The 57671-nt window shown below is 43.8% G+C and carries 55 protein-coding genes (2 of these 55 only partly in view); all 55 read left to right on the forward strand.

All coding sequences use genetic code 11. The features are described 5' to 3' along the window. Nucleotides 1-347: the 3' portion of a chemotaxis protein CheC gene (locus tag BVG16_RS14330; protein WP_078499358.1), read on the forward strand. It extends 274 nt beyond the left edge of the window; 347 of the gene's 621 nt are visible here — the last part of the coding sequence; the start codon falls outside the window, past its left edge; the stop codon is at nucleotides 345-347. Continuing rightward, nucleotides 344-841: a chemotaxis protein CheD gene (locus BVG16_RS14335; RefSeq protein ID WP_078499359.1), complete on the forward strand. Its 498-nt coding sequence runs from the start codon at nucleotides 344-346 to the stop codon at nucleotides 839-841. Before BVG16_RS14330 ends, BVG16_RS14335 begins: the two co-directional genes overlap by 4 nt. 2 nt (nucleotides 842-843) lie before the next feature. Beyond that, nucleotides 844-1263 carry a hypothetical protein gene (locus BVG16_RS14340; RefSeq protein ID WP_078499360.1) on the forward strand — a complete coding sequence of 140 codons (420 nt, stop codon included), beginning with the start codon at nucleotides 844-846 and terminating at the stop codon, nucleotides 1261-1263. Between the two features lie 15 nt (nucleotides 1264-1278). Further along, nucleotides 1279-2064: a FliA/WhiG family RNA polymerase sigma factor gene (locus tag BVG16_RS14345; RefSeq protein ID WP_078499361.1), complete on the forward strand. Its 786-nt coding sequence runs from the start codon at nucleotides 1279-1281 to the stop codon at nucleotides 2062-2064. Between the two features lie 29 nt (nucleotides 2065-2093). Continuing rightward, nucleotides 2094-3500 carry a DUF342 domain-containing protein gene (locus tag BVG16_RS14350; RefSeq protein WP_078499362.1) on the forward strand — a complete coding sequence of 469 codons (1407 nt, stop codon included), beginning with the start codon at nucleotides 2094-2096 and terminating at the stop codon, nucleotides 3498-3500. A 60-nt stretch (nucleotides 3501-3560) separates the two neighbouring features. Beyond that, nucleotides 3561-3878 (forward strand): hypothetical protein, encoded by a 318-nt coding sequence (locus tag BVG16_RS14355; protein ID WP_078499363.1) that lies wholly within the window; start codon nucleotides 3561-3563, stop codon nucleotides 3876-3878. 25 nt (nucleotides 3879-3903) lie between these two features. Next, the gene (locus tag BVG16_RS14360; RefSeq protein ID WP_078499364.1) at nucleotides 3904-4476 is read left to right on the forward strand and encodes a hypothetical protein; all 573 of its coding nucleotides are present in this window, start codon (nucleotides 3904-3906) and stop codon (nucleotides 4474-4476) included. Next, nucleotides 4469-5062, forward strand: coding sequence for a hypothetical protein (locus BVG16_RS14365; RefSeq protein WP_078499365.1), 594 nt, complete (start codon nucleotides 4469-4471; stop codon nucleotides 5060-5062). The genes BVG16_RS14360 and BVG16_RS14365 overlap by 8 nt, the downstream gene beginning before the upstream one ends. A gap of 180 nt (nucleotides 5063-5242) precedes the next feature. Beyond that, nucleotides 5243-5941, forward strand: coding sequence for a 30S ribosomal protein S2 (gene rpsB, locus BVG16_RS14370; RefSeq protein ID WP_078499366.1), 699 nt, complete (start codon nucleotides 5243-5245; stop codon nucleotides 5939-5941). Between the two features lie 124 nt (nucleotides 5942-6065). After that, complete coding sequence (tsf, locus tag BVG16_RS14375) at nucleotides 6066-6716, forward strand: translation elongation factor Ts (RefSeq protein WP_078499367.1); 651 nt, start codon at nucleotides 6066-6068, stop codon at nucleotides 6714-6716. A 258-nt stretch (nucleotides 6717-6974) separates the two neighbouring features. Further along, entirely contained in the window at nucleotides 6975-7703 is a 729-nt protein-coding gene (gene pyrH, locus BVG16_RS14380) for a UMP kinase (protein WP_078499368.1), read from the forward strand. Beyond that, a complete protein-coding gene (gene frr, locus BVG16_RS14385; protein ID WP_078499369.1) occupies nucleotides 7703-8257 on the forward strand; it encodes a ribosome recycling factor in 555 nt (184 codons plus the stop codon). Before pyrH ends, frr begins: the two co-directional genes overlap by 1 nt. Nucleotides 8258-8372: 115 nt before the next feature. Next, entirely contained in the window at nucleotides 8373-9140 is a 768-nt protein-coding gene (locus BVG16_RS14390; RefSeq protein WP_078499370.1) for an isoprenyl transferase, read from the forward strand. A 20-nt stretch (nucleotides 9141-9160) separates the two neighbouring features. After that, nucleotides 9161-9955 (forward strand): phosphatidate cytidylyltransferase, encoded by a 795-nt coding sequence (locus BVG16_RS14395; RefSeq protein WP_078499371.1) that lies wholly within the window; start codon nucleotides 9161-9163, stop codon nucleotides 9953-9955. Between the two features lie 13 nt (nucleotides 9956-9968). Beyond that, entirely contained in the window at nucleotides 9969-11117 is a 1149-nt protein-coding gene (locus tag BVG16_RS14400; protein ID WP_078499372.1) for a 1-deoxy-D-xylulose-5-phosphate reductoisomerase, read from the forward strand. Nucleotides 11118-11231: 114 nt separating this feature from the next. Further along, on the forward strand, nucleotides 11232-12506 hold the full coding sequence (rseP, locus tag BVG16_RS14405) for an RIP metalloprotease RseP (RefSeq protein WP_078499373.1): 1275 nt from the start codon (nucleotides 11232-11234) through the stop codon (nucleotides 12504-12506). A gap of 74 nt (nucleotides 12507-12580) precedes the next feature. After that, on the forward strand, nucleotides 12581-14029 hold the full coding sequence (proS, locus tag BVG16_RS14410; protein WP_078499374.1) for a proline--tRNA ligase: 1449 nt from the start codon (nucleotides 12581-12583) through the stop codon (nucleotides 14027-14029). 103 nt (nucleotides 14030-14132) lie between these two features. Then, nucleotides 14133-18449 carry a PolC-type DNA polymerase III gene (locus tag BVG16_RS14415; protein WP_078499375.1) on the forward strand — a complete coding sequence of 1439 codons (4317 nt, stop codon included), beginning with the start codon at nucleotides 14133-14135 and terminating at the stop codon, nucleotides 18447-18449. A gap of 197 nt (nucleotides 18450-18646) precedes the next feature. Then, nucleotides 18647-19120 (forward strand): ribosome maturation factor RimP, encoded by a 474-nt coding sequence (gene rimP, locus BVG16_RS14420; protein ID WP_078499376.1) that lies wholly within the window; start codon nucleotides 18647-18649, stop codon nucleotides 19118-19120. A gap of 43 nt (nucleotides 19121-19163) precedes the next feature. Next, the gene (nusA, locus tag BVG16_RS14425; RefSeq protein WP_078499377.1) at nucleotides 19164-20258 is read left to right on the forward strand and encodes a transcription termination factor NusA; all 1095 of its coding nucleotides are present in this window, start codon (nucleotides 19164-19166) and stop codon (nucleotides 20256-20258) included. Between the two features lie 29 nt (nucleotides 20259-20287). Beyond that, entirely contained in the window at nucleotides 20288-20602 is a 315-nt protein-coding gene (gene rnpM / locus BVG16_RS14430; RefSeq protein ID WP_078499378.1) for an RNase P modulator RnpM, read from the forward strand. After that, nucleotides 20595-20918: a L7Ae/L30e/S12e/Gadd45 family ribosomal protein gene (locus BVG16_RS14435; RefSeq protein ID WP_078499595.1), complete on the forward strand. Its 324-nt coding sequence runs from the start codon at nucleotides 20595-20597 to the stop codon at nucleotides 20916-20918. Before rnpM ends, BVG16_RS14435 begins: the two co-directional genes overlap by 8 nt. Beyond that, nucleotides 20911-23535, forward strand: a complete 2625-nt coding sequence (gene infB / locus BVG16_RS14440) for a translation initiation factor IF-2 (RefSeq protein ID WP_078499379.1) — start codon at nucleotides 20911-20913, stop codon at nucleotides 23533-23535. The genes BVG16_RS14435 and infB overlap by 8 nt, the downstream gene beginning before the upstream one ends. 15 nt (nucleotides 23536-23550) lie before the next feature. Further along, nucleotides 23551-23898, forward strand: coding sequence for a 30S ribosome-binding factor RbfA (rbfA, locus tag BVG16_RS14445; RefSeq protein WP_078499380.1), 348 nt, complete (start codon nucleotides 23551-23553; stop codon nucleotides 23896-23898). Between the two features lie 4 nt (nucleotides 23899-23902). Further along, nucleotides 23903-24898 carry a DHH family phosphoesterase gene (locus BVG16_RS14450; protein ID WP_078499381.1) on the forward strand — a complete coding sequence of 332 codons (996 nt, stop codon included), beginning with the start codon at nucleotides 23903-23905 and terminating at the stop codon, nucleotides 24896-24898. Next, nucleotides 24895-25809: a tRNA pseudouridine(55) synthase TruB gene (truB, locus tag BVG16_RS14455; RefSeq protein ID WP_078499382.1), complete on the forward strand. Its 915-nt coding sequence runs from the start codon at nucleotides 24895-24897 to the stop codon at nucleotides 25807-25809. The genes BVG16_RS14450 and truB overlap by 4 nt, the downstream gene beginning before the upstream one ends. A 56-nt stretch (nucleotides 25810-25865) precedes the next feature. Continuing rightward, nucleotides 25866-26810 (forward strand): bifunctional riboflavin kinase/FAD synthetase, encoded by a 945-nt coding sequence (locus BVG16_RS14460; protein ID WP_078499383.1) that lies wholly within the window; start codon nucleotides 25866-25868, stop codon nucleotides 26808-26810. A gap of 141 nt (nucleotides 26811-26951) precedes the next feature. Then, on the forward strand, nucleotides 26952-27221 hold the full coding sequence (rpsO, locus tag BVG16_RS14465; protein WP_078499384.1) for a 30S ribosomal protein S15: 270 nt from the start codon (nucleotides 26952-26954) through the stop codon (nucleotides 27219-27221). Between the two features lie 136 nt (nucleotides 27222-27357). Beyond that, on the forward strand, nucleotides 27358-29460 hold the full coding sequence (pnp, locus tag BVG16_RS14470; RefSeq protein WP_078499385.1) for a polyribonucleotide nucleotidyltransferase: 2103 nt from the start codon (nucleotides 27358-27360) through the stop codon (nucleotides 29458-29460). Between the two features lie 141 nt (nucleotides 29461-29601). Continuing rightward, nucleotides 29602-30597: a polysaccharide deacetylase family protein gene (locus BVG16_RS14475; protein WP_078499386.1), complete on the forward strand. Its 996-nt coding sequence runs from the start codon at nucleotides 29602-29604 to the stop codon at nucleotides 30595-30597. Between the two features lie 108 nt (nucleotides 30598-30705). Beyond that, complete coding sequence (locus tag BVG16_RS14480) at nucleotides 30706-31956, forward strand: M16 family metallopeptidase (RefSeq protein ID WP_078499387.1); 1251 nt, start codon at nucleotides 30706-30708, stop codon at nucleotides 31954-31956. A 24-nt stretch (nucleotides 31957-31980) separates the two neighbouring features. Next, nucleotides 31981-32430, forward strand: a complete 450-nt coding sequence (dut, locus tag BVG16_RS14485) for a dUTP diphosphatase (protein ID WP_078499388.1) — start codon at nucleotides 31981-31983, stop codon at nucleotides 32428-32430. 210 nt (nucleotides 32431-32640) lie between these two features. Beyond that, nucleotides 32641-33540, forward strand: a complete 900-nt coding sequence (dpsA, locus tag BVG16_RS14490; RefSeq protein ID WP_078499389.1) for a dipicolinate synthase subunit DpsA — start codon at nucleotides 32641-32643, stop codon at nucleotides 33538-33540. Continuing rightward, nucleotides 33537-34133: a dipicolinate synthase subunit B gene (locus BVG16_RS14495; protein ID WP_078499390.1), complete on the forward strand. Its 597-nt coding sequence runs from the start codon at nucleotides 33537-33539 to the stop codon at nucleotides 34131-34133. The genes dpsA and BVG16_RS14495 overlap by 4 nt, the downstream gene beginning before the upstream one ends. A 76-nt stretch (nucleotides 34134-34209) precedes the next feature. Next, entirely contained in the window at nucleotides 34210-35247 is a 1038-nt protein-coding gene (locus BVG16_RS14500) for an aspartate-semialdehyde dehydrogenase (protein WP_078499391.1), read from the forward strand. Nucleotides 35248-35300: 53 nt separating this feature from the next. Further along, complete coding sequence (gene dapG / locus BVG16_RS14505) at nucleotides 35301-36518, forward strand: aspartate kinase (protein ID WP_078499392.1); 1218 nt, start codon at nucleotides 35301-35303, stop codon at nucleotides 36516-36518. A gap of 39 nt (nucleotides 36519-36557) precedes the next feature. Continuing rightward, on the forward strand, nucleotides 36558-37421 hold the full coding sequence (dapA, locus tag BVG16_RS14510) for a 4-hydroxy-tetrahydrodipicolinate synthase (protein ID WP_078499393.1): 864 nt from the start codon (nucleotides 36558-36560) through the stop codon (nucleotides 37419-37421). Between the two features lie 288 nt (nucleotides 37422-37709). Continuing rightward, nucleotides 37710-39386, forward strand: a complete 1677-nt coding sequence (locus BVG16_RS14515; protein WP_078499394.1) for a ribonuclease J — start codon at nucleotides 37710-37712, stop codon at nucleotides 39384-39386. Between the two features lie 131 nt (nucleotides 39387-39517). After that, entirely contained in the window at nucleotides 39518-40279 is a 762-nt protein-coding gene (locus BVG16_RS14520; protein ID WP_078499395.1) for a ClpP family protease, read from the forward strand. Beyond that, nucleotides 40276-40524, forward strand: a complete 249-nt coding sequence (locus BVG16_RS14525) for a YlzJ-like family protein (RefSeq protein ID WP_078499396.1) — start codon at nucleotides 40276-40278, stop codon at nucleotides 40522-40524. Before BVG16_RS14520 ends, BVG16_RS14525 begins: the two co-directional genes overlap by 4 nt. A 58-nt stretch (nucleotides 40525-40582) precedes the next feature. After that, nucleotides 40583-43264 carry an FtsK/SpoIIIE family DNA translocase gene (locus BVG16_RS14530; protein ID WP_078499397.1) on the forward strand — a complete coding sequence of 894 codons (2682 nt, stop codon included), beginning with the start codon at nucleotides 40583-40585 and terminating at the stop codon, nucleotides 43262-43264. A gap of 90 nt (nucleotides 43265-43354) precedes the next feature. Then, nucleotides 43355-44122 carry a spore cortex-lytic enzyme gene (sleB, locus tag BVG16_RS14535; RefSeq protein ID WP_078499398.1) on the forward strand — a complete coding sequence of 256 codons (768 nt, stop codon included), beginning with the start codon at nucleotides 43355-43357 and terminating at the stop codon, nucleotides 44120-44122. A gap of 130 nt (nucleotides 44123-44252) precedes the next feature. Next, nucleotides 44253-45533, forward strand: coding sequence for an EF-P 5-aminopentanol modification-associated protein YfmF (gene yfmF / locus BVG16_RS14540; RefSeq protein ID WP_198957470.1), 1281 nt, complete (start codon nucleotides 44253-44255; stop codon nucleotides 45531-45533). Between the two features lie 3 nt (nucleotides 45534-45536). Continuing rightward, entirely contained in the window at nucleotides 45537-46832 is a 1296-nt protein-coding gene (gene yfmH, locus BVG16_RS14545) for an EF-P 5-aminopentanol modification-associated protein YfmH (RefSeq protein ID WP_078499400.1), read from the forward strand. 29 nt (nucleotides 46833-46861) lie between these two features. Continuing rightward, nucleotides 46862-47608 carry an elongation factor P 5-aminopentanone reductase gene (gene ymfI / locus BVG16_RS14550; RefSeq protein WP_078499401.1) on the forward strand — a complete coding sequence of 249 codons (747 nt, stop codon included), beginning with the start codon at nucleotides 46862-46864 and terminating at the stop codon, nucleotides 47606-47608. Nucleotides 47609-47678: 70 nt separating this feature from the next. Next, nucleotides 47679-47927, forward strand: coding sequence for a DUF3243 domain-containing protein (locus BVG16_RS14555; RefSeq protein ID WP_078499402.1), 249 nt, complete (start codon nucleotides 47679-47681; stop codon nucleotides 47925-47927). A 210-nt stretch (nucleotides 47928-48137) separates the two neighbouring features. Beyond that, nucleotides 48138-48902 (forward strand): DUF3388 domain-containing protein, encoded by a 765-nt coding sequence (locus BVG16_RS14560; RefSeq protein ID WP_078499403.1) that lies wholly within the window; start codon nucleotides 48138-48140, stop codon nucleotides 48900-48902. 60 nt (nucleotides 48903-48962) lie between these two features. After that, complete coding sequence (locus tag BVG16_RS14565) at nucleotides 48963-49883, forward strand: helix-turn-helix domain-containing protein (RefSeq protein WP_078499404.1); 921 nt, start codon at nucleotides 48963-48965, stop codon at nucleotides 49881-49883. 32 nt (nucleotides 49884-49915) lie between these two features. Then, the gene (locus BVG16_RS14570) at nucleotides 49916-50407 is read left to right on the forward strand and encodes a YajQ family cyclic di-GMP-binding protein (RefSeq protein WP_078499405.1); all 492 of its coding nucleotides are present in this window, start codon (nucleotides 49916-49918) and stop codon (nucleotides 50405-50407) included. Nucleotides 50408-50543: 136 nt separating this feature from the next. Further along, nucleotides 50544-51872, forward strand: coding sequence for a 30S ribosomal protein S12 methylthiotransferase RimO (gene rimO, locus BVG16_RS14575; protein ID WP_078499406.1), 1329 nt, complete (start codon nucleotides 50544-50546; stop codon nucleotides 51870-51872). Further along, nucleotides 51869-52459: a CDP-diacylglycerol--glycerol-3-phosphate 3-phosphatidyltransferase gene (gene pgsA, locus BVG16_RS14580; protein WP_078499407.1), complete on the forward strand. Its 591-nt coding sequence runs from the start codon at nucleotides 51869-51871 to the stop codon at nucleotides 52457-52459. The genes rimO and pgsA overlap by 4 nt, the downstream gene beginning before the upstream one ends. A gap of 60 nt (nucleotides 52460-52519) precedes the next feature. After that, nucleotides 52520-53785 (forward strand): competence/damage-inducible protein A, encoded by a 1266-nt coding sequence (locus tag BVG16_RS14585; RefSeq protein ID WP_078499408.1) that lies wholly within the window; start codon nucleotides 52520-52522, stop codon nucleotides 53783-53785. 248 nt (nucleotides 53786-54033) lie between these two features. Continuing rightward, complete coding sequence (recA, locus tag BVG16_RS14590; RefSeq protein ID WP_078499409.1) at nucleotides 54034-55080, forward strand: recombinase RecA; 1047 nt, start codon at nucleotides 54034-54036, stop codon at nucleotides 55078-55080. A 57-nt stretch (nucleotides 55081-55137) separates the two neighbouring features. Continuing rightward, nucleotides 55138-55887 carry a regulatory protein RecX gene (locus tag BVG16_RS14595; RefSeq protein WP_078499410.1) on the forward strand — a complete coding sequence of 250 codons (750 nt, stop codon included), beginning with the start codon at nucleotides 55138-55140 and terminating at the stop codon, nucleotides 55885-55887. Between the two features lie 364 nt (nucleotides 55888-56251). Then, a protein-coding gene (gene rny / locus BVG16_RS14600; RefSeq protein ID WP_078499411.1) for a ribonuclease Y crosses the window boundary here: on the forward strand, nucleotides 56252-57671 show its 5' portion. It continues 122 nt past the right edge of the window; only the first 1420 of its 1542 coding nucleotides appear in the window; the start codon lies at nucleotides 56252-56254; its stop codon lies off the right edge, out of view.

Raw genomic sequence — 57671 nt, forward strand, 5'->3', positions numbered from 1 at the left:
TTCGTTATTTAGCAGGACTTCAGGTTGGATCAGAAGATGAATATTCCGAGATGGAATTATCTGCGTTATCCGAAATCGGGAACATTCTAGCGGGCTCGTATTTATCCTCTTTAGCAGATTTTACAGGTTTGTTCATGACACCAACCGTACCAGCCCTTGCTATCGATATGGCAGGAGCAATACTAAGCTTTGGATTACTACAATTCGGTCAAATGGGCGATGGAGCACTTCTAATTGACACGACGTTTCTGGAAGGAGACGAGGAAGTGGAAGGGCAATTTTTTCTGATTCCAGATCCGCCGTCTTTTGCGAAAATATTTCGTGCACTAGGAGTACCATACGAATGATTGAAGATCTGCAAGTTGTGAAAGTTGGGATGGCGGATCTAAACGTCGTCCAAGGAAGTGGGATTATCCGCACGACAGGATTAGGTTCATGTGTTGGGTTAACATTGTATGATCCGGCAGCCCATATCGTGGGTATGGCTCACGTTATGTTACCGTCCTCTGAAACGGCTCGTGAAGGACAACTGAATTTGATGAAATACGCAGATACAGCGATCCCTATGTTACTAGAGAAAATAGACAGGCTTGGTGGGATACGTAGACGCTTGGTAGCCAAGATGGCAGGTGGAGCGCAGATGTTCGCCTTTAACTCCATGTCAGATACGATGCGGATCGGACCACGTAATGTAGAGAATTGCAAAGAAATGCTGAAGCAGTTCTCCATTCCGCTCCTTGCCGAGGATACAGGTGGGAATTACGGAAGAACGGTTGAGATGAATTGTCAGACTGGAATATTGCACATACGTAGTGTTCAGATTGGTGTGAAGGAAATTTGAAAATGACAGGGAATATTCGCTGGAATTTTGGTTTTGCTATTGTTGGTTTTGTCATTACGTTTTTGTTATCGATACAGCATAATTTGTTGACAACGAGTCTATTGCGAAGCTTGTATGCATTTGTGATATGGTTTGTTATCGCCTATGTCATTCGGTTCATTCTTGCTCAATTGCTTGCAAGCAAGCAGAGTGAAGAACTCTCATCATCTGTGCCAGATGAAGCAGCATTGGGCAAACAACTTGATCTTGTTGTGCCAGATGAGACCGAGGAATTGCACAATTTACTCAAGCCTAAATCAGGGAAGGAAGAGGCAGCGGCCGCATCCGAATTTAAGCCGTTAAACCCGCCTAAGCTGGTTAAAGTTACGGAACAGGATCCCGAACAAATGGCAAAAGCAATTCGTCACCTGACAGAAGATTAAGGAGGGTGAAATGTAATGAGCGAAGCGAAAGTGTCGCATCTGTCCAATTATGATTTATGGGAGAGTTGGAAAGACGGCGGTCAGATCGAAGCGAAGAAACAATTAATCGAACAGTATTTGCCGATCGTTGATTATGTCTCCAATCGTCTAGCGATTGGATTACCCAAAAATGTGAGCAAAGATGATTTAGCGAGTAATGGCGTCATGGGTCTAATCGATGCCATTGAGAAATTCGACTATAAAAGAGGTTTGCAATTCGAAACCTATGCTTCATGGAGGGTCCGCGGAGCTATATTAGATGGATTGCGACAAGGCGATTGGGTACCTCGTTCCGTTCGTGAAAAATCGAAAAAGATCGAAGAAGCTTATCAACAGCTCGAGCAACGATATTTGAGGAACGTAACGGATGCTGAAATGAGTCAGTATCTAGAAATTAGCGAAAAAGAATTTCACCAGATGTTACAGGATGTTGCGGTGACGAGTGTCTGTTCGTTGGAAGATCCGATCCGGGATGAGGAGTCTGAGACTAGACTTTCGTTACTTATCGATGAAAAGGCCAAAAATCCAGACTATAAAGTGAATGAATTTTTCTTGAAAGAGTCCTTAGTCAAGGGCATAGAGAAGCTAACGGAGAAGGAAAGAACGGTCGTATCACTCTTTTACTACGAAGATCTTTCTCTTAGTGAAATTGCAGAAGTGATGTCGCTATCACCGTCGCGAATTTCACAGCTGCACTCGAAAGCTATCTTAAGATTGCGCGGTTCGCTAGAAAAGTATAAAAGTCAATTACTATATAACTAGCTGTTGAATGTGGGGAGGGTGAAATGTTTATGTCAAAAGCAGTCTCTTTGAACGAATGCATGGACATCTCTTTGTCTGATAGCAGGTTAGAAGCGTATTTGCATTTTCATGAAGGCTTCAATGATATTCAATTTACTTCAGAACAGCTAGAATCATTTCTAAAAGAGCATCGTGTGGTCTTTGGTGTATTTACGAAGACCGTTCAGCAAATCTCGCTCAATCCAAAGGCATTTATGAAGAGTGAAACGTTAATCGCACAAGGAACAGAACCTGTGAATGGTAAGGATGGTTATATTCAATACTCGATGAAGCTGATTGATCAAAACAAAAAGCCGATGGAGTTAGAAGACGGTTCGGTAAACTATAAAGAGGTTATTCAGTTGAATAACGTGCTGAAAGGGCAGCTTATCGCAGAAAGAGCATTACCAACGGACGGTACACCAGGCAAGACGGTAACGGGCGAGGAAATTGCACCGAAGAAAGGGAAAGAAGTCCGTTTCAAGATGGGGAAGAATGTCGTTGTTGACCCCGGGAATAAAGCTATGTATGCGGCCATCGACGGACTGATTGCCACAACGGATAAGGATAAAATTAATGTATTTCCAGTCTATGAAGTGAATGGGGATGTGGATTATAATATTGGCAATATCGATTTCATAGGGACCGTAGTTATTCGTGGTAACGTCCTTAATGGCTTTCGTGTAAAAGCTGCAGGTGATATACGTGTCATTGGCGGCGTAGAGGGCGCAGAATTGGATGCGGACGGTTCTATTGAAATTACAGGTGGGATTATTGCAGCGAACAAAGGTTATGTGCGTGCCAAAATCAATGTAAAAAGCTCGTTTATTCAAGATGGCAACGTCATGGCTGGCGGAGATGTGCTGGTCACGCAGAGTATTATGCATTCCTTGATTCGGGCTGGAAAAAACGTCATTTGCGGCGGAACGAAAGGACTCATCGTTGGCGGGACGATACAAGCCGGGGAACGAGTCGTTGCGCGCACCATCGGCAATACCATGTCGACGGCTACGACGATAGAAGTCGGTGTTGTGCCAGAGATGCGGAATGAATTGCAAGAGTTAAGAAGTCATTTGCGTGTCAGTATGGAGAACTTGGATAAGACGGAGAAAGCACTCACGTTATTAGACCAGTTAGCGTCTACCGGACAGTTGCCTCCTGAACGTCTTGCTATGCGCGTGAAGTTAAATTCGACGAAAAAACAAACCGTTCAAGAGCAATCTGATATGCGGGAACGTATCCTTGAAATTGAAAAAACGTTAGAGGATACAACGGTCGCAAGAATCGACGCCGTGAAGACGATTTATGGCGGTGCCAAAATTGTGATCGGTCGATATACACGATTCATTAAGGACCCTGCTGGTCGTGTTACATTCCGTCTCAGTGACGGAGAAGTTACGATGATACCTTATGTCTAAGTTAGATGTTATGGATCGGTGATGTCTATTGAATGATGATACTGAAGCGAGGTGACGAAGATGGGACTTCGGCCGATAGAAATGCAAATGTCGATTCCTCGAACACAAGACGCGAGCTCTGTACAACATCAAGCACAACAGAAACCGTTATTGGACCAGACGCAGCTTGCGGGTCAAGCGTCGAAGACGATTGAAGAGCTTCGGACGAAGAACACGCAAGTGGATGAGACGGTTCAATTACCTATACATAATCATCAAAAAGGAAAGCAGCAGTCGTCTGATCGAAGACATCAACATAAAAGTAAGGAGGGGAGCTCAGAAGAATCTGAGGTCCCTATTCATCCTTACAAAGGTCATCGTATCGATTTGACCTTATAATATACTGAAAGTCAAGGTGATAGGTTTGGATCAGCCCCTGTGGTACATTGTTATCCTGGGCGTGGCTGCAATTGTGTTTGCATGGATCATGCCAAAACAACAAAAGCAAAATGCCATTCATCAAGGAGAGATTGTCAAGGAAGTTGAAGATACACTCGAACATTTCATGGATGAAATTGAAAGTGATAATAAAGAGCTTGTTGAACTCGTTGGCCAGATGAAACAAGATTTTATGGTTCAGCAAAATGTTCTCCTGCACCGGGTCGATCAACTAGAGCAACGATGCCAACAATTTGAATTCAAGCAGCAGCAATTGGAGTTCGATTTGGCTCGGTATCAAACGCTCTATTCCGGTCCTACCCATCCCGTACAAGCTGAGATGCCAGTGGAGCTAGCTGATGCAACTGCTGAGCAGGATGAACCGATCCTAGAAGAAGAAATTGTGGAGGATACATCGATTAAAGCGCGTTATGTAGATGTATTTGCCCTGTACGAAGATGGGAAATCAGTGGATATGATATCGAAGAAAACCGGAATCCCGCGTGGAGAAGTACAACTCATTCTTCAGTTATCGAAACAGGAGGCCCATCGTGTTTAAGAATCGTAATTTTCTATTGGGACTCGGGATTGGTCTTATTTCAGGCGGTATCCTTCTTCAGCTCATGTTGATTGGAACTTCAGGGCAAGCCGCCTCAAATATATCAAATGATCTTGATTCCCTAACAGATGCGCAACTAGAATCGTATGCAGCGAAGTTAGACATGCAGGTCTATCCGAAAGAAACAAAGCTGTATACCGAGCAGGAGCTGCAAGAGAAGTTAGTGCAGCAAGAAACCAAGCTCAAGGCTTCTCAGAAGCCTGTTGAACAGCCGGCAGCTGCGAAGAACGCTGAATCGAAGTCTGATTCTTCACCAGCCAAAGAAGAGTCCGATTCCAAAGTATCCAAGGAATCTAATGATACAAAAGATACAAAAGAGACTTCGCTGCGCATTACTTCAGGGGTGACGCTGACCCAAGTAAGCAAAGAGCTAAAACGCTTAGGACTTATTTCATCGGTAACCGATTTTGTGTCCTATGGCAAAAAGAAGAACATTACCGCAAACTTGCAGACGGGTACTTACGTGTTCGTTGGAACGCCGACTTACGCCGAAATTGCAGCTAGAATAACGGAAAAGAGCAAATAACTACAGAATCGCCAAAATCTGCAGTTTACTAGTTGCATCCGTAATTCACATATGTTATATTAATTGACGGTGTTAAAAACACACGCTGATTAATTTTGATGAGGGTGCTTCATTTGAAGTCTTGTCGAAAGATGATATTGGCGGCGGAAAAAATAAAACCAAACTAGGAGGTGTGTGAAGATGGCAGTAATCTCCATGAAACAGCTATTAGAAGCTGGGGTACACTTTGGTCACCAGACTCGTCGTTGGAACCCTAAAATGGATCGTTATATCTTCACTGAAAGAAACGGAATCTACATCATCGATTTGCAAAAAACGGTGAAAAAAGTTGAGGAAGCTTACAACTTTGTTAAGTCAATCGCTGAAGAAGGCGGTACTATTCTTTTCGTAGGTACTAAAAAACAAGCTCAAGATTCTGTTAAAGAAGAAGCTGAGCGTTGTGGTAACTACTTTATCAACCAACGTTGGTTGGGTGGTACTTTGACTAACTTCCAAACTATTCAAAAACGTATTGATCGTTTGAAAACATTGGAAAAATGGGAAGAGGACGGCACTTTCGAAGTTCTTCCGAAGAAAGAAGTTATCTTGCTTCGCAAAGAGAAAGATCGTCTTGAGAAATTCCTAGGCGGAATCAAGAACATGAAAGGTTTGCCAAGCGCATTGTTCGTTATCGATCCTCGCAAAGAGCGTATTGCAGTAGCAGAAGCTCGTAAATTGGGTATCCCAATCGTAGGTATCGTTGATACGAACTGTGATCCAGATGAGATCGACTATGTCATCCCTGGTAACGATGATGCTATCCGTGCAGTTAAATTGTTAACTGCGAAAATGGCTGATGCAATGATCGAAGCAAACCAAGGCGAAGATACAACAGTTTAATTATAAACTAATTAAATGAAGAAGGGTGGTTGGTAGGTGTGAAACCTCTCACCGCCCTTTTTTTGAGAGAAACAATAAATACTCGTCATACATATGGCGAATTTAACTTTGGAGGGAATATACAATGGCAGTTACGGCTAGCATGGTAAAAGAACTTCGTGAAAAAACAGGCGCTGGTATGTTGGATTGTAAAAAAGCGCTTGACGAATCAAACGGAGACGTAAACAAAGCAATTGAAATTTTGCGTGAAAAAGGTTTGGCTGCTGCAGCTAACAAATCTGGTCGTATTGCAACTGAAGGCGTATGTGAAGCTTATATCCATGCGGGCGGACGTATCGGCGTTCTCGTTGAAATCAACTGCGAAACAGATTTCGTTGGTAAAACAGATCAATTTAAAGAACTTGCTCGCGATATCGCAATGCACATTGCTGCTATGAGCCCTCGTTATGTTCGTCGTGAAGAAGTTCCTACAGAGGATCTTGAGAAAGAAAAGGAAATTCTTCGTGCTCAAGCGTTAAACGAAGGCAAACCTGAGAAAATCGTTGATAAAATGGTTGAAGGCCGCATCAATAAATACTACGAAGAGTTCTGCTTGCTGGAACAATCTTTCGTTAAAGATCCAGACAAAACAATCGAAACATTGTTGAAAGAAAAAATCAGCACGATTGGTGAAAATATTTCCGTTCGTCGTTTCGTTCGTTATGAACTAGGTGAAGGTATGGAGAAAAAAGTGGATAACTTCGTTGAAGAAGTTATGGCACAAGCGAAACTGTAAGCTTCTAGCTTAATTATTCGTACAACAATTGCATCAACAAGTAAAAAGTTGGGACACTCTGTGTTCCTTCTTTTTTAACCACATAAGAATGGATAAGGTTTCGCTGTGCGAAAAGTAGCTTTCTTATGGTATGAAAACCACCTATATTAACTAGTCGTCTAATATTACGTAATGGCATCATTTCAGGTTTTTGTACTACAGAGAAAAAAAGACGGTTATAGGGATGGATTTTAGCATCCGAAAGTGGAGGGTAAATCATTGGAACAACCAGTATATAAACGTGTCGTCTTAAAAGTTAGCGGTGAATCACTATCTGGTCAAGGTGGATTCGGTATTGAATCTGAAGTTATTAACTCGATCGCTGAACAAGTGAAAGAAGTCGTAGAACTAGGCGTAGAAGTTGCGATAGTATGTGGAGGAGGCAACATCTGGCGTGGTATCGCAGGCAGTGAAAAAGGTATTGACCGTGCTACAGCGGACTATATGGGGATGCTTGCGACGGTCATGAACTCTCTTGCTTTGCAAGATGCACTAGAGCAAATTGACGTACCAACTCGTGTTCAGACCTCCATTGCGATGCAACAAATTGCGGAGCCTTATATTCGCAGACGGGCTATTCGCCACTTGGAAAAAGGGCGCGTTGTCATTTTTGCAGCAGGTACGGGCAATCCGTTCTTCTCTACGGATACGACAGCAGCGCTGCGTGCAGCTGAAATTGAAGCGGAAGTCATTTTGATGGCGAAGAACAAAGTGGATGGCGTATACACTGCAGATCCATTTAAGGATGAAACTGCAGAGAAGTTCGAGCAATTAACTTATCTAGAAGTATTGAACCGTAACCTTGGAGTTATGGACTCCACAGCTTCCTCGTTATGTATGGATAACAACATCCCGCTCGTTGTATTTGCAATTACGGAGAAGGGTAACATCAAACGAGTCGTGCTTGGTGAGAAGATCGGAACGATTGTAAAAGGGAGTGTAGACTAATGCCACAAGCAATCAAAAAAAATGCTGAAGAACGTATGGGAAAAGCGATTGACGCTCTGAAACGCGACTTGGCTACATTACGTGCAGGACGTGCATCGTCATCTCTGCTTGATCGGATTCAAGTTGAATATTATGGTGCACCAACACCAGTGAACCAATTGGCGAATATCAACACACCGGATTCTCGGACGTTGATGATCCAACCATGGGACAAAACATCTTTGGGAGCTATCGAGAAAGCGATTTTGAAATCGGATCTTGGATTGAATCCAGCAAATGATGGTACACAAATTCGTCTTTCGATCCCACTGCTTACAGAAGAACGCCGTCTGGAGCTTGTCAAATCGACAAAGAAATTTGGCGAAGATGCAAAAGTTGCGATTCGTAATATCCGTCGGGATGCGAATGATGATATTAAGAAATTGGAGAAAGCGGACATTTCGGAAGATGAGTCACGCCGTCACCAAGACGATATTCAAAAAGCAACGGATAAGTATATTGCCGAAGTTGATAAAGTACTAGCTTCTAAAGAAAAAGAAATCATGGAAGTGTAATACATCTGCTGCCCCTCCGAACGGTGGGGTTTATTGTCTTTTTTTGCCACGTGGTCGTTCAACTTCGAAAGATCTCGATGGTGTTTTTCTCATCACCAGGGTTGGAGGAAACGGAATGATTAAGCGATTCCAGAAATGGTTGGATAAGGATACAAAAAACCAGCCATTAAGTTTAGCACGGGAAAATATTCCTGAGCACGTTGCAATTATTATGGACGGAAATGGCCGTTGGGCCAAAAACCACGGATTACCTCGAATTGCGGGGCATCATAATGGGATGAAAGCCGTGAAGAAAGTGACAATTGCTGCGAATGATCTCGGAGTCAAATATTTAACCATGTATGCTTTTTCAACAGAAAATTGGAAGCGCCCGAAAGATGAAGTGGAATTTCTGATGAAGCTTCCCGAGGAATTTCTGTCGATTGAACTTGCTGAATTGATCGAGAAAAATGTGCAAGTCCGCATGATGGGGCATAAAGAAGACCTTCCTAGACATACGTTGAAAGCGATTGAAGAAGCAGAACGTCAAACGAAGAATAATACCGGTCTAGTCTTGAATTTTGCATTGAATTACGGCAGTCGAAGAGAAATCGTCGAAAGTGTTCGAGAAATCGGTCAGCGAATTGAGCGTGGAGAAATTCGGGCAGATCAAATTACGGAAGCTGACATCGAACGGCATTTACTTACAAATAACTTGCCCGATCCCGATCTTCTCATACGTACAAGCGGGGAATTGCGGTTAAGTAACTTTATGTTATGGCAGTTAGCTTACAGCGAATTTTGGTTCTCAGATGTATATTGGCCTGCGTTTACGGAAGAGCACTTGTATGAGGCAATTGCTGAATACCAGCGGAGAACTCGCAGATATGGCGGTTTAGTATAACTTCGTAGGGGTGGATATCATTGAAACAACGCATCATTACCGGAATTATAGCGGGTATTGCTTTCTTAGCCTGTACTGTGTTTGGCGGACCTTGGTATCAAGGACTGTTGATCGTATTAGCATTAATTGGATATTATGAATTTGTTCGCATGAATCAGTTCAAATGGTGGAGTTTGACTTCACTTCTTGGGTTCGCAGGCGTTATTTATTTTGTATTCCCGTGGAAAGGCTTTGAGATCCGGTTTGAGCCCTACTTCATTTGGCTGCTTATGTTTTTGTTCTTAACCATTACGGTTTTCTCTAAGAATCGAATTGATATCGATCGGATCGCAGTCATGTTCTTAGGTGCCGTCTACATAGGTATTGGGTTCCAAGCCATGATTGATGCAAGATACACAGCAGACGATCAAGGATTATTTTGGACATTCCTTCTATTTGGATGTATTTGGGCATCTGATTCAGGTGCTTATTTCGCGGGACGAGCTTTGGGTAAACATAAATTATGGCCTTCTATTAGTCCCAATAAGACGATCGAAGGCGCTTTGGGCGGTGTCGCCATCGCTATCGCTGTGGCACTCGTATTTGCATGGTATGCTCCAGAATTGCTATCATTCAGTAAAGCGATCGGAATCGGTCTTGCCGCTTCTGTCGTAGGTCAATTAGGAGACCTGATTCAATCTGCTTATAAACGGGTTCGAGGAATTAAAGATACCGGATCCTTGCTGCCGGGTCATGGAGGCGTATTGGATCGCTGTGACAGTTGGTTGATTGTATTCCCATTTGTGCAATTGCTTGCGTTGTTGCCGTATTCGTAAGGGAGAGATTGCAATGAAGAAAATCGCTGTATTAGGGTCAACGGGATCTGTAGGGACACAGACATTGGATGTGATATCCCATGCACCTGAACAATTTAGAGTGGAAGCTATGGCAGCAGGTAACAATGCTGCTTTATTTATAGAGCAAATCCATCAGTTTCAACCCAGAAAAGTCTCTATTGCAACGAAAGAACTAGCGGATCACATTAAAGGTCAAATTCCAGCTGGGATTGAAGTGTATTATGGAGACGAAGGCTTAGTTGAAATTGCATCACAGACGGATGCGGATTTCGTGGTCACTGCTTTAGTGGGTAGTAAAGGCTTGGACTCAACATTGGCTGCGATCGAGGCAGGAAAGGATATTGGTCTAGCTAATAAAGAGACCCTCGTAACTGCGGGGCATATTGTAACATCTATGGTGAAGAAGCATGGTGTCACGATGTTGCCGATTGACAGTGAACATTCCGCTATCTTCCAATGTCTGAATGGAGAATCCAAAGAGAATATTCAAAGGATAACAATTACCGCTTCCGGCGGATCTTTCCGTGACCGTACTCGTGCGGAGTTGGAAGGCGTAACGGTAGAAGAAGCGCTTCGACATCCGAATTGGTCTATGGGAGCTAAAATTACGATTGACTCGGCAACCATGGTGAATAAGGGTCTGGAAGTGATAGAGGCCCATTGGCTATTTGATTTGCCGTATGAGCAAATTGATACCTTGATCCACCCCGAGAGCATTATCCATTCATACGTGGAGTTTAAGGACACGAGTATCATTGCCCAACTCGGTAATCCTGACATGCGCGTCCCTATTCAATATGCGCTCACGTATCCCAACCGCGTGGCTTCACCATCAGAGCGGTTGAATTTGGCAAAGTTAGGTCAGCTTCATTTCCGTGAAATGGACTATGATCGCTATCCTTGTTTAAGAATGGCATTTGATTGTGGTAAAATAGGTGGGACAGCTCCTACGGTGTATAATGCAGCGAATGAGGTAGCCGTTGCACGTTTCTTGCAAGGTGAGATTACATTTCTTCAAATCGAGGATATTATCGCCTCGGCCTTAGACCGGCATGAAGTCATTTCACTGCCATCACTGGAGCAAATTCAGGAGACGGATTCCCTTACACGTAGAATAGCTTCTGAAATTCGATTTCGATAACCATTTTAGGTTATGATAGAAGCATAGAAAAAATTTGTGTCAATGCATTCTCTTGAACATGGACAGAGAATAATGTAATTTATATGGACATAGATGAAGGGAGGATGCTGTCAGTTGGAAATGATTCAAGTTGTGTTTTTAACCGTGCTTGTCTTTTTTGTCCTTGTAACGATTCACGAATGGGGGCATTTCTATTTTGCGAAGCGAGCCGGGATCTTAGTTCGTGAATTTGCGATCGGCTTTGGTCCGAAAGTATTTTCTTTCAAGAAAAATGAAACTCGTTATACCCTTCGACTGCTTCCTCTAGGCGGATTTGTTCGAATGGCTGGTGAGGATCCTGAATTAGTACAGATTCAACCCGGTCAGACAATCGCAGTTCGTATGTCACAGGATCAGGTTACAAATCTTTATTTGGATCAATTGGACCAGAGAAAGAATGTTGTTCGCGGTGTTGTTGAAGAGATTGATATCGAAGAGCACCTGTTCGTAACTTTGGACGTTGATGGTGAGATTCAGACGTTAGCGATTCACCCGCAAGCGATGATGGTGACCAAAGGACAAGAGACACAGATTGCTCCATACAATCGTCAGTTCGGCAGCAAAACAGTCGCTCAACGCGCTATGGCTATTTTTGCAGGTCCTCTGATGAACTTCTTCCTTGCCTTCGTCTTATTCGCTGCCTATATCATGATGGTAGGCGTACCTGAAGAGCATCCGACACATTTACAAATTGCACAAATTACAGAAGGTAAGCCGGCAGATCGCGCAGGATTGAAGCCAGGCGATGTTATTGATACGATCAACGGTACAGATATCGGGACGGATTCCGAGCGCATGATTGAGATGATCGGGAAATCCACGAATAAACCGATGAACTGGACGATCACTCGCGATGGACAATCGATGAAAATTGTAGTTACTCCGGAGCTAATTGAAGGACAAGAAGGCGGAAAAGTAGGGATTGTACCGGTGACACCGATGCGGCCGGCCTCTTTTGTTGACACCATTAAGTATTCAGGTATCGCGATGAAAAATACGACGGTACGTATATTTGACGGATTCCGCATGTTGATCTTTGGCCAATTCAAATTAGACGATCTTGGCGGTCCTGTTCGTACATTCGAGGTGACAGGTCAAATTGCCAAGCAAGGTATCGAACAATTGACATCTTGGGCTGCAATCCTGAGTTTGTATCTGGGTATCTTCAACTTGCTGCCGATTCCAGCATTGGATGGAAGCAGATTGGTATTCCTGGGGATTGAAGCGATCAGAGGTCGCAAAGTCGATCCGAATCGAGAGAGCATGGTGCACATTATTGGGTTTGCCATGTTAATGCTACTCATGCTCGCGGTCACGTATAACGATATTTTACGATTGGTAAAAGGATAATCGATGATTTTGTCGAAATAAATCATTCAAAAGATAACTAGCTATAGCATTTCATGGGAGGCACTTGGATTCGTATGTCTAAAGAGAAGCAGTTCGTAACAGAAATTACACCCCAGCAAGAAGATTTTTCACGCTGGTACATCGATGTGATTAAGAAAGCTGACCTAATGGATTATTCGCCAGTACGCGGATGTATCGTTTTCAAGCCAGACGGCTTTGAAATTTGGGAGCACATGCAAGAAGAATTAAACCGCCGTTTCAAAGAAACGGGTCACCGGAATGCGTACTTCCCGATGTTTATTCCGGAGAGTTTCTTCCAGAAGGAAAAGGAACACGTGGAAGGCTTTAACCCTGAATTACCTTGGGTTACGGAAGCAGGCGGAGAGAAGTTAGAAGAGCGTTTAGCGATTCGCCCGACTTCTGAGACGATGATTGGACATATGTATTCGAAATGGATTCAATCCTACCGTGACTTGCCGGTACTCATTAACCAATGGGCGAACGTAGTTCGTTGGGAGAAACGTACATTGCCATTCTTGCGTACAAGTGAGTTCTTGTGGCAAGAAGGTCATACAGCGCATGAAACAGAGGAAGAAGCACGTCAAGAGACGATGCAAATGCTAGAAATTTACCGTGAATTCGTAGAGAATTTTTTAGCGATTCCTGTTATAATGGGTGCTAAGACACCTTCGGAGCGTTTCGCCGGAGCTGTCGACACGTTCTCAATCGAAGCGATGATGAAGGATGGACGTGCCGTACAAGCAGGGACTTCCCATTATCTTGGAACCAAATTCGCAGTAGCCTTCGATATCAAATATTTGAGTCGTGAAAATAATTTGGAATATGTACACACCACTTCTTGGGGTGTAAGTACGAGACTTATCGGATCGATGATTATGGTACATGGCGATGATCGCGGATTGGTATTACCGCCGAAGGTAGCGCCGACACAAGTCATCATGATTCCGATTGGACCGCCAAAGACGCGTGAACAAGTGATTGGACGTACCGATGAATTATACAAAGAATTGAAACAAGCGGGTATCCGTGTTCGCGTTGACGATCGTGCGGATGTAAGTCCAGGTTGGAAATTCAACGAATATGAAATGCGCGGTGTTCCATTACGCCTTGAACTGGGACCTCGTGATATGGAGAACGGTGTTGCCGTCCTTGTATCTCGTATCTCTGGGGAGAAACGCGTTGTTCAGCAAGCTAACTTGGTTGCTGAAGTGGAGAAAATGCTACAAGAAATTCATGATGATATGTTCGCACGTGCGAAGCAGTTCCGTGAAGAGAACTTCTCGTTCGTGGATACTTTAGATGAATTGAAGGCTTCGATGGAAGAGAAGCGCGGATTCTACCTTGCAGGCTGGTGTGGATCAGCTGCTTGCGAACAGCAAGTCAAGGAAGAGACAGGGGCAACTAGCCGTAACATTCCATTCGAACCGCAAGTGAAGAAGGATACGTGTCTATGCTGTGGGGAGAAGGCAGAACACACCGTTGTATTTGCTAGAGCGTACTAATTGAACTAACATTTGAAAAGCTTCTCACGAAGAAACTCGATGATTCATCGATACCTCTTTTGCGGAAGCTTTTCGATTTTTTTAAGTTCTTAGGGGGAACAAAATGAGTAATTTGACGGAGAAAAGAAACCGGTTCGATGTGCTGTTGAAGCAGGCAGAAATTCCGAACAGCATGGTGGATGCTTATTTTACCGATGGTTATATTGATCGTGTGGAGACAAGCCGTACTAACCGAGAATGGACGATATTTATCCACCGGGATACGCTCTTGCCGTCACCTGCTTACCGAACTTTTGGTGTTCAAGTACGAGAGCGTATGTCGCATATTGCGAAGATCAAACTCGTTTTTGACTACGCGTCATCTGTGACCGTTGCAGAAATCGTAGAAGAATATTGGGGGTTATTCATCGAATGGGTTCAGCGTGAAATTACATCCGTGAACGGTTGGATGAGTAAGGCGCAAATTGAGGTTGAAGATTCATTAATCATTGTGACGATGAGTGATGCCATGACACTTGAACTCGCGCGGAAACGTCAAATTGATGAAGCCATTCAACGATTCTACGAGACCTATTTTTTGAAGACAGTTCGCGTCAAGCTGCAAGCTGGAGAATTTAATGAGGTAGCTTATGAAGAGTTCCAGCAGAAGCTCGTTGTGGACCAACGTGAAGTCATTCAGCAGATGGTGAATAATATCGAGCAAGAAGATGAAGTTGAGGAGGATAACGGCGAAGCCGTGAAACTCCAGGTCGGTTATGAGATCAAAGAGCAAGCCGTGCCTATTCAACAGATTCAAGACGAAGAGAAGAAGATTACGATTCAAGGGGCCATTTTTGGCCTTGATGTGAAGGAACTCCGTAATGGGAATACATTATATACGTATTATTTAACGGACTTTACAGACTCCTTGCAGATGAAAATGTTCGCGAAGACCAAAGAAGATGTTAAAATCATGAATTTGCTAGCGAACGGGAAATGGGTTAGAGCGCGCGGTAAAGTAGAATATGATCGCTTCATGCAGATTCCAGAACTCGTCATGATCCCTTCGGATCTTGTAGAAGTGAAATCACCGCCGGATCGGATGGATCATGCTAAAGAAAAACGTGTGGAATTCCATCTGCATACCACGATGAGTACCATGGACGCCGTGAATTCGGTGGATGAATATATTAAATTAGCAGCCAAATGGGGACATAAGGCGATTGCGGTTACAGACCATGGCAATGTGCAATGTTATCCGGAAGCAGCCAAAGCAGCGAAGAAACATGGCATTCAAATGATATATGGCCTGGAAGCCAATGTGGTGAACGATGGTGTAGATATCGTGATGCAGCCGCAACCGATTGAGCTGAAGACGGCAACCTATGTTGTGTTTGACGTAGAGACCACAGGTCTTTCGGTAACAAGCAATAAAATTATTGAGCTTGCTGGTGTGAAAATGTGTGAAGGCCGCGAAATAGACCGGTTTGCGAAATTCATTAATCCGCATGAGAAAATTCCTTACAACATTACGCAACTTACGAATATTACGGATGAAATGGTTCAGGACGCACCTGAGTTAGAACCCGTCATTCGTGAATTTATAGAGTTTGTAGGAGATTCCATTCTCGTCGCGCATAACGCGAGATTTGATATGGGGTTCATGCAAAAGGCGCTGAAGAAACTCGACATGCCTGTCATTACTAATCCTGTTCTTGATACCTTGGAACTTGCGAGATTGATTCATCCTAAATTGAAAAATCACCGTCTAAATACGTTAGCGGCTAAATATAAAGTTTCATTAGAGAATCATCACCGAGCGATTGACGACTCCATTGCCCTTGGCGGAATTCTCTACGGATTACTTCAGGATGCAGCAGAGCAGAAGAACATGACCATGTTGGATCGTCTGAACGATTATGTGGGCAATGATTTATCCAATGTGCGCCCATTCCACTGCGGTATCTATGCATTAAATGATGTGGGCAAAAAAAATCTATTTAAACTCATTTCAATTTCGCATACGGACTATTTCAAACGTGTAGCTTGTATCCCACGCAGTAAATTAACCGAACATCGGGAGGGACTACTCGTCATCTCTGGTTGTGAGAAGGGCGAATTGTTTGAGACGGTTTTGAACAAAACGCTTGAAGAAGCCGAGGAAATCGCTCAATTTTATGATGTATTAGAAATTCAGCCTTTGACGATGTATATGCATCTCATAGAAAAAGGACTTGTAGGGAGTCCGGGTCATATTGAACAAGCCATTCAGACAATCTGCCGTTTAGGTCAAAAGCTGGATAAACCCGTCATTGCAACGGGCAACGTCCATTACCTGAATCCTAGAGATAAACTCTATCGCGATATTACGATTCACGGCATTACCGGATTTAGTCCGTTAAAAGATATTCGTAAACCGGATGCTCATTTACGGACAACAGATGAGATGCTTGAGGAATTTTTATTTTTGGGCAAAGAAAAGGCCTATGAGGTTGTCGTTACGAATACGATGGCATTGGCTGATCGATTTGAAGAGATCAAGATGTTCCCGGATAATCTATTCACCCCGATCATTGAAGGCGCGGATGAGGAAATTCGCGAGACATGCTACAGCACAGCGAAGGCCGTGTATGGTGAAGAATTGCCGGATGTCATTATTAAACGTTTAGAGAAAGAATTGGTCCCTATCATTAAGTTCGGATTTTCGGCCAACTATCTCATTTCCGAAAAACTCGTGAAGAAGTCGAATAAGGACGGGTATTTGGTAGGTTCACGGGGATCCGTAGGCTCGTCCGTTGTAGCGATGTTCCTGGGGATTTCTGAGGTTAACCCTTTGCCTCCGCATTACGTTTGTAAAAATAGCGAGTGCCGATATCACGAATGGTTCTTAGATGGCAGTGTCCCTAGTGGCTTTGATTTACCGAATAAAGTTTGCCCAAATTGCGGTCAACCCATGAAAGGCGATGGGCATGATATTCCGTTTGAGACATTCTTAGGGTTTAAAGGGGATAAGGTTCCCGATATCGATTTGAACTTCTCTGGTGATTATCAACCTATAGCGCATAACTTTACGAAGGAGATGTTCGGAGAGAAAAATGTATTCCGAGCAGGAACCATTGGTACGGTTGCGGAGAAAACGGCGTTCGGTTTTGCCAAGAAATATGAAGAGGATCATCACAAAAAATGGCGTGGAGCAGAGTTGAATCGTCTTGCCAATGGCTGTACAGGGGTTAGACGGAGTACGGGTCAGCATCCAGGCGGTATTGTGGTTGTTCCTGATTATATTGATGTTGAAGATGTTACCCCTGTCCAATTTCCTGCGGATGATGTGAATGCCGAGTGGAAGACGACACACTTTGATTACCATGCCTTCGAGGCGAACTTACTGAAGCTCGATATTCTGGGGCATGATGATCCGACAATGATGAGAATGCTGCAGGATTTAACGGGTGTGGATCCTACCAGTATTCCAATGAACGATCCGAAGGTCATGAGTTTATTCAGCTCTACGGATGCGCTAGGTGTAAGACCTGATCAGATCCGCACACCCGTCGCAACATATGGTATTCCGGAGATGGGTACGAAATTCGTGCGTCAGATGTTAATTGAAGCGAAACCTTCCACATTTGCCGACTTACTTCAGATTTCGGGGTTATCCCATGGAACCGGTGTATGGCTAGGGAATGCACAAGATTTAATCAAGAACGGAACCTGTTCGATCAAGACCGTAATTGGTTGTCGTGACGAGATCATGCTCTTCTTAATTTATAAAGCAGGGATGGATGCCGGGCTTGCCTTCAAAATTACGGAGAACGTTCGTAAAGGTAAAGGTCTGTCCGATGAATGGATTCAAGAGATGAAGAATTGTAAAGTTCCGCAATGGTATATTGATTCTTGCCTGAAAATTCAATACATGTTTCCGAAAGCCCATGCTGCAGCCTATGTTATTTCCGCAGTACGTTGTGCTTACTATAAGATTTATCATCCCATCGCTTTCTATGCTACCTACTTCTCGGTGCGCGGTGCGGATTTTGATCTTGATGTATTGTGCAAAGGATATGATGCGATTCAGAAGATGATCACGGAGATTGAAGCGAAAGGCTTCCAAGCAACGCCGAAAGAAAAAGGAAGCTTATCCATCTTAGAGATGGCGCTAGAAATGACAGCTCGAGGTTTCTCTTTCAAACCGATTGATATCTACCGTTCGGATGCGACGAAATTTATCGTGGACGGCGATTCATTAATTCCGCCGTTCGCTGCGATTCAAGGGATTGGGGAGAATGCGGCCAAGGGAATAGCGGCGGCGAAAGACCAAGGCGAGTTCTTATCCATTGAAGATTTCCAAATGCGTTCCAAAGCAAGTAAGACGATCGTAGAGGTGCTAACGCAAATGGGTTGTTTCCGAGGATTGCCAGAGAGTAATCAATTGTCACTGTTCTAAAGGGATTCAGCGATATAGCTTACATGGCGCTACTTGTCATAAAGAGGTGCGTATGTTATAATTTTTTGGTAATGATGATGATATAACTGTCGCGAAGAAGAGTGGGGAAACCCACTCTTTACCTTTTGGTATATAGCTTTTTAGGTGTGTCATTCCATTTAATGTGCAGAGCAAGGCAATTTGAGGAGGTAACAAGCTTGAGTACACCGAAGATTAAATCGGTCGTGGAGCAAATGGTGCAACCGTACTTAGACGAAAATGGGTTTGAACTTGTAGATGTTGAGTATGTGAAGGAAGGCAGCAACTATTTCTTGCGTTTATTTGTCGATAAAGAAGGCGGCATCGATATTGAGGAATGTGGCTTGATCAGCGAATATTTAAGTCTGCAGCTTGATGATAATGACCCTATTCCAGAAGCCTATTTCTTAGAGGTTTCATCGCCTGGTGCAGAAAGACCTTTGAAAAAGCCTGAGGATGTATACAAGGCAATCGACAAGAACGTCTATGTGACTACATATGAGCAAATTGACGGTACCAAGGAATTTGAAGGCACGCTGCTTTCATTCGATGGTGAGGAAATGGTGATTGAAGCCGTCAATAAAGGAAGAAAGTCGAAAAAGACGATTCCTTATGCGAAGGTTGCAAGCGCAAGATTAAGCATTATGTTCTAACAACAATTATAAGTGATGGGTTGAAAGGGGGAGCTATTCCACAATGAGTATGGAGTTTATTGAAGCATTAAATGAGATTGAACGTGAAAAAGGGATTAGCAAGGATATCCTGTTTGAGGCCATCGAGGCAGCTTTGATTTCAAGTTACAAACGTAACTTTAATACAGCACAGAATGTTCGTGTGGACATGAACCGCCACAATGGTGTCATCAAAGTGTTTGCTCGTAAAACCGTTGTTGACGAGGTTCTTGATCCTCGTATGGAGATTTCGTTATATGCTTCACGCGAAATTAATCCGAATTTCCAATTGAATGATATTGCTGAGATCGAGGTTACTCCTCGTGATTTTGGTCGTATTGCTGCGCAAACAGCGAAGCAAGTCGTAACGCAACGTATTCGCGAAGCGGAACGCGGCTTGATTTACAACGCATATATCGAGAAGGAAGAAGATATCGTAACAGGTATCGTACAACGTCAAGATTTGCGTAATGTGTATATCGACCTTGGTAAAATTGAAGCGGCATTGCCGTTGAACGAATTGATGCCAAACGAGAAGTTCAAACAAGGCGACCGTGTGAAGGCTTATATTACAAAAGTTGAGAACACAACAAAGGGTCCGCAAATTTTGCTCTCAAGAACACATCCGGGCTTATTGAAGCGTCTATTCGAGCTTGAAGTGCCTGAAATTTTTGATGGCGTTGTTGAAATTCGCTCGGTTGCGCGTGAAGCGGGATTCCGTTCGAAGATTGCTGTTCATTCACGTAATGAAGAAGTAGATCCGGTTGGTTCATGTGTAGGACCGAAGGGAATGCGTGTTCAGACGATCGTAAATGAACTTAAGGGCGAGAAAATTGATATCGTCTGCTGGTCTGAGAGTGTAGAAGAGTATGTTGCGAACTCACTCAGCCCATCCAAAGTGTTAGAGGTGCAAGTATTCGAGCAAGAGAAGATGGCGCGCGTCATTGTGCCAGATTATCAGTTGTCCTTAGCCATCGGTATTAAAGGACAGAATGCTAGACTTGCCGCCAAGCTAACAGGCTGGAAAATCGATATCAAGAGCGAGACGCAAGCTGAAGAGGAATACGGACGTCCTAGAACTGGCGAAGCTATGCACCAAGATTCCGTATCGATTGACTAATAGACTACGCGACGGGGGAGGGGATCACCATGAGACCTAGAAAAGTTCCGCTGCGAAAATGTGTTGCTTGTCAACAGATGATGCCGAAGAAAGAACTGATTCGTGTGGTGAAGACACCGCAAGATGAAGTACTCATTGATCTGACTGGAAAAAAGGCAGGGCGTGGCGCCTACTTATGCGGTAAGCTGTCTTGTTTCAAATTAGCTCAAAAGAGCAGAGCGTTGGATCGTGCGCTGAAGCATCAAGTTCAACCTGAAATATATAGTCAGCTGGAGCAGGATTTTATTCGAGTTGAAGATGAGTTCATAGCGAATAAAGAGCGGGCGGATGATGAAGATGAGTAAAATACTATCCCATTTGGGTCTGGCAATGCGTGCCGGCAAGCTTGTTACTGGCGATGAAATCGTGTTGAAAGCCGTTCGTTCGGGTGGTGCCCATCTTGTTATTGTCGCAGGCGACGCTTCAGACAACACCAAGAAGAAATTTCGCGACAAATGTCATACGTACAATGTACCGCTTGCGATCGGGTTAGATCGGGGAACTTTGGGAGAATGTATCGGTAAAGCGGAACGTGTCGTTCTTGCAATAACAGACCCAGGTTTTTTTCGAATGATCAGTAAGGAAATGATGATATTGTCGGAGGTGGAGTATATTGAGTAAACAAGACAACAAAGATAATAAAGATAAATTAAGAGTATATGAATATGCGAAGTCTTTAAATATGAGCAGTAAGGAAATTATTACGATCTTGAAACGTTTGAATATCCCTGTGAATAATCATATGAGCGTTATGGAAAATGATGCTGTCAGTAAAGTTGAAGGATTCTTCAGAGATATTAAAGCGAATGCAGCAGCGAAGCGTTCTGGCTCGGAAAACGCTCCAGCCAGTCCACCGGCGACTCAATCCGCGCCAACGCAACCTGCTGCAAGCACGCAACCAACAAGTTCGAAACAAATAGCTTCCGTATCTGCCAAACCGCAAAATACACAGCCGCAAGGCCAAAAAGATGGAGGGAACACGTTGACACAGTCTAAACCTACACAGCAATCACAACCAAATCGTCAGCGTGATGGGCAATCATCGCAGCCACCGCGTGATTCTCGAAATTCCAATCACAGCCAATCAAGAAATCAAGACCAACGCAATAAACCACAGGGGAATCAAGGAACGAAGCCGCAAGGGAATTCGAATGGCCAACAACGCCAAGGCAAACCGTTCCAATCAAATGGGAATACTACACAAGCTACGAGACCACAAAATCATGGGAATTCAGTGCCAACACAAACTCCCAATAAGTTCAATGGAAACTCTGGCAAACAAGTGGACGAGGGAGAGGAATTCGTGTCAGTAACCAAATCAACAACAGCTGCACCGAAAAAGACGAAACCGACTAATAAGCGTTTCGATGATAACAAAACAAGTAACTTTAAGGGGAACCAAGGCGGTTACAACAACCGTGGCGGTAATCGCAATAACAGAGGTAGAAATCAACAGCCTCAAGTACAACGTGAGAAAATTGATAATACACCGAAGAAAATTATCGTGCGTGGTAATATGACGGTAGGGGAAACTGCCAAATTATTGCACAAAGACGCATCCGAAGTCATTAAGAAATTGATTTTCTTAGGCGTTATGGCGACGATTAACCAAGAATTGGACTTGGAAACGATCCAATTGCTTGCTTCTGAATTTAAAGTCGAAGTCGAAATTAAAATTCCAGTCGAAGAAGACCGTTTTGAAACGGTTGAAGAAAACGATGATGAAGCAGATTTGAAAACACGTCCACCCGTTGTTACAATCATGGGTCACGTTGACCACGGTAAAACAACATTGCTGGATGCCATTCGTTCTACAAATGTAACAAGCGGCGAAGCAGGCGGAATCACGCAGCATATCGGTGCGTATCAAGTAGAAATCAACAGTAAGAAAATTACGTTCTTAGACACACCTGGTCACGAAGCGTTTACAACAATGCGTGCGCGCGGTGCTGAAGTAACGGATATTACCATTATCGTTGTGGCTGCAGATGACGGCGTGATGCCGCAAACTGTTGAAGCCATTAACCATGCAAAAGCAGCAAACTGCCCAATCATCGTTGCGGTCAACAAAATCGATAAACCTGGTGCAAACGCGGATAAAGTGAAGCAAGAATTGACAGAATATGAACTCGTCCCTGAAGAATGGGGCGGCGATACCATCTTCGTTAACCTTTCGGCTAAACATCGCACGAACTTGGAAGAATTGCTTGAAATGATCTTGCTCGTAGCTGAAGTGAATGATTACAAAGCAAACCCTGACAAACGTGCTCGTGGTACGGTTATTGAGGCAGAGCTTGATAAAGGCCGTGGACCGGTTGTTCGTTTGCTCGTTCAACATGGTACATTAAAAGTTGGGGATGCGTTCGTAGCGGGTAATTGCTTCGGTCGCGTACGTGCCATGGTCAATGATAAAGGTCGTCGTCTGAAAGAAGCAGGACCTTCTACACCGGTAGAAATTACGGGCTTAACCGAAGTTCCTTTAGCAGGCGATCCATTTATGGGCTTTGAAGATGAGCGTAAAGCTCGTTCCATCGCAGAGAGACGTGCGATTACGCATCGTCAATCTGAATTGAATGCTAATACACGCGTGACATTGGACGACTTGTTCAAGCACATTAAAGATGGCGAGATCAAAGACCTGAACGTCATCATTAAAGGTGATGTTCAAGGTTCCGTTGAAGCCTTAAAAGGTTCGTTGGCGAAGATCGAAGTCGAAGGCGTTCGTGTTAAAATCATCCACAGTGGTGTTGGTGCACTTACAGAATCGGATATCATCCTTGCTGCGGCATCCAATGCGATTGTGATCGGATTTAACGTTCGTCCAGACAATCAAGCTAAACTTACTGCAGAACAAGAAAAAGTAGACGTTCGTCTTCACCGCGTTATCTATAGCGTGATCGAAGAAATCGAACAAGCGATGAAAGGGATGCTTGATCCTGAATATCGTGAGAACGTCATCGGGCATGCCGAGGTTCGTAATATTTTCAAAATCAATAAAATGGCAATCGCAGGTTGTATGGTTACATCCGGTAAAATTGCTCGTGCTGCTGAAGTACGCGTGATCCGCGAAGGTATTGTAATTTTTGAAGGCAAAATCGATTCCTTGAAACGTTTCAAAGACGATGCCAAAGAAGTGGCGCAAGGCTACGAATGTGGTATCACAATTGAGCGCTTTAATGATATTAAAGAGTTGGATATTATTGAAGCATTCGTCATGGAAGCGGTAGAGCGTAAGTAGAGAGGTGACACACCCATGGCTAAAATACGTGTAGGACGTGTTGGCGAGCAGCTGAAGAAAGAGCTTAGCCAACTGATCCAATCCGAATTAAAAGATCCTCGTATCGGTTTCGTGACCGTTACAGGGGTTGAAGTAACAAATGATTTGTCTCAGGCTACAGTATACTTAAGTGTGCTTGGCGATGATGAACAAAAGTCAAATACGTTAAAAGCGTTGGCGAAAGCTAATGGATTCCTACGTTCTGAATTAGGGAAAAGAATCCGTCTTCGTCACACCCCGGTGCTCATCTTTAAATTCGATTCTTCGATTGAGTATGGGAGTCGGATTGAGAAGATCCTCGGTGAAATTCAAGATGGAGAGTAAAACGATGATGTTGAATTCTAACGATCCGTTGTATGCAGAACAGCTTCAAGCTGCATACAACTTCATCAATCATCATGACGATTTTCTGGTAGTATCACATGTCCAACCGGACGGTGATGCTGCCAGCTCAACCGTCGTCATTGGTTGGTTGCTCAAGCAGTTGAATAAATCGTTCACGATGATTAACGAAGGAGTCATACCAAGTCGTCTGGACTATTTATGGTCTGTTGACCAAATACATAACTACACGGCATCGCCGATTAACCGTACTTTTAGCACGGTTATTTGTGTAGATTGCGCGGATTATTCGCGTGTAGGAAAAGTAAGATCTCTTTTCACAGATGATGTGAAGATTCTGAATATAGATCATCATCCGACCAATGACGGATTCGGTGAAGTCAATGTTATCAAGACAGACGCTGCAGCGACGGCTGAAATCTTATTTGATTTGTTGGACAAGTTCGATATCGCTTGGGATGTGGATGTTGCTACAGCTGTCTATACGGGCATACTCACGGATACAGGCGGGTTTCGGTATTCGAATACGACGCCGCGTGTCATGGCTATCATTTCTACCCTTTTATCCTATGGAGTCAATGGCCATCATTTAGCTGACCATTTGTTAGAGAAAATGACCATGCCGCAAATGCTCTTATTAACAAAAGCATTATCCAGATTATCGTTTGCAGAGAACAACCGTGTAGGTTGGGTATACATTACACCCGAAGATATGGCTGACACGGGCGCACTTAGCGAAGATTTAGAAGGTCTCGTGAATTATCCAAGAAACATTGAGGGCGTTGACGTAGGTATTCTATTTAAGCAAGTTAGTGATTCAGCTGTAAAGGTTAGCCTTCGTTCGAATGAACACGTGAATGTTGCGGAAGTCGCTCAAGCATTTGGCGGCGGCGGGCACGTGCGAGCGGCAGGTTGCAGAATCGAAGGAGTATTACAAGATGTGATGAATCAGGTTGTAGAGCGAGTGAGGCAAACCTTATGATGGAACTTGACGGAATTTTGCCAGTATTGAAGCCTGCGGGTTGGACATCGCATGACGTGGTTGCTAAAGTGAGACGATTAATTCGTATGAAACGAATTGGTCATACGGGCACGTTAGATCCGGCTGTTACAGGTGTATTGCCACTTTGTTTAGGTCGAGCGACAAGACTTGTAGAGTATTTGCAAGAATTGCCGAAAGAATATGAAGCCGTGGTCCGCTTGGGGATCGCGACAGATACCGAAGATTTAACAGGGGAAGTCATTGAGCGGCAAGATCATGTCGATGTGACGAAAGAGCAGGTTGAATCGGTCATCCAATCCTTTGTAGGTACGATTGAACAAGTTCCTCCCATGTATTCAGCGATCAAAGTGGATGGAAAAAGACTTTATGAGCTTGCACGTGAAGGGAAAGTGGTTGAACGCAAATCACGCCAGGTTACGATACATGAGATTGAAATTATTCATATCGAATTGGATGGGCCCGAACCTGAAATCCGGTTTCGCGCATTATGCTCTAAAGGGACTTATATCCGTACCCTATGCGTTGATATCGGCAGAGCATTAGGTGTTCCAGCTACAATGGCTTCTTTAATCCGAACCATGTCCGCGAACTTGACAAGATCTCAATGTCTTACCTTAGAACAAATTGCTGCGTATGCGGAGCAGCAGACATTACAGGAGCATCTCGTTCCGATGGATGCGAGCATATCCCACATACCTGCACATACAATTGCCACGGAAAAGGCTTATCAAGCTGTTCAAGGACAGAAAATTTCCGGCAGTGCTGTGTCGCCTTACGTGGATGAACCCGGTTGTATTCGGTTATACTCGCCAGAAGGCCAATTTTATGGTATCTTCGAGAGAAAGCCGGAAGAAACGTTTATTAGGCCGGTCAAAGTGTTTCTCCCTTAATTGGGACTTGCAATACAGCAAATTCTGAATGAAAAGAATTGCAGGTGTTTAATAACGTGAAAAAAATTACAATAACTTATCCATTAACCCCCGAACAAATTGAACAATTTCGTAAACCGCAAGTCATGGCACTTGGGTATTTTGACGGCGTTCACTTAGGTCATCAGGAAGTGATTAGACGTGCGGTATCATTTGCTCGCGCAAACGGGATGCCTGCGTCCGTCATGACTTTTCATCCGAAGCCGCGTGAAGTGCTTCGCAAAGAGAAGCATGGCAGCTACATTACACCGATCGATACCAAGATGGAAGTCATGGCTGAACTCGGTGTGGAGCAACTTTTTGTTGTTCGTTTTGATGAGACCTTCTCGAAGATTTCTCCGGCTGATTTTGTGCAAGACATCTTATTTGCGATGGATGTTCGACATGCAGTCGTTGGGTTTGATTATGCATTTGGATTTAAAGGTGAGGGTACCCCAGCGCTACTTCAGGAGCTTGGTCAAGATAGAATGTCTGTTGAAGTCGTTGAACCTTGCCGTTTGTCCGATTTGAAAGTGAGCAGCACGCTGATTCGTGCTCATTTGACAGAAGGACGCGTGAAACAAGCCAATGAATTGCTGGGTCGTCCCTACTCGATTAGAGGAAAAGTCATTGCTGGCGAAGGTAGAGGCAATACGATAGGATACCCTACAGCGAATGTCGAACCGATCGATGAGTATTTCATTCCTTGTAACGGTGTTTACGCGGTTCGGATTTGGCTTGGGGACCAGTGTCATGGTGGTGTGATGAACATTGGCGTGAAGCCAACATTCCACAAAGATGGTATGAAACAAACGCTCGAAGCTCATATCTTTGACTTTAGTCAAAATATTTATGGCGATCAGGTTCGTATCGAATTTATGGATTACATCCGTCCAGAACAACGATTTAGCTCCGTTCAGGAATTGGTTGCTCAGATCCATCGAGACGCAGATCAAGCAAGAGCGCTGATTGCTTCGATTTAGACATTTACATTCATAAGTGAAATGTGATATACTGAGTAACGTTGTCGTCTGGTTGGACGACATCATTAACCTTAGCTTGGTTATTCGCTCTCACCATCGATGACGAGGCTAATGGCGATTATATTGAAGGAGGTGAATAGGATGGCATTAACTCAAGAACGTAAAACGCAATTGATTGAGGAACACAGAAAACATGCATCAGATACAGGTAGCCCTGAGGTGCAAGTTGCTGTCCTAACAGAGAACATTAAGAACTTGACAGACCACTTGCGTACGCATAAGAAAGACCACCACTCTCGTCGCGGTCTTTTGAAAATGGTAGGTCAACGTCGTAAACTTCTTGCTTACTTGAAAAACAAGGATGTTAGACGTTACAGTGCTTTGATCGAAAAGCTAGGACTTCGTCGCTAATATACGACAAACTGCAGCCTGGTTGTTCACCGCATGCGCTTCGATGCCGTGTGGTTGCAACCGGGTTGCTTTTTATAAAAGCAGGAAATAATGATACATATGAAGAACATAATGAAGAGAGATGAGGAGGGATTTCATGGAAAAACGAGTTGAAATGCAGCTTGGCGGCAGAACGTTGATCTTAGAAACGGGTGTTCTTGCCAAACAAGCGAATGCAGCGGTTAAAGTTCAATATGGAGATACCGTTGTATTATGTACAGTTACAGCTTCGTCCGAACCGAAAGATTTGGACTTTTTCCCGTTGACGGTCAATTATGAAGAACGTTTGTATGCCGTAGGTAAAATTCCAGGTGGGTTTATTAAGCGTGAAGGTAGACCAAGCGAGAAGGCTATTCTTGCAAGCCGTCTAACCGACCGTCCGATTCGTCCGTTATTCCCGGAAGGCTTCCGTAATGACGTTCAAATCGTCAACCTCGTAATGAGTGTGGATCAAGATTGTTCTCCAGAAATTGCAGCTATGATCGGTACATCAGCTTCTCTTAGCATTTCCGATGTTCCATTTAATGGACCGATCGGTGGTGTTGTTGTAGGACGTATTGATGGACAATTCATCATTAACCCGACTGTGGCACAAGAAGAGAAGAGCGATATCTTCCTAACAGTCGCTGGAACGAAAGATGCCATCATGATGGTTGAAGCGGAAGCGAACGAAGTACCGGAAGATATTATGCTTGAAGCCATCATGTTCGGTCATGATGAAATCAAGAAAATCGTAGCAACCATTGAACAATTCGTGGAACAAGCAGGCAAAGAGAAAATGGCTGTGAAACTTCATGCTGTCAATGAAGCTGTGAATACAGAAGTTCGTGCATTTGCACAAGAACGTCTCGTTGAAGCGGTTAAAATTGCCGAGAAACATGCTCGTCAAGATGCGATCGATGCGATTAGTGCTGAAGCGATTGCACATTTCGAACAACAATATATTGAACAGGACGAGCTTCTCGATGATGTGAAGGAAATTCTTCATGATATCGTGAAAGAAGAGGTTCGCCGTTTAATTACACATGATAAAGTAAGACCGGATGGACGTAAATTGGAAGAAATTCGTCCTATTTCTTGTGACATTAACTTGTTGCCCCGTACACACGGATCTGGGTTGTTCACACGTGGACAGACTCAAGCTTTGAGCATTTGTACATTAGGTGCATTGGGAGACGTTCAAATTCTAGACGGTATTGGTCTAGAGGAAACCAAACGATTCATGCATCATTATAATTTCCCGCCGTTCAGCGTAGGGGAAGCTAGACCGCTTCGTCCTCCAGGTCGTCGTGAAATCGGACATGGTGCACTTGGTGAGCGCGCACTTATGAAGGTTATTCCTTCAGAAGTAGAGTTCCCGTACACGATTCGTTTGGTATCCGAAGTATTGGAATCGAATGGTTCAACATCTCAAGCAAGTATTTGCGCAAGTACACTTGCCATGATGGATGCAGGTGTTCCGATTAAAGCACCGGTAGCAGGTATTGCTATGGGTCTAATTAAAGATGGGGAACATGTATCGATTCTTTCTGATATTCAAGGGATGGAAGATCACTTGGGCGATATGGACTTTAAAGTTGCTGGTACGGCTCAAGGTGTTACTGCTATTCAAATGGATATCAAAATTGATGGAATTGATCGTCAGATTCTATCCGATGCGTTACGTCAAGCGAAAGAAGGCCGTATGCACATTCTATCCAAAATGTTAGAAGTGATCGGACAACCTAAAGAAAGCTTGTCCCCTTATGCACCGAAAATCATGACAATGCATATTAATCCGGACAAAATTCGTGATGTTATTGGTGCAGGCGGTAAAATCATCAATAAGATCATTGAAGAAACGGGCGTAAAAATCGACATCGAGCAGGATGGACGCGTATTTATTGCTTCTGCTAATGCAGAAATGAATGAAAAAGCACGTTCGATCATTGAAGGTATCGTAAGAGAAGTTGTCGTGGGTGAAGTATATCTTGGAACCGTCAAACGTATTGAGAAATTCGGTGCATTCGTTGAGATTTTGCCAGGCAAAGACGGACTCGTGCACATTTCTCAGCTCTCCACAGAGCGCGTGGCGAAGGTTGAAGATGTTGTAGCCATTGGCGATACAATTACAGTGAAGGTGACAGAAATCGATCAACAAGGTCGTGTGAATTTGTCCCGCAAAGCAATTCTTACAGCGGAAACACCTGCACAATCCTAAATCTAAATCCATATAATCTATAGTTTGCACATAGAAGAGACAGAGGCATCTGTTTCTTTTTTTGTCTTTAAAGAAGCATGGACATAATCTCGTCCCGTTTGTCATACATTAGGACAAATTAGGTGGAGGGACGAATGGTCAATGATGCGAAAGAAATTGTTTCTCATTTTTAGCTGCTTCATCAGTTTTCTGCTGATCGCACAATGGACGGGATACCGCGAAAGAATAGCACAAATGCGGAATATGCACTCCACGAGTGAGAATGCATTTGAGTGGTTTAAGGCGGATGAATCCGATCCTTTACTTCAGCGTATTCAATTTGAAGCAGATAAACGAAAGATTCCCGTTATTGAACCCAAAGTGGATCGCGTATGGAAGCTGATTCCGGGCTATAATGGTCTCGAAGTCGATATCGATGCAACATATCAATTAACCAAATCCAAAGGAACGGAACAGATACAGTACGTTTATAAGGAAATTCAACCGCAGCAGCGTATGGATGAACTGATGCCTAACCCGATGTACCGTGGAAATCCGAAGAAACCGATGGTTTCGTTGATGATTAATGTGGCATGGGGAGATGAATTCATTGAACCCATGTTGAATACACTAGATGCCGAGCAAGTGAAAGCGACTTTTTTCTTTGATGGAAAGTGGCTTGCTTCGCATGTGGATATGGCTAAGGAAATTCAACGTCGTGGACATCAGCTCGAGAACCATGCCTACTCGCACAAAGATATGAGTAAACTGAGTGATTATGAGCAAAAGCAAGAGATTGAGAAGACGCAAAAGCTTTTACACGAAAAACTTGGGGTTGAGAACAAATGGTTCGCGCCGCCATCCGGGGATTTTAATAGTAATACCGTCCGTATTGCGCATCAACTGCATTTGAAAACCGTGCTCTGGACCCTAGATACAGTGGATTGGAGAAAACCTTCACCTTCGTCCATTGTTGAGAAAATTAGTGCAAAAGTTGAAGCGGGCCACTTTATTCTCATGCATCCGACTGCATCTTCGAGCGGGGCGCTAAAAGGCATGATCCAAGTCATTAAGCAGCGCGGTTATGTATTAGGCACAGTGGATGAAATGGCATCAAGTTCCAGAGTGTTAAAAGACAAAGTTGAGGCGCAACCTTAAATTTGATAGGATGGTAAGAGTGAGTTCAGGTTAGTGGTTAGTGATGTTAGTTTTGCATTGCGTTATACGAATACTTCTCGCGGCAAGACTTGAAAGGGGATTTTAAGTATGATCAAAACAACGCTAAAAAACGGACTTCGCGTCGTCATGGAGCAAATTCCAACGTTTCGTTCCGTCACATTTGGAATATGGGTAAGAACGGGTTCGAGAAACGAACAGGTAGAGAATAACGGGATATCGCATTTTATTGAGCACATGCTGTTCAAGGGGACGGATCGATATACCGCGAAGGAAATTGCGGAGACGTTTGATGCGATCGGCGGGAATGTGAATGCCTTTACGTCCAAGGAATACACCTGTTATTATGCAAAGGTGTTAGATGAGCATTTACCACTTGCAGTCGATGTATTGGCTGATATGTTCTTTCACTCGCAATTCCAAGCGGATGATTTGGATAAAGAGAAAAATGTGATTTTAGAAGAAATTGCGATGTACGAAGATACACCGGATGATATGGTACATGATTCCGTATCGCAAGCGGCTTACGGGGATCACCCGTTAGCTTATTCCATCTTGGGCTTAGAAGAGCGCTTGAAGGAAATGTCTTCTTCTGATTTGCGTCAATACATGAAGGAACATTATACGATCGAAAATACAGTGATCAGCGTAGCTGGCAACATCAATGATCAGACGATCGAATTACTGGAGAAGCATTTCGGTCAATTCGCGAACCACGGTCAACAGCAGACTTTATCGGTTCCTCAATTTAATGGCCAGATCATTTATAATAACAAGCAAACAGAACAGAATCATATTTGCTTATCCTTACCGGGATGTTCAAGTTCTGATCCGCGTCTGTATGGTATGGTCATTCTGAATAATGCGATCGGTGGAGGCATGAGTTCTCGCTTGTTCCAGGAAATTCGCGAAAAACGTGGGTTAGCGTATTCCGTATACTCTTACCATAGCTCTTATGTAGATAGTGGATTATTTACGGTCTATGCAGGTACGGCACCGAAGCAGACGAAGGAAGTATTGGATCTCACGATGGACGTCATGAATGAGGTTGCGGCCCATGGGTTGACAGAATCGGAGTTCCAAAAAGGGAAAGAGCAATTAAAAGGTAGTCTGATCTTAAGTCTAGAAAGTACATCCAGCCGGATGAACCGACTAGGTAAAAATGAATTGATGCTTGGAAGACACTACACATTAGATGAAATGATTGAACGTATTGAAGCTGTGACTGTCGCAGATATCGAATCATTATTACATCAAATGGTGGCTGTGCCGTTTGCTGTTGCCATGGTGGGCAACTCGGATCAAGCGCTTGGGCAATTAAATCGCCAATTATCATTGTAATATCGTCTTAGGGGGAAATAGAAATTGACTTACGATGTAGAAATTAAACAATTGCCAGGAAATGAAGATATATCTTTACCCGCAAAAATGTCAGAGTTGGCTGCAGGATTTGACCTATACGCTGCAGTCACTGAGCCGCTAGTGATTGAACCAGGACAACGTGTTCTTGTACCTACTGGTTTTGCAATGGCTATGCCTGCGCAATTAGAGGCGCAGATTCGCCCGCGCAGCGGTCTGGCTTACAAACACGGCATTACTTGCTTGAACACGCCAGGAACGATCGATGCAGATTATCGTGGGGAAGTGAAGGTTCTATTAATCAATTTAGGACAGACTCCGTTCACGATTGAACGTAACGAACGGATTGCTCAAATGGTGATTCAAGTGGTTCCTCAGGTGCGACTCGTAACGGTAGACGAATTATCTGAGACCGTCCGCGGCGCTGGTGGTTTTGGTCATACAGGTACGAAATAAAAGAAGTGATGCTGGATTCTCGGTTGGCGAGAATCCAGCATTTTGTTTTTTTAATCAATTTTGAATTTATAATTTCCGGGGCCCTAAGCAAAGTACCTGAATCAGCTTCGAAGCCAAGTCCTCACTTTGTGGGGTTATTTTAAGCACCCTTTCTAGGCGCTGGCATAAGATATTCTATACATCAGCGGTGTCTAAGGAGTGAGAAGCAAAATGCTAACAGGCGTTCAAGTTGTCTTTATTGGCGGAGATGCTAGACAGTTAGAAATCATCCGCCATCTGGCAGAGCTCGACGCTTCCGTCACGATTGTTGGCTTCGACCAACTTCAGAACTCTTTTCATGGCGTTGTCAGATCAGGGTTAAGCGATTCGCTGTTCGAATCAGCAGACGCGCTCATATTGCCTGCGGTTGCAACGGATGATAACGGGACAATCAATGCAATCTTCGGATCCGAAGAATTGAAATTGACAGATAAACATGTGTCGTTACTACCCAAGCGCAGCAGTATCTACACGGGGATGGCTAAGCCTTACCTGCGTAAATTAAGCGAGAAACATCAAGTCCAGTTGGTTGAGCTATTTGACCGGGATGATGTAGCGATCTACAATTCAATTCCAACAGCTGAAGGCGCGTTAATGATGGCAATCCAGAATACGGATATTACCATCCATGGCTCCCACTGCGTCGTGTTAGGACTAGGAAGAACAGGATTTACAATGGCCAGATCTTTGCAAGCTTTGGGTGCAAAAGTCAAGGTAGGTGTTCGACGAAGCGAGCATATGGCAAGGGCGTTTGAACTCGGCTTTGAGCCGTTTTATGTCAAGGATTTGGCGGCTCATGTTGCCAACATTGACTTGCTTTTTAATACAATTCCGACTATGATAGTCACAGCACAAATTATCGCGAATATTCCCAATCGGGCGGTCATTATTGACCTCGCATCGAGTCCTGGAGGCACTGATTTTCGCTTTGCGGAGAGACGTGGCGTCAAGGCATTGCTAGCCCCCGGATTACCAGGTATTGTAGCTCCCAAAACAGCTGGACGAATCATGGCCAACATCTTAAGTCAGTTGATCACGGAACAAGCGCAAGAACGGGGGAATCAAGCATGAATTGGCATGGGAAAACGGTAGGATATGCCTTGAGCGGCTCGCATTGCACATTTGCTGAAGTGATGCCGCAAATTCAAAGGTTCATAGATTTAGGAGCGAAGGTTGTTCCGATCGTATCGAATACGATCATGACGACAGACACTCGGTTTGGAACCTCGGAAAATTGGCAAAAACAGTTGAAAGATATTACGGGGAATGATATCATTTCTACAATTGTGGAGGCTGAGCCGCTAGGACCCTCTAAATTGCTAGATGTGGTTGTCATTGCTCCTTGTACGGGGAATACAACGAGCAAACTAGCCAATGCACAGACTGATAGTGCCGTATTAATGGCGGCCAAAGCCCAAATGCGCAATCAAAAACCGGTTGTGCTTGCCATATCTACGAATGATGGTCTGGGACTGAATGCTGCAAATATTGCTAAGCTTATCAATGCTAAGAACATTTATTTTGTTCCATTCGGGCAAGACAATCCATATCAAAAGCCGAATTCATTGGTTGCGAGAATGGAATTAATCGTAGAGGCATGCGAAGCTGCTATAGAGGGTAAACAGTTGCAGCCTATGGTAATTGAACGCTTTAATTACGTATAAGTTGATGAACGACCTCCATTAGTTAACCATAAGGTTGAAAAACCGTAGTATATAGATTGTCTAAGGGGAGAGCCAGATGTCGAATCAGAAGTTGTTTAACGTTGCTGTAGTTGGAGCAACAGGCGCAGTAGGAGAGCAAATACTCAAATTGCTAGAGAAAAGAGATTTTCCCATTAATCAATTGAAATTGTTATCTTCTGCTCGATCCGCTGGAACGAAGCTTACGTTCAAAGGTCAAGAAGTTATGGTTGAAGAAGCAACTCCAGATAGCTTTATCGGTGTTGAAATCGCACTATTCAGCGCGGGTGGGGATGTTAGTAAAGCACTAGCTCCGATCGCTGCTGAGCAAGGTGTGATTTGTATAGATAACACGAATGCGTTCCGCATGGACCCTGATACTCCACTTGTTGTGCCTGAAGTCAACATTGATGCAATTAATGAACATAAAGGTATTATTGCGAACCCGAATTGTTCAACGATTCAAATGGTAGCTGCTCTAAAACCATTACAAGATCGTTACGGAATCTCTCGTGTTATCGTGTCTACTTATCAAGCGGTTTCGGGAGCGGGTGCACGGGCGATTGACGAAATGCTTCGTCAATCCAAAGAAGTATTAGCAGGCAATGAGGTTGAACCGCAAATCTTGCCTGTAGGCTCTTTGCCAGTGAAACATCAAATCGCATTTAATGCGATTCCGCAAATCGATAAATTCCAAGACAATGGCTACACATTGGAAGAAATGAAAATGGTTCGTGAGACCAAAAAAATCATGGGCGATGAGTCCATTGAAGTGACAGCTACGTGTGTTCGTATTCCAGTTGTCTATGGTCACTCGGAGTCTGTCTATGTGGAATTGAAGAACGATTATGAACTTGAAGATGTAAAAAGATTGCTACAAGATGCTCCAGGCATCACGTTAGTAGATGATCCTGCCAATCAACAGTACCCACTTGCTACGGAAGCAGCAGGGAAACCAGATGTATTCGTAGGTCGTCTACGTCGTGATCTTGGCCATTCTCGTGGATTGAATATGTGGATCGTATCCGATAACTTGATGAAGGGTGCAGCTTGGAACGCAGTCCAAATTGCTGAATTTATCGCCATCGAGAAATAAACCGCATATACTGTGAAATAATCTGCTTTTTGAATGGATTTGGAGGAATTGCAATGCGCATCTTAGTACAAAAATTCGGAGGCACTTCCTTATCGTCGAGTCATGCCAGAGAACGTGTCATTCAACATATTCGCCGTGAGCTAGCACGAGGTTACCACCTTGTTGTTGTCGTATCGGCTATGGGAAGAAAAGGGGATCCGTATGCAACGGATACCCTTTTGGACTGGATAAGCCAAAATGGGAATCAACTGCCTGCACGAGAAAAAGATTTATTGTTATGCTGCGGTGAGATTATTTCTGCGTCTACACTATGCAGTATTCTGAATGAACAAGAAATTCCTGCAGTAGCGTTAACTGGCGCTCAAGCAGGATTTATTACGGACTCACAATTTGGGAATGCACGGATTCTTGAAGTCCGCCCAAGTCGTGTGGTTGAACTGTTAGAAGAGAATAAAGTCGTCATTGTTACTGGATTCCAGGGTCAGACGGAATCTGGTGATTTCACGACCCTTGGACGTGGAGGCAGCGATACCTCAGCAACCGCGTTAGGTGCTGCATTACATGCAGAAATGGTCGATATTTATACCGATGTGAATGGTATTCTTACGGCAGATCCTCGTATTGTCGAAGATGCGAAACCACTAACGATCGTAAGCTATGCAGAGATTTGTAATATGGCCCATCAAGGTGCGAAGGTCATTCACCCGCGTGCTGTTGAAATCGCCATGCAAGCTCAAGTGCCGATTCGTGTTCGTTCGACATTTTCTGAGGAAGAGGGGACTTTGGTTACGAATCCGGATCGATTCTCTGACCATACGACGGATATTATAGATCGTTATGTAACAGGGATCGCCCATGTAGCCCATGTCACGCAAATTACAGTGGAATCCCATGGGGGACCTGTGGATCTGCAACTTCAAGTATTTAAAGCGATGGCGCAGCACCATATCAGCGTTGACTTCATTAACGTAACACCCTCTGGTGCGGTTTATACCGTATATGATACGGATGCTGATCGGGCCATTTCCGTCTTATATGAATTGGGATTTGAACCCAAATCACTCTCAGGGTGTGCGAAGGTCTCCGTCATTGGTGGCGGGATTAACGGCGTACCAGGTATTATGGCCCATATTGTCGAGGCGCTGACGGAACAAGAGATTCAAATATTGCAATCAGCGGATTCGAACACGACCATTTGGGTACTTGTTCGCAAGGAAGATATGGTTACGGCTTTAAGAGCACTTCATACTAAATTTGAGCTGCACTTATAATATAATGATTATCATTCAGTGATTAAGGAGGGAATAGACGTGGATTTCGGCAGACTTATTACAGCAATGGTTACCCCGTTTAACGAGCAACAAGATATTGATTGGGGACAAACCGAGAAGTTAATCAATTATTTAATTGAAGAACAGCGCAGTGACAGTCTAGTGATATGTGGAACAACGGGAGAGTCTCCGACGTTAACAGACGAGGAGAAACTCGCGTTATTTCAATTTGCAGTGAAGCAAGCGAACGGCCGCTGTAAGATTATTGCAGGTACAGGAAGCAACGACACGCGCCATTCCGTGCATTTAACTAAACTGGCTGAAGAGGCTGGGGTGGATGGCATATTATTGGTTACGCCGTATTATAATAAGCCGAGCCAAGAGGGATTGTATCAACATTTCAAGACGATTGCTGAAACAACGCAACTTCCGATCATGCTCTATAACATTCCGGGTCGAAGCGTGATTAATCTTTCGGTTGAGACCACACTGCGCCTTGCTCAATTGCCGAATATTGTCGGAACGAAGGATTGCGCGAGCTTAGAACAACTTACTGTAATCGCGACAGAAGCCCCGGAGCATTTCAAAGTGTATTCAGGTGATGATTCCATGACCTTGCCGTCTCTTGCCATTGGAGGATATGGCATTGTGAGTGTTGCCAGCCACATTATCGGTTCAACCATGAAATCGATGATTGACGCTTTCCTTCAAGGGAATGTTCGAGAGGCAGCCCAATTGCATCAACAATGCTTCCCGATTTTCAAAGGGTTGTTTGAGTGCCCGAATCCTGTGTCTGTGAAATATGCGCTTGGACTTCGTGGACTTCCGGTGGGCGGCGTGAGACTTCCACTTGTGAATCCGAACGAAAAAGAAGCATTATTTATTCAGAATTTATTGAAATAAAACGCTTCACAAATAGCGCAACCAAGCCGATGCGAGCAGTTTAGCATCGGTTTTTTTGTTTTGGGAAAAATAAGGCGACGAATGTCTGACTTGTGTTTTGCTAAATTAATCATGTATAATGATAAAAAGTGACTGGGTGCGGTATTTTTTTAGATGTAAATTTTTAGGTAGATGACCGGATAAGAGAATATGTTATCGGATCATTTTTCGGATCATTTTTCGGATTACTATTGATCGTCATTCCGAAGGGTAGTTTCCTGCGGATAATTATAGGAGGTTTTGATTCACTTGTCGAAAAAGAACAACACGGATAAAATAACAATTTTTGCGCTTGGGGGCGTTGGTGAAATTGGTAAAAACATGTACGTCGTACAATACGCAAATGATATTGTCGTCGTCGATGCCGGTTTAAAATTCCCAGAAGAAGATATGCTCGGAATAGATATTGTTATTCCAGATATCTCTTACCTAACAGAAAATCGCGATAAAGTACGCGGTATTTTAGTTACCCATGGCCATGAGGACCACATTGGTGGATTGCCTTACGTTTTGAAACATTTGAATGTTCCGATTTACGGAACGAAATTAACATTAGGACTTATTGAAAGTAAATTGAAGGAAGCTAATTTGTTAGGCGAGACGAAGCGCATTCTGATTGATGCAGACTCTGTTGTCCCTATGGGTTCCATTCAAGCAAGCTTCTTCCGTACGAATCATAGTATTCCTGATTCTGTCGGCGTATGCTTGGAAACACCAGAAGGCACTGTAGTACATACAGGAGATTTCAAATTTGATCATACCCCAGTCAATGGTCAATATGCAGATCTACACCGTATGGCGGAAATCGGTAAAAAAGGTGTTATCGCACTATTATCAGATAGTACAAATGCAGAGCGTCCTGGATTTACACCTTCAGAGAGCAATGTTGGAAAGAACTTAGAAGATATCTTCCGCAAAGCGCAACAACGCGTTGTCGTTGCTACCTTTGCATCGAATATTCACCGGGTTCAACAGGTTATTGATGCAGCGATTGCTACGAACCGTAAACTTACCGTGATCGGTCGCAGTATGGTGAATGTCGTGACGATTGCCTCGGAATTAGGCTACTTGCATATTCCAGATGGTATGTTGATTGAACCTGAAGAAGTAAATAAGATGGCGGCAGATCGCGTCGTCATTCTATCCACGGGCAGTCAAGGTGAGCCGATGTCTGCATTAACACGGATGGCACGGAATACGCATCGTAAGATTGATATCTTACCAGGAGATACGGTAATTATTGCGGCAACTCCGATTCCGGGTAATGAGAAATTTGTAGGACGAACTGTGGATGAATTGTTCCGTTTAGGAGCTCACGTCATTTATGGCGGTTCCATCACAGGTGTTCACGTTTCAGGTCACGGTAGCCAAGAAGAATTGAAATTGATGATGAACTTGATTAAGCCAAAGTATTTCATTCCGATTCACGGCGAATACCGTATGCTTCGTCAACATGCATTGCTTGGTGAGCAAGTAGGCATTGAGAAAGAAAACATTTTCATTGTTGATATTGGTGAAACGATTGAGATTCAAGGTGGCGCAGCGCGTAAAGCGGGCAAAGTACCTTCAGGTAATGTCCTCATCGATGGATTAGGTGTAGGTGATGTCGGTAATATTGTCTTAAGAGACCGCAAGTTGTTATCTCAAGATGGTATCCTCGTTGTCGTTGTTACGCTAAGCAAACAAGATGGCACGATTCTTTCCGGACCAGACATCATTTCCAGAGGTTTCGTATATGTACGTGAATCTGAAGGATTGTTAGATGAAGCCAACCGTATTGTCACGAATACGCTTCACAAACTTATGAATGAGAATGTTAACGAATGGGCGTCGTTGAAGACGAATGTCAAAGACGCGCTAGGTCGTTTCCTATACGAGCAAACACGTCGTAGACCGATGATTCTTCCGATCATTATGGAAGTGTAATCTGCCTTAGTCGACATCAAGAGGGCCGCGCAAGCGGCTCTTTTTTGCGTTTGAAGGATCGAGTATTGAATAACGCAAGCTGCACCATACTATGGGATGCAAACCCAGAACAGAATGGTGGAGGTTTTATGATGACATATTGGAATGAACAACAACACACAAATGAGGAACAGCCTGTAGAAGCCCCTCCTGAGAATAAGCAGGTCCCGCCGACAGTACAAACGATTAATCAATTGGGACAGACTACCACCCCGAATGGCGAGTCGAATATCTTCTGCATGTCGATTATTGGACAGATCGAAGGTCATTTGGTCTTACCTCCTCAGAACAAGACAACGAAGTATGAGCATGTCATTCCTCAAATTGTTGCAGCTGAACAAAGTCGATCGATTGAAGGCGTGATGATCGTTCTGAATACAGTCGGAGGTGATGTGGAAGCCGGTCTCGCTATTGCCGAAATGATCTCATCCCTCTCCAAGCCAACCGTTACGGTTGTTTTAGGAGGTGGACATAGTATAGGCGTTCCGATCGCAGTATCGTCCGATTACTCCATTATTGCAGAGTCAGCGACGATGACCATACATCCCATCCGGTTAAATGGTCTTGTTATCGGTGTGCCCCAAACCTTTGAATATTTAGATAAAATGCAAGAGCGTGTTGTCCGATTCGTGACATCCCATTCTAGAATCCCAGAAGAGAAATTTAAAGAATTAATGTTCAAAACGGGCGAACTCAACCGCGATATTGGAACATCCGTCGTAGGCCCCGATGCGGTTAAATACGGACTGATTGACGCTATTGGTGGCGTGGGGGAAGCTATTAAGAAATTAAATCAGCTTATTGAAGAACGACGGCAGCATCATACGACTGAGGGGAGTGTACCCATTCAATGACAATCTACACAAGCATGCCCATTGAACTGGTACTAAGCGGTGTTGAACAACCTCGCCAGCCTGATATGGAGTTGGAAGTGAATGGCATTCTCATGCAAGTATCCCCCTTAGGTACGACGTCAGGCACGATTGTACGGCTGTTGCGCTGTCCACTTCATACCTATCTTGATCCTTCCTATGCACCAGGTCAGGTTATCCAGTATCATCCAATAATACCTTCCGGGACTAATTCCATGTTCAAATAGGAACAGGATAGGAACATCCCCAGATTTATGCTATAATGAACTTCTGGGGGTGACCGGTTTGGCGCGAAGAAAAAAGAAGAAGTCCTTATTCAGTTCGAGCCTAAAATACGAAATTTACGGCATCATTTGGATTACGCTTTCAGTCATTGCATTAGCAGGGGAAGCAACGGTCGGCCGCTCTTTTACGAAAATGTTTGGTCTTGTATTAGGCAAGTTTTACTTTGTCATCCCGATTATTGGGGTATACGTAGGGCTTTATGTTATGGTCAAGCGAAAATGGCCGCTGGGCTGGTCTGCAAGAAGGTCAGGGATGCTCATTATCGTGCTTGCTCTAACCCTGATGAGTACAATATGGACCATCGATCACAAATTGCCGCCTACTGTGGATGTCACAGCGAATCGAATTATCTCGCAAATACATAATGATATGAAAACCGAACTATTAACACCTGGGACCGCTCAATATGGGTCGATCTATCAAAAGCAGATCAGCGGCGGTTATATGGGTGCTTTTAGTTATGCTGTTCTTTTCTGGCTATTTGGCGCGCTTGGAGCCAAGTTAATGATGATTGTTTTGTTCGGCATAGGAGTAATGCTGACTGCAAACATGTCATACGTAGAGCTCCTGAGATGGATCAAGCAGCGACTTTTCCGATTCCAGGATTTGATACGCATCAAGGTCCGTTCCGCGAAGCGAACTAAGAAAGCGAACAAACCTGCGCTCAAGCTTCATTCCAAAAAAAAGCCTTTGCGTGATCTTCACGATGAGGATGAGGAAGATGATTATTACGAAACGGACGAGCAGGGTGAAGAAGCTTCTCCAAAACGTAAGACGATGCCATTATTCTTTCAACTATTTGGCGGAAAAACAGGATCAACCCGTCCGCGAGATGAAATCGATGAGGAAGACGACTACTTGGATCGTGGTGTCATTATGACTTCACCACAACAAGTCGTGAAACTGGAGGATGATGAGGACCCAATTCGTCCTTTAGAGCAGTCGAGTCATGCTGTACCTCAGGGCCCAATTTTTAGGGATTTTCAAGAATCCGCTCTTTCATCGTCTGAAGATGAGGAGATGGACGGTCCAGATGAGCATATGTCTCCTGTAGTTGGACATTCACATCAGAATGTGTCTAATCCACAGTCCTTACATGATCATGTGGAACCTGCACTCACTGATTCACTTGGGAATGACCACGAGGGTTTACAAGATGATGCTAATCACACCATCACGAATGGCGAACAAGCACCTGCAGCACAGGATACGGAATCGGCAGAATCTACGCCGGTGGTCGTCATGCCGCCACCTAAACCTTATCTTTTGCCTAACTTCCGCTTGCTAAGTAAACCGCAAGGAAGCGGGAAAAATGGGGATCAACCTGACTTTATGCAGACTGCGCGTAAGCTGGAGGCAACGCTTGAAAGCTTTGGGGTTAGAGCAAAAGTTTTGGAGGTTGTGCGTGGACCTGCAGTTACACGCTATGAAATTCAACCAGATATCGGTGTTAAGGTGAGCCGTATTGTAAGTCTCACTGATGATATTGCGTTAGCCCTTGCGGCCAAAGATATCCGTATGGAGGCACCGATTCCGGGTAAATCGGCTATCGGTATTGAAGTGCCTAACTCGGAAGTCTCCATTGTTACCATGCGCGAGGTCATGGAAACACAGATATTTTCGGATTCTGCTTCTAAGCTCTCCATTGCATTCGGCCGTGATATCTCAGGGCAGACGATCGTAGGCAATTTAGCTCGGATGCCCCATTTACTTGTTGCGGGTGCGACAGGTTCGGGTAAATCCGTATGTATTAACGGGATTATTACGAGTATTCTCTATAAAGCAAAACCTGATGAAGTGAAATTCCTGATGATTGACCCGAAAATGGTGGAGTTAAATGTCTATAATGGCATTCCTCATTTGTTGGCGCCTGTCGTGACGGATCCCAAACGAGCTTCGCTTGCCTTAAAGAAAATCGTCGTCGAAATGGAGAAACGATACGAGCTTTTCTCGAAATCAGGAACTCGGAATATCGAAGGTTATAATAAACTCATGGATAGTAATCCTGCTGCCGTACTTCCATTCATCGTCGTGATCGTGGACGAGCTTGCAGATTTGATGATGGTCGCTTCGAATGATGTCGAGGATGCGATCTGCCGTCTTGCCCAAATGGCGCGTGCTGCGGGGATTCACTTAATCATTGCAACACAGCGTCCATCTGTTGACGTTATTACGGGCGTCATTAAGGCAAATATTCCTTCACGAATCGCCTTCGGCGTGTCTTCACAAGTGGATTCTCGGACCATTCTAGATATGGTTGGTGCAGAGAAGCTTTTAGGTCGAGGAGATATGCTCTTCCTCCCGATGGGATCATCCAAACCCTTACGTGTTCAAGGGGCTTTCTTGTCAGATGAAGAAGTGGAATCCGTCGTAGAATATTGCCGCAACCAAGGGCAAGCCGTCTATAATGAGGACCTTGTACCAGAGATTGATGAGACCACGGATCAACCGGAAGAGATTATGGACGAGCTCTATGATCAAGCCGTACAGATCGTATTGGAAGCAAAACAAGCGTCTGTGTCATTGCTACAGCGCCGCATGCGTGTCGGCTATACAAGAGCAGCACGTTTAATTGATTCCATGGAAGCGCATGGCGTTGTCGGTCCATACGAGGGTAGTAAGCCGCGTGAAGTGCTGATCTCTATGGAACAGCACCAAAACAATAATCGCATAAGCTCTTAATCAAATTCATGTGCATAATCAGCCTAAGCTTTTCTCATAATAGAATTACCATTCCTGTAAAACTAACATGAGAAAGGTAGAGCTTAGGCGATGAAAAAACGTATTATTTGGATTACAGCAGCGATCGTACTGCTTCTCATCGGTACATATCAGTTGAGAACATCATTATTTACTGCACAAGAGACGTTCAGCAATGCAATTCTGAAAGTCGGGGCCAAAGGCCAAGACGTGAATGAATTGCAAGGAAGGCTTAAGTTTCTAGGTTTTTACTACGGTAAAGTGGATGGTCATTTCGGCAACACCACTTTGAAATCCGTGAGATGGTTTCAGTCTGAGTTTGGCATGAAGGTCGATGGAATTGTAGGCGGGAAGACGAAGGTCAAATTATGGAATGCGACGAAACACTGGGTACCTTCCGGAAATACCGCCCCGGCTGCTCCAAACAAAAAGCCTGATACGGGTGAAGCATCAAATAATGTGGGCTCCCATAATAATTTGGGCTTTTCCAGTAATGATCTGAAATTGATGGCTAATGCTGTCTATGGTGAAGCACGTGGGGAGCCGTATGAAGGACAGGTTGCCGTAGCAGCTGTCATTCTCAACCGCGTCAAATCTCCAAGCTTCCCGAACACGGCATCGGGTGTTATTTTCCAACCTGGCGCATTTACGGCTGTTGCAGACGGGCAGATTTGGCTAACGCCAAATGAGAATGCCCGCAAAGCGGTGCAGGATGCCATTAATGGATGGGATCCTTCAGGAGGTTGCTTGTATTACTTTAACCCGGATACAGCGACGTCGAAGTGGATCTGGACCCGTCCACAGGTCAAGACGATTGGTAAACACATTTTCTGTATGTAACATAGTTGTACGTGAAGAAGTAACCTCGCTATTGTGTGAGGTTGCTTCTTCATTTTCCAATGGTATAGAATGGAATTGATTTGAATAAGATTGACTTTAAAAATAGGGAATGACGAAAAGGAGACTTGCTTTGACCATGACAAGTTTTGAGCAGGGCCAAGTTCATCAGATGCGAATTCATGTGATGCCAACCAAACGATTTAAAACGTTTGCCATTGCACTTTATATCGGAGTTCCGTTGGAAGAATCAACGGTGACGGAAGTGGCATTAACGCCGTTTGCGCTGCGTAGAGGTACAGAGACCTACCCGGAGACGATTCAATTCCGTGAGCGACTGGATGATTTGTACGGGGCTGGGTTTGGATTTGATGTGTTAAAACGTGGAGATTATCAAATTGTACAATTCCGCATGGATATCATTAACGATGCGTTTGTCGCATCGGAACAATCACTATTGCAGCAATCCTTCGCTTTTTTAGGTGAGGTATTGACCAAACCTGCTTTGAAGCAAAACAAATATCGCGACAAATATGTCGATGCGGAGAAAGAAACCCTACGCAAGCGGTTAGATTCGATTGTGAATGATAAAATTCGATATGCAGCAGAACGCTGTATTGAAGAAATGTGTAAGAATGAACCTTACCGCTTACATCCGCTCGGCAAACGGGAAGACATTGAAGGGATTACATCGGAATCCCTGGTTAAGCATTATGAAAAATGGCTGCAGTCAGCAAATATGGACTTGTATGTCGTCGGAGATACGTCTTTAGAAGAAGTACAGAAGCTCGTAGAGCAATCTTTCCAGTTACAGCGGTCCAAAGAGGTTAACTATGAATTAAAAGCCCCTACAAGACAATCTCGTGACGTTCAGACGATTGTAGAGAAGTTAGACGTAGGGCAAGGAAAATTAAATATGGGCTTGCGTACATCGATTACCTATGGCGATGATCAATATGCGGCGGCATTAATGTATAACGGTATTTTAGGCGGATACCCGCACTCCAAATTATTTGTTAATGTACGGGAGAAAGCCAGCCTAGCCTATTATGCTTCTTCAAGGTTTGATGGTCATAAAGGAATTTGTACGATTCAATCCGGGATTGAAATCGAGAATTATGAGAAGGCAGTGGAGATCATTCGCCAACAACTGGACAGTATGAAAACAGGTACCATTAGTGATCTAGAGCTGACTCAGACCAAAGCAATGATATCTAACCATGTGCGCGAGCTTGGAGATTCTGCATTTGAAATGATTGGCTATGATTTTAACCGCCAGTTATCAGGCAAGAATCGCCCAGCATCCCAGCTATTAGAGCAAATTGAGAACGTGACCATTGCAGATATTCAGGCTGCTGCGCAAACGTTCGAATTGGATACGATTTATTATTTGCGGGATCGGAAGGGAGAGTAGCTCATGCAAACCATACAACATCCAGAGCTTCAAGAAACGGTCTATTATGAGAAAATGCCAAATGGCTTAGATGTATATGTATTACCGAAGGAAGGGTTCCAGAAGACGTATGCTACTTTCTCCACGCGATACGGCTCTATCGACAACCATTTCAAAGTAGCCAAAGGCGAAGACACGCAAGTACCGGATGGCGTAGCGCATTTCCTGGAGCACAAAATGTTCGAAGAGCCGACAGGCGATATTTTCGCAACCTTCGCCAATCAAGGCGCTTCAGCGAATGCTTTTACAAGCTTTGATCGTACGGTTTATTTATTTACGGCTACGGAACAAATTGATGCGAATATCGAGACCTTGGTGAATTTTGTTCAGAATCCTTATTTTACAGATGAAAATGTAGAGAAGGAAAAGGGCATCATCGGACAAGAAATCAAGATGTACCAAGATAATCCGGATTGGCGCGTCTATTTTGGCGTGATCGAAGCCATGTTCGGGATCCATCCTGTGCATATCGACATTGCAGGGACAATTGAATCCATCGGTACCATTACCAAAGAAACGCTGTATACCTGCTATAACACCTTCTATCACCCTTCCAATATGCTGTTATTCGTTGTAGGCGGTGTGAATGCCGAAGATGTAATTGAATTAGTTCGTGCCAATCAGGCCAAGAAAGACTATGGACAGCAAGGTGAAATCGATCGGATCTTCGCAGAAGAGCCGACTGCGGTTCATCTGAAACGAAAAGTGACACACTTACCTGTTTCGTTGCCGAAATGTCTCTTTGGGTTTAAAGAAAAGAACATCTTGGAACTTGGGGCAGAGCAATTGCGTCGGGACTTGGTCATTAAATTAATGCTGGATATTATGTTGGGTTCCAGTACTCCGTTGTATCAGCAGCTATACGATGAGAAATTAATTTCAGATGGCTTTGGATTTGAGTTCAATAGCGGAAAGAACTATGCTTTCTCCATCATTGGAGGGGACACACCGGATCCGGATTTATTAATTCAACGCATACGTGATGCAGTTGAAGCGATGAAGACAACAGGCTTTAATCAAGCTCACTTCGAACGTGCTCGGAAAAAGAAAATCGGCGGTTATCTGCGGATGTTGAATTCACCGGAAGCGATTGCTAATGAATTTACGAACTATAAATTCCGTGATTGTGATTTATTTGAAATTTTGCCGGTGTATGAATCCATCACGCTGGAGGAAGTGAATGAAAGCCTCCGTAACCATTTTGACTGGGAACAGCTGGCCATTTCAATCGTGGAAAGTCCATCGCAATCTAATTCGTAAATAAGTATAGGGATGAGTTGAGATACGGTATGAAATCATTTGGGGAAACGAATGTCTTGATTACCGGCGGAAGCCGGGGGATCGGAGCAGCGATCGCAGAACGATTTGCATCCGTAGGGATGAATGTCGTCATTCACTATCTGAATGCGCATGAAAGTGCAAATGAAGTCGCACGAAATTGTATGAAATACGGGGGGCGGGTTCTTACCGTCACGGCTGATCTTCGATCTAAGGAACAGCTGCAGCGTATGCTTGAGAAATTGGAAAGTCACAACATGATGCCGGATATTCTTGTGAATAACGCGGGAATCGCGCATTATGGCATGCTATCGGATGTCACCGAAGATCAATGGGATGATATGATGTCCATCAATCTCAAAGGAATGTTCTTGTGTACGCAGTTATGTATGCCGCACATGATAGCTCAGAAATATGGCCGGATTATCAATGTATCCTCCATATGGGGCATGTCTGGCGCATCGTGTGAAGTGGTCTATTCGACGACGAAAGGCGGCATGAATGCATTTACCAAAGCTTTAGCCAAGGAATTGGCGCCTTCGGGCGTAACGGTGAATGCAGTAGCTCCTGGTGCGGTAGATACGATGATGTTGAACAATCTAGATCAACAAGAGAAACAGATGCTTGAAGAGGAAATTCCGCTTGGGCGATTCGCTCAGCCGGAAGAGATTGCTTCGTTGGTATATTTTCTGGGGTTACCGGAATCTAGCTACATCACGGGCCAAATTATCAGCCCTAACGGCGGTTGGTTAACGTAACTTAAGAATAATTTCGATTGTAATTGCGCACATTACAACTGTTGATTATATCAAGAGGAGTGAACAACAGATGTCAGTGCTTGGTAATTACGATAATTGGAAAAACTTCCTTAAGGAACGCGTGCAACAGGCGAAAGCTGTAGGAATTTCTGATGAAGCAATTGCAAAGTTCGCTTATGAAATAGGAGATTTTCTCGATGAGAAAGTTAGTCCTAAGAATGGGCCTGAGCAAGCATTAAAAGAGCTGTGGGATGTAGGTTCTGAGCAAGATCGCCAGACCATTGCTCGCTTAATGGTGAAACTTGTAGAAAAAGGATAATAAAAGCGCAATAGGTCTAAAGTTGGAAAGTCCCCATTCGTGGGGACTTTCTTCTAATGTTTTGATGGGTTGCGCTTGCCTTTCGAACTAATTTTATATATGATTAAATCTGATTGAAAAACCGCAAAATTAGGCAAAATTTGATATTTGACAGCGAATTTCCTGTTAATATATTCTAAGACATAACCAATCATGGGGAGTGTGTCGATCATGGAATATCAGCAATGGTATATGGAGTACAAAATACATAAAAATAGGCCTGGTCTCCTAGGGGATATCGCTTCATTACTCGGTATGCTCGAGGTCAACATATTAACAATTAATGGTGTTGAAGGAAAAACAAGGGGAATGCTCTTGCAGACGGATGATAATGAGAAGATCAATCTCATGGGTCAGATGCTGAAGAAAGTTGATAATATTACCGTTACGGCATTAAGAACGCCGAAATTAGTGGATATATTGGCAGTTCGTCACGGCAGATATATTGAAAGAGACTCAGATGATCATAAAACATTTCGTTTTACGAGGGACGAGCTAGGATTGTTGGTTGATTTTCTTGGCGAGATCTTCAAACGGGAGGGGCATCAAGTCATTGGACTCCGAGGCATGCCTCGTGTTGGCAAGACCGAGTCCATAATTGCAGGCAGCGTTTGTGCGATGAAGCACTGGACATTCGTCTCTTCTACGCTGCTTCGTCAAACGGTGCGCAGTCAACTTTCGGAAGAAGAAATTAACCCGAACAATGTATTCATCATCGACGGTATCGTAAGTACGATTCGTTCGAATGAGAAGCACTATCATTTGCTTGAAGACATTATGAAAATGCCAAGTACCAAGGTGATCGAGCATCCTGATATTTTCATGCGTGAAACCCAGTACGGGCCGCAAGATTTCGATTACATTATTGAACTGCGCAATACCCCAGAAGAAGAAATAACTTACGAAACATTTACTGTGAATTACAATGATTTCTAATGTATAACACGCATTCATCCATAATCATGATGATAAATATTTAATAACGGAGGTGAGGATGTGTCGAATTTAGGAGATTTATTAAGAAATGCACGATTAGAAAAAGGAATGTCACTCGACGAGATACAAGAACTAACCAAAATTCGGAAGCGCTATTTAGAAGCGATTGAAGATGGCGATTATAAAGTGCTGCCAGGCAACTTCTATGTACGCGCTTTTGTGAAAACATATGCCGAAACTCTAGGGCTAGATTCTGATGAAATTGTACAAATGTATAAGAGTGACATTCCAGAACCGATTTCCGAGTCGGTTTCCGTAGAGCCTATTATTCAGAAACGTCGTCGCTCAGAACGCCAGCGTCAAGCTAGTGCGAGTAAGTGGATTACGTCTGTGTTAATGTGGCTGTTCTTGATCTTGATTGTCGTCGTGGTTTACTTCTTCTACATTCATAATGCGAAACCGAGTGGTGAAAAAGTAGATACCGAGACGCCTATTACACAAGATAAGAAGCCTCCGACGACACCGACGGATCAGTCAGGAACTGGAGAGACAACTCCACCTGAGACAACAACGCCGGAAACTACACAGCCGCCAGTTGAACAACAGATTGTGGCTCCAACATTAGTTCCGAGCGGAAAAATCGGTAAAGCGAATAAGGTCAAAGTCCAAACGACATCTACAGAACCGATCAAAGTGGAAATTACAGCAACGGGCGGAAGCAGCTGGTTGAATGTATACAAGAAAGTGTATCAAGGTGAGAAGCTGTACGATGCGAACTTGGCAGATGGCGAAACACAGACTTTCGAATTGGGTGAAGGTTTATATATTCGTCTGAATCGTCCCGATTATTTGGAGATTAAAGTGAATGGTGTTGTCTTGGAAGACAGCAACAAAGCTGCCGCAGAGCGTTTTGTTCTTCAACCTGAAGTAATAGCGCCAGCCAATGGAACAGACACGACTACAGGCACTTCCGGTCAGTAGTTTGATGTTTTGTAGGGAAGGAGTTAATTGGAATGAGCTCTGAAAATTCATTTGATATCGTTTCGAAGTTAGATATGCAGGAAATGAACAATGCGATTAATCAGGCGGAAAAAGAAATTGCCACACGCTTTGATTTCAAAGGTAGTAAGAGCAGTATGAAGCTGGAAAAAGAAGAGTTGACGATCATTTCCGACGATGATTTTAAGCTGGAAAATGTGCTGGATATTTTGAAGTCCAAAATGGCGAAGCGCGGTTTGACACTTAAAAACTTGGAATATGGAAAGATCGAGCCAGCATCATCAGGTACCGTGAGACAGAAAATAAAATTGAAGTCCGGTATTGATCAAGATAATGCGAAAAAAATCAACATTCTCATCCGGGATTCGAAGATTAAAGTGAAAAGCCAGATTCAAGGCGATCAAATTCGGGTTACCGCCAAAAGTAAAGATGATTTGCAAGCGGTCATTCAATTACTGCGCAAAGCGGACCTTCCGCTTGATTTGCAGTTCACAAATTTAAAATAATTTCCAAAAACAACCTCGGTCATGAGATAGTATCTCTTGTCGAGGTTGTTACAATTTTGACACCGGTTTAACGATTGTATTATACTGAGTTAGATATAGAGAATGATTGCGCATAGGTATGGGGGATGCATAACAAATGACTGAGAAAATTAAAATCGTAACGTTGGGTTGCGAGAAGAACCTTGTGGATTCAGAGATTATGTCAGGTCTTATTCATGAACGGGGCTATTCTGTAGTTGAAAATAATGAAGAAGCGACCGTTATTATTGTGAATACATGCGGATTTATCGACGCTGCAAAGGAAGAATCGGTAAATACCATCTTAGATTTGGCAGAGCTCAAAGAAACAGCGAACTTGAAAGCATTGATCGTATCGGGATGTTTAACACAACGCTATAAAGAGCAACTTATGGAAGAAATGCCGGAGATCGACGGGATCGTCGGTACAGGTGATTTCGACAAAATTAATGATATTGTAGATGAAGCATTACGCGGATCGAAGCCGATTCTTGTCGGTAATCCGGTGTTTAATTACGATCAGAAGCTTCCTCGAAGAATGTCTACGCCACGGTTTACGACCTATGTGAAAATTGCTGAAGGCTGTGATAACGCATGTACGTTCTGCAGCATTCCAATTATGCGTGGTAAATTCCGCAGCCGTTCCATCGAATCCGTCATTGGAGAAGTGGAGCAGCTTGCAGCTCAAGGTGTCAAAGAAGTTAGTCTTATTGCGCAAGATTCGACGAACTATGGAACGGATTTGTATGATCAATTTATGCTTCCGACATTAATGAATAAAGTCAGTGAAGTACCAGGTATTGAATGGGTAAGATTACACTATGCTTATCCCGGATTTTTCACAGATGAGCTCATTGATGTGATTGCGGATAACCCCAAAATTTGTAAGTATATCGATATGCCGTTACAGCATAGTGAAGATAGCGTGCTGAAGCGGATGCGTCGTCCAGGTAGACAACGTGATACGAGAGAATTGGTTGCCAAAATTCGTGCTCGTATTCCTAATGTTTCTTTACGTACGTCATTGATTGTTGGTTTCCCTGGTGAAACAGATCAAGATTTTGAGAATCTATGCGAATTTGTACGGGATATTAAATTTGATCGCATGGGCGTATTCACGTATTCGAGTGAAGAAGGTACACCGGCAACACGTCTACCGGATCACGTAGATGAAGACGTAAAAGAATATCGTGCAAATACATTAATGGAGATTCAACGTCAAATCTCGAATGATGTTAGCGGTAAGCATATCGGACAGGTATTGGACGTACTTGTTGAAAGATATGAAGGCCGTAATGATGTATACGTTGGGCGCTCACAATTCGATGCACCTGAAATTGATGGTGAAGTGTTTATTACAAATTGTAAAGTAAGCATTGGAGAAATTACGAAGGTTCGTATCACACATGCTTATGAGTTTGACCTATCTGGGGAGGGTGTCTCTTGAATCTCGCCAATAAAATCACTTTAGCTCGTATTTTTCTCGTGCCGATCATAATGTTTTTCTTGTTGGTTAATTTTAATTACTTTCCTGAAATTCATATGGAAAGTTTCCAAATTAATTATAATCAAATTATTGCTGCGTTAATTTTTATTATTGCAGCGAGCACGGACGGGCTCGATGGATATATTGCACGCAGCCGCAAAATGGTTACGAATTTAGGCAAATTACTAGATCCTTTAGCGGATAAGTTGCTTGTCGCAGCTGTACTCATTTCACTCGTTGAAATGGGCAAATGTGATGCGTGGATCGCGATTGTAATTATTAGTCGTGAGTTTGCTGTAACAGGGTTGCGACAAATCGCTTTATTAGAGGGAGCGGTTGTAGCGGCGAGTAAATGGGGCAAAATTAAAACCGTGACACAAATCACAGCCATCATCCTGATGCTGTTGAACAATTTTCCGTTCCAATTCATTGGTGTTCGAGTGGATTTGATTATGATGTGGATTGCTGCATTAGTAACCGTCTATTCGGGAATAGATTATTTTGTCAAAAATAAAAATGTACTTCACTTTTCAGACAAAAAACAATAGGCATGCCTATTGTTTTTTGCTCTTCATACATAAGTGGGAATGAATAAGGGGGAAACGGTTATGAAAGCAGAAATAATTGCAGTCGGAACAGAGTTGCTATTAGGTCAGATTGTGAATTCGAATGCGCAGTATCTATCTCAAGAACTCGCTGCATTAGGCATTGATGTCTATTATCAGACGGTGGTTGGAGATAACTTAAAAAGGTTGCAGCGCGCCATTGAAATTGCACGCGAGCGGGCAGATCTTGTTATTTTTACCGGTGGTATTGGTCCAACGCAAGATGATTTGACGAAGGATGCTCTTGCTGGCTTGCTGGGCCGTTCTCTTCACATTCATCAGCCATCCATGGATCTAATTGAACAGTTCTTTAGCAGCCGCGGTGCACACATGGTAGAGAGCAACCGCAGACAAGCGCTTATGATCGAGGGCAGCGAGCCTCTAGCAAATGCAACGGGACTTGCGGTGGGTAACGCGATAGCACAAGATGGAACGTACTATATTCTATTACCTGGTCCTCCGAAAGAAATGAAGCCCATGTTCCAACAGGAAGCAACGAAATGGCTGAGAGAACATGCGTTAACCAATGAGCAACCCTTGTATTCGAGAATGTTAAAATTTGCGGGGATCGGTGAATCTTCTTTAGAAGCGCAGCTTATCGATCTTATTGAAGTTCAGCAGGATACGACGATAGCTCCCTATGCCAAAGAAGGGGAAGTAACGATACGTGTATCGACCAAAGCAGATTCAGAAGCAGAGGCGCAAGAAAAGTTGGCCGAGGTTGTGACAGAAATTCGAAATCGCTTATCAGACCATCTCTATGCGACTGTAGATGTACCTATCGAGAAAATTATCGTGGATCGTATGAGTGAACTTGGGGTTACTTTAGCTGCGGCTGAGAGCTGCACTGGCGGACTACTGGCGGAGTTAATCACGGCGATTCCAGGCAGTTCCCACATGTTTAACGGTGGAATCGTATGTTATTCCAATGCGATGAAGGAGAAGCTGTTGAATGTTCCTGCAACATTGCTAGAGGGTCCTGAAGCACCGGGGGCGGTTAGTGCCGAAGTCGCTGTGGTGTTAGCTGAGCAAATGCGAATCGTGGCCAATTCAGACTTCGGTGTCGGGATCACGGGTGTTGCTGGTCCGGGTAGCTCTGAACGCAAACCGGCCGGGCTTGTATATGTTGCTATTGCCCATAAAGGTGAACCTACATTAGTTCTGAAGCTTCAGCTATCAGGCGGACGCGAGATCATTCGTTTGCGTTCTGTAAAGACGGTATTGTATCATTTATGGCGTAAGTTGAACGAGTTAACTTCCAAGCAGTGAATATCATCTAGAATTGGAATGTTATTGGTGGAAGCTCTTGAAATTTACATTTCGAACTCGTATAATAAGACTAAGTTTAACGGAAGAACCGTAGCGAAGAGTCCCTTTGCTGCGGTTTTTCGCGTTCACATCCATCCATTTCATGAACGTATGCTGCAAAAAAAACGAATGTATGTTCGAAAAAACACTTGGCAAAGGAACAAAAACAAGTTATCATGATACTATAAATGAAAAAGGAAGTGAGTTCATTGTCAGATCGTCGCGCTGCGTTAGAAATGGCTTTACGTAATATTGAGAAACAATTCGGTAAAGGTTCGATCATGAAACTGGGCGAGTCCACACACATGCAGGTGGAAGTGGTACCGAGCGGATCTTTGGCGTTAGATATTGCACTTGGAATTGGCGGCTTCCCGCGCGGAAGAGTTATTGAAGTATATGGACCGGAATCTTCAGGTAAAACCACGGTAGCGCTGCATGCCATTGCAGAAGTTCAGAAGACAGGTGGAACAGCTGCTTTTATCGATGCGGAGCATGCATTGGATCCGTTATATGCAAGCAAATTGGGCGTTAACATCGATGAATTGCTCTTATCCCAACCGGATACAGGAGAACAAGCATTGGAAATCGCAGAGGCACTCGTGCGAAGCGGCGCGGTTGATATTATTGTCATTGACTCCGTTGCAGCACTTGTACCGAAGGCTGAGATAGAAGGAGACATGGGGGATTCCCACGTTGGTCTTCAAGCTCGTCTGATGTCTCAAGCACTTCGTAAATTGTCTGGTGCCATCAGCAAATCGAAGACGATCGCTATCTTTATCAACCAGCTTCGTGAGAAAGTTGGCGTCATGTTCGGTAACCCCGAGACAACACCGGGTGGACGAGCATTGAAATTCTATTCTACGGTTCGTCTGGATGTAAGACGTGTTGAGACGATTAAACAAGGTAATGATATGGTTGGTAACCGTACAAGAATCAAAGTCGTGAAGAACAAGGTAGCGCCTCCGTTCAAACAAGCTGACATTGATATTATGTATGGCGAAGGGATCTCACGTGAAGGCAGCATTATCGATATCGGAACGGAAATGGATATCGTGAACAAGAGTGGTGCGTGGTATTCCTACGAGAATGAGCGCCTAGGCCAAGGTCGTGAGAATTCGAAGCAATACTTGAAAGAAAATGCAGAAATAGCGAATGTCATTGAGAACAAAATTCGGGAAGCAAGCCAACTTTCAACGATTGTTCCTGCGAACTTAGCTGGACAAGAAGAAGAGGAAGACTTCGAATTAGAAGACTAATTCCAATAAGCCCCCTTAACCATAAGGGGGCTTATTTCTTAACAAGGAGGAGTGCACATGCAGATACAGGAAGGTCACAATGATCCGTCTCGTGTACAGCGAACATGGGAGCCTCCAGCTGACACGGAGCTTCTCATTACATCGGTTGAGAGAGAGCCTCGGAGAGCTCATCGATACCGCGTTTATATCAATGAAGAACTTGCTTTCTCTGTTCATGAAGATATCATGGTGAAGTTTCGTCTCGTCAAGGGAATGCTTATTGAACATCGAGACCTTCATTCGATTATGGTTGCTGACGAGTTACAGAAGGCCTACGTGCAAGCCATACGGTTTCTTGGTAGCAAACCTCGGACTAGACATGAAATTGAACAGCGGCTATCACAGAAAGGCTACGAGGGTTCGTTGATTCAGCAAGTTCTTGAACGATTAACGCATGAGCAGCTGATAGATGATGGGCAGTATGCAAAACAGTGGACAGATCAACGCGTACGAAATCATAAAAAGGGAAGACTTATGATAAAGCATGAACTCCAGCAAAAGGGAATCGACAAATCACAAATTGCAGAAGCGATGGAAGAACTGGATCTTGAAGCAGAACAAGAGAGTGCTTTTCAGGTAGGTTACCGAAAATGGCAAAATACAAAAGGTGAACGTTTTGATCGTAAACAAAAGACGTTTGCTTTCCTGATGCGCAGAGGTTTTCCTTCACAAGTGGTGCGACAAGTCATGCAGCGTATTGATCAAATGGAACGTGATTCTGAAGAAGCTGAGTACATGAACGAAGAGGATGATTTTTTACTCGATTAATGATATTTAATGTTAATTACGTTAAATAATTATAGCTGATAATGATCACCTTGTTCGAGCAGAACGGCATCTTCGAAGAGGAACTCATGTCAATTGCTTGACAACTTCTTTTTACAAATACTAAAATGAAAAAGTATCATACTATTTCCGAATCAATTTTTCCTTCCAAAAAGTTGATTCAACTGATTAATTTCGCCAATCATTGACTCGCTTATCTTGATATCGATGAAGATAAGACAATGGGTGTCACAATCGAACGATATTGTGATACACAGATGAAAACGATGAATATGTAAGTGAAACGGTTTGAAAACCGAATAATGCCCAAGCACTGGCTTGGAGAAACAACGAGGAGGTGAACCAGATGGATATTATTGTTTCAGTCGTTCTCGTTGTAGCCGCATTGATCATTGGTTTTGTGATTGGATATTTTATTCGCAAGTCTCTTGCTGAAGCAAAGATTTCAAGTGCTGAGCATGCCGCTGAGCAGATTATTGAGAGTGCGAAGAAGGATGCAGAAGCGCTTAAGAAAGAAACAGTGTTGGAGGCGAAAGACGAAGTCTTCAAAGTCCGCGCTGAAGCTGATAAAGACATTCGTGAGCGTAGAAATGAAATTCAACGTCTAGAACGTCGAGTGTTGCAAAAAGAAGAGTCGCTGGATAAAAAATTAGAATCACTAGAACGCAAAGAAGAGCAAGTGGCGAGCAAAGAGAAACGCATTGATGAAACACAAGAGCAAATCAACGTGATTCTTAAAAGTCAAACGGCTGAACTTGAACGTATTTCTAACCTAACCATGGAAGATGCTCGTCAGATCATCTTAACGAATGTAGAGCAAGAAGTGCGTCATGAATCAGCGCAAATGATTAAAGAGATCGAGCAACAAGCGAAAGAAGAAGCTGATAAAAAAGCTCGCGAGATTATTACTCTAGCGGTGCAGCGTTGTGCAGCGGATCATGTCGCAGAGACAACGGTTTCCGTTGTAACGTTGCCGAACGAGGAAATGAAAGGCCGGATTATCGGGCGTGAAGGCCGTAATATCCGTGCCCTAGAGACTTTGACAGGTATCGACTTGATTATCGACGATACGCCGGAAGCGGTAATTTTATCCGGTTTCGATCCTATTCGCCGCGAGATTGCTCGTACATCCCTTGAGAAGCTCGTAGCAGATGGTCGTATCCATCCTGCTCGTATCGAAGAGATGGTAGAGAAATCCCGTAAAGAAGTTGACGAGCGTATCCGTGAATACGGGGAGCAAGCAACGTTTGAAGTGGGTATTCATGGATTGCATCCAGATCTCATTAAGATCCTTGGCCGTCTGAAGTTCCGGACGAGCTATGGTCAGAATGTACTGAAGCATTCGATGGAAGTTGCTTACTTAACTGGATTGATGGCCGCAGAGCTTGGCGAAGATATTACACTCGCCAAACGTGCCGGATTGTTGCATGATATTGGTAAAGCGCTAGATCATGAAGTGGAAGGGTCTCATGTTGAAATCGGCGTGGAATTAGCCAAGAAATACAAAGAACATCCAGTAGTAATCAACAGTATTGCATCCCATCATGGTGATTGCGAAGCAACATCCGTTATCGCGATGCTGGTAGGTGCAGCTGATGCCTTATCTGCTGCAAGACCGGGTGCTCGTAGAGAGACCCTAGAGACATATATCAAACGTCTTGAGAAGCTTGAAGAAATTTCGGAATCTTTCGAAGGCGTTGAGAAATCATTCGCTATTCAAGCGGGTCGTGAAGTACGCGTTATGGTACAGCCAGATAAGATTGATG

The sequence above is a fragment of the Paenibacillus selenitireducens genome (assembly GCF_002021565.1).
In the GTDB taxonomy this organism is placed as follows: Bacteria; Bacillota; Bacilli; order Paenibacillales; family Paenibacillaceae; genus Paenibacillus_K; species Paenibacillus_K selenitireducens.

What these genes read in the sequence shown, in the direction of transcription:
- rpsB (WP_078499366.1), top strand. Translation starts at nt 5,243, where the DNA reads ATGGCAGTAATCTCCATGAAACAGCTATTAGAAGCTGGGGTACACTTT.
- BVG16_RS14345 (WP_078499361.1), top strand. Translation starts at nt 1,279, where the DNA reads ATGAGCGAAGCGAAAGTGTCGCATCTGTCCAATTATGATTTATGGGAG.
- rbfA (WP_078499380.1), top strand. Translation starts at nt 23,551, where the DNA reads ATGGCTAAAATACGTGTAGGACGTGTTGGCGAGCAGCTGAAGAAAGAG.
- BVG16_RS14390 (WP_078499370.1), top strand. Translation starts at nt 8,373, where the DNA reads ATGATTAAGCGATTCCAGAAATGGTTGGATAAGGATACAAAAAACCAG.
- BVG16_RS14435 (WP_078499595.1), top strand. Translation starts at nt 20,595, where the DNA reads ATGAGTAAAATACTATCCCATTTGGGTCTGGCAATGCGTGCCGGCAAG.
- dpsA (WP_078499389.1), top strand. Translation starts at nt 32,641, where the DNA reads ATGCTAACAGGCGTTCAAGTTGTCTTTATTGGCGGAGATGCTAGACAG.
- BVG16_RS14495 (WP_078499390.1), top strand. Translation starts at nt 33,537, where the DNA reads ATGAATTGGCATGGGAAAACGGTAGGATATGCCTTGAGCGGCTCGCAT.
- rnpM (WP_078499378.1), top strand. Translation starts at nt 20,288, where the DNA reads ATGAGACCTAGAAAAGTTCCGCTGCGAAAATGTGTTGCTTGTCAACAG.
- BVG16_RS14595 (WP_078499410.1), top strand. Translation starts at nt 55,138, where the DNA reads ATGCAGATACAGGAAGGTCACAATGATCCGTCTCGTGTACAGCGAACA.
- frr (WP_078499369.1), top strand. Translation starts at nt 7,703, where the DNA reads ATGCCACAAGCAATCAAAAAAAATGCTGAAGAACGTATGGGAAAAGCG.
- BVG16_RS14355 (WP_078499363.1), top strand. Translation starts at nt 3,561, where the DNA reads ATGGGACTTCGGCCGATAGAAATGCAAATGTCGATTCCTCGAACACAA.
- rimO (WP_078499406.1), top strand. Translation starts at nt 50,544, where the DNA reads ATGACTGAGAAAATTAAAATCGTAACGTTGGGTTGCGAGAAGAACCTT.
- ymfI (WP_078499401.1), top strand. Translation starts at nt 46,862, where the DNA reads ATGAAATCATTTGGGGAAACGAATGTCTTGATTACCGGCGGAAGCCGG.
- nusA (WP_078499377.1), top strand. Translation starts at nt 19,164, where the DNA reads ATGAGTATGGAGTTTATTGAAGCATTAAATGAGATTGAACGTGAAAAA.
- BVG16_RS14585 (WP_078499408.1), top strand. Translation starts at nt 52,520, where the DNA reads ATGAAAGCAGAAATAATTGCAGTCGGAACAGAGTTGCTATTAGGTCAG.
- dapG (WP_078499392.1), top strand. Translation starts at nt 35,301, where the DNA reads ATGCGCATCTTAGTACAAAAATTCGGAGGCACTTCCTTATCGTCGAGT.
- rpsO (WP_078499384.1), top strand. Translation starts at nt 26,952, where the DNA reads ATGGCATTAACTCAAGAACGTAAAACGCAATTGATTGAGGAACACAGA.
- BVG16_RS14450 (WP_078499381.1), top strand. Translation starts at nt 23,903, where the DNA reads ATGATGTTGAATTCTAACGATCCGTTGTATGCAGAACAGCTTCAAGCT.
- sleB (WP_078499398.1), top strand. Translation starts at nt 43,355, where the DNA reads ATGAAAAAACGTATTATTTGGATTACAGCAGCGATCGTACTGCTTCTC.
- BVG16_RS14480 (WP_078499387.1), top strand. Translation starts at nt 30,706, where the DNA reads ATGATCAAAACAACGCTAAAAAACGGACTTCGCGTCGTCATGGAGCAA.
- BVG16_RS14350 (WP_078499362.1), top strand. Translation starts at nt 2,094, where the DNA reads ATGTCAAAAGCAGTCTCTTTGAACGAATGCATGGACATCTCTTTGTCT.
- BVG16_RS14570 (WP_078499405.1), top strand. Translation starts at nt 49,916, where the DNA reads ATGAGCTCTGAAAATTCATTTGATATCGTTTCGAAGTTAGATATGCAG.
- BVG16_RS14415 (WP_078499375.1), top strand. Translation starts at nt 14,133, where the DNA reads ATGAGTAATTTGACGGAGAAAAGAAACCGGTTCGATGTGCTGTTGAAG.
- pnp (WP_078499385.1), top strand. Translation starts at nt 27,358, where the DNA reads ATGGAAAAACGAGTTGAAATGCAGCTTGGCGGCAGAACGTTGATCTTA.
- BVG16_RS14520 (WP_078499395.1), top strand. Translation starts at nt 39,518, where the DNA reads ATGACATATTGGAATGAACAACAACACACAAATGAGGAACAGCCTGTA.
- BVG16_RS14475 (WP_078499386.1), top strand. Translation starts at nt 29,602, where the DNA reads ATGATGCGAAAGAAATTGTTTCTCATTTTTAGCTGCTTCATCAGTTTT.
- BVG16_RS14525 (WP_078499396.1), top strand. Translation starts at nt 40,276, where the DNA reads ATGACAATCTACACAAGCATGCCCATTGAACTGGTACTAAGCGGTGTT.
- proS (WP_078499374.1), top strand. Translation starts at nt 12,581, where the DNA reads ATGTCTAAAGAGAAGCAGTTCGTAACAGAAATTACACCCCAGCAAGAA.
- truB (WP_078499382.1), top strand. Translation starts at nt 24,895, where the DNA reads ATGATGGAACTTGACGGAATTTTGCCAGTATTGAAGCCTGCGGGTTGG.
- BVG16_RS14560 (WP_078499403.1), top strand. Translation starts at nt 48,138, where the DNA reads ATGGAATATCAGCAATGGTATATGGAGTACAAAATACATAAAAATAGG.
- BVG16_RS14555 (WP_078499402.1), top strand. Translation starts at nt 47,679, where the DNA reads ATGTCAGTGCTTGGTAATTACGATAATTGGAAAAACTTCCTTAAGGAA.
- tsf (WP_078499367.1), top strand. Translation starts at nt 6,066, where the DNA reads ATGGCAGTTACGGCTAGCATGGTAAAAGAACTTCGTGAAAAAACAGGC.
- yfmH (WP_078499400.1), top strand. Translation starts at nt 45,537, where the DNA reads ATGCAAACCATACAACATCCAGAGCTTCAAGAAACGGTCTATTATGAG.
- BVG16_RS14340 (WP_078499360.1), top strand. Translation starts at nt 844, where the DNA reads ATGACAGGGAATATTCGCTGGAATTTTGGTTTTGCTATTGTTGGTTTT.
- BVG16_RS14400 (WP_078499372.1), top strand. Translation starts at nt 9,969, where the DNA reads ATGAAGAAAATCGCTGTATTAGGGTCAACGGGATCTGTAGGGACACAG.
- BVG16_RS14335 (WP_078499359.1), top strand. Translation starts at nt 344, where the DNA reads ATGATTGAAGATCTGCAAGTTGTGAAAGTTGGGATGGCGGATCTAAAC.
- BVG16_RS14500 (WP_078499391.1), top strand. Translation starts at nt 34,210, where the DNA reads ATGTCGAATCAGAAGTTGTTTAACGTTGCTGTAGTTGGAGCAACAGGC.